The organism is Pseudomonas sp. Pseusp88, assembly GCF_047303955.1.
In the GTDB taxonomy this organism is placed as follows: Bacteria; Pseudomonadota; Gammaproteobacteria; order Pseudomonadales; family Pseudomonadaceae; genus Aquipseudomonas.
This window is the reverse complement of the sequence record NZ_JBGLYM010000007.1, coordinates 229,412-273,411: the sequence shown is the minus strand read 5'-3', so window position 1 is coordinate 273,411 and position 44,000 is coordinate 229,412. Positions and strand designations below refer to the sequence as shown.

The 44,000-nt window shown below is 56.3% G+C and carries 40 protein-coding genes and 4 pseudogenes (1 of these 44 cut by a window edge); 29 read left to right on the top strand and 15 right to left on the bottom strand.

Annotated elements, in window-relative coordinates; all coding sequences use genetic code 11:
• Positions 1-267: 267 nt before the first annotated feature.
• From nadA to ACCD02_RS12600, 3 genes and pseudogenes are all read right to left on the bottom strand, one after another.
• Entirely contained in the window at positions 268-1,326 is a 1,059-nt protein-coding gene (gene nadA / locus ACCD02_RS12610; RefSeq protein ID WP_413301831.1) for a quinolinate synthase NadA, read from the bottom strand.
• 99 nt (positions 1,327-1,425) lie between these two features.
• Positions 1,426-1,653, bottom strand: a pseudogene (locus tag ACCD02_RS12605) (methyl-accepting chemotaxis protein); the annotation flags it as partial.
• Between the two features lie 24 nt (positions 1,654-1,677).
• A pseudogene (locus tag ACCD02_RS12600) lies at positions 1,678-2,406 on the bottom strand (PAS domain-containing protein); the annotation flags it as partial.
• 413 nt (positions 2,407-2,819) lie between these two features.
• Here ACCD02_RS12600 and ACCD02_RS12595 point away from each other — a divergent pair.
• Positions 2,820-4,130, top strand: coding sequence for a virulence factor family protein (locus ACCD02_RS12595; RefSeq protein ID WP_413301884.1), 1,311 nt, complete (start codon positions 2,820-2,822; stop codon positions 4,128-4,130).
• Positions 4,131-4,136: 6 nt separating this feature from the next.
• Here the strand turns inward: ACCD02_RS12595 and ACCD02_RS12590 are convergent, their stop codons facing one another.
• The 3 genes from ACCD02_RS12590 to ACCD02_RS12580 form a co-directional block, all read right to left on the bottom strand.
• Positions 4,137-4,796, bottom strand: coding sequence for an HAD-IA family hydrolase (locus ACCD02_RS12590; protein ID WP_413301828.1), 660 nt, complete (start codon positions 4,794-4,796; stop codon positions 4,137-4,139).
• Between the two features lie 21 nt (positions 4,797-4,817).
• Positions 4,818-5,192 (bottom strand): RidA family protein, encoded by a 375-nt coding sequence (locus ACCD02_RS12585; RefSeq protein ID WP_413301825.1) that lies wholly within the window; start codon positions 5,190-5,192, stop codon positions 4,818-4,820.
• A gap of 91 nt (positions 5,193-5,283) precedes the next feature.
• Entirely contained in the window at positions 5,284-6,408 is a 1,125-nt protein-coding gene (locus tag ACCD02_RS12580) for an alanine racemase (protein WP_413301822.1), read from the bottom strand.
• An 87-nt stretch (positions 6,409-6,495) separates the two neighbouring features.
• Here ACCD02_RS12580 and ACCD02_RS12575 point away from each other — a divergent pair, with 87 nt between their 5' ends.
• The 3 genes from ACCD02_RS12575 (at position 6,496) to ACCD02_RS12565 (ending at position 10,213) form a co-directional block, all read left to right on the top strand.
• Entirely contained in the window at positions 6,496-7,401 is a 906-nt protein-coding gene (locus ACCD02_RS12575; RefSeq protein WP_413301819.1) for a LysR family transcriptional regulator, read from the top strand.
• A 162-nt stretch (positions 7,402-7,563) separates the two neighbouring features.
• The gene (locus ACCD02_RS12570) at positions 7,564-8,853 is read left to right on the top strand and encodes an OprD family porin (protein ID WP_413301816.1); all 1,290 of its coding nucleotides are present in this window, start codon (positions 7,564-7,566) and stop codon (positions 8,851-8,853) included.
• Positions 8,854-9,316: 463 nt separating this feature from the next.
• A complete protein-coding gene (locus ACCD02_RS12565; RefSeq protein WP_413301813.1) occupies positions 9,317-10,213 on the top strand; it encodes a TauD/TfdA dioxygenase family protein in 897 nt (298 codons plus the stop codon).
• A gap of 307 nt (positions 10,214-10,520) precedes the next feature.
• On the opposite strand, the gene ACCD02_RS12560 is transcribed toward ACCD02_RS12565, so the two are convergent.
• A complete protein-coding gene (locus ACCD02_RS12560) occupies positions 10,521-11,456 on the bottom strand; it encodes a 2-hydroxyacid dehydrogenase (RefSeq protein WP_413301810.1) in 936 nt (311 codons plus the stop codon).
• 660 nt (positions 11,457-12,116) lie between these two features.
• Between ACCD02_RS12560 and ACCD02_RS12555 the strand changes: the two are divergent.
• From ACCD02_RS12555 to ACCD02_RS12545, 3 genes and pseudogenes are all read left to right on the top strand, one after another.
• Positions 12,117-13,247 (top strand): annotated as a pseudogene (locus ACCD02_RS12555) (HAMP domain-containing protein); the annotation flags it as partial.
• Positions 13,248-13,388: 141 nt separating this feature from the next.
• A complete protein-coding gene (locus tag ACCD02_RS12550; protein ID WP_413301881.1) occupies positions 13,389-14,102 on the top strand; it encodes a methyl-accepting chemotaxis protein in 714 nt (237 codons plus the stop codon).
• Positions 14,103-14,119: 17 nt separating this feature from the next.
• Positions 14,120-15,055, top strand: coding sequence for a substrate-binding domain-containing protein (locus tag ACCD02_RS12545; protein ID WP_413301807.1), 936 nt, complete (start codon positions 14,120-14,122; stop codon positions 15,053-15,055).
• 130 nt (positions 15,056-15,185) lie between these two features.
• On the opposite strand, the gene ACCD02_RS12540 is transcribed toward ACCD02_RS12545, so the two are convergent.
• From ACCD02_RS12540 to ACCD02_RS12505, 8 genes are all read right to left on the bottom strand, one after another.
• The gene (locus ACCD02_RS12540) at positions 15,186-15,308 is read right to left on the bottom strand and encodes a hypothetical protein (protein WP_413301804.1); all 123 of its coding nucleotides are present in this window, start codon (positions 15,306-15,308) and stop codon (positions 15,186-15,188) included.
• A 12-nt stretch (positions 15,309-15,320) separates the two neighbouring features.
• On the bottom strand, positions 15,321-15,689 hold the full coding sequence (locus tag ACCD02_RS12535) for a response regulator (protein ID WP_413301802.1): 369 nt from the start codon (positions 15,687-15,689) through the stop codon (positions 15,321-15,323).
• 35 nt (positions 15,690-15,724) lie between these two features.
• Positions 15,725-17,062 (bottom strand): HD domain-containing phosphohydrolase, encoded by a 1,338-nt coding sequence (locus ACCD02_RS12530; RefSeq protein WP_413301799.1) that lies wholly within the window; start codon positions 17,060-17,062, stop codon positions 15,725-15,727.
• A 2-nt stretch (positions 17,063-17,064) separates the two neighbouring features.
• Positions 17,065-18,420, bottom strand: coding sequence for an ATP-binding protein (locus ACCD02_RS12525; RefSeq protein ID WP_413301797.1), 1,356 nt, complete (start codon positions 18,418-18,420; stop codon positions 17,065-17,067).
• Positions 18,407-19,018 carry a chemotaxis protein CheC gene (locus ACCD02_RS12520; protein ID WP_413301794.1) on the bottom strand — a complete coding sequence of 204 codons (612 nt, stop codon included), beginning with the start codon at positions 19,016-19,018 and terminating at the stop codon, positions 18,407-18,409. Before ACCD02_RS12520 ends, ACCD02_RS12525 begins: the two co-directional genes overlap by 14 nt.
• Positions 19,018-19,377, bottom strand: a complete 360-nt coding sequence (locus ACCD02_RS12515) for a response regulator (RefSeq protein ID WP_413301791.1) — start codon at positions 19,375-19,377, stop codon at positions 19,018-19,020. Before ACCD02_RS12515 ends, ACCD02_RS12520 begins: the two co-directional genes overlap by 1 nt.
• 181 nt (positions 19,378-19,558) lie before the next feature.
• Positions 19,559-20,188 carry a response regulator gene (locus ACCD02_RS12510; RefSeq protein ID WP_413301788.1) on the bottom strand — a complete coding sequence of 210 codons (630 nt, stop codon included), beginning with the start codon at positions 20,186-20,188 and terminating at the stop codon, positions 19,559-19,561.
• Between the two features lie 2 nt (positions 20,189-20,190).
• Positions 20,191-21,651: a PAS domain-containing protein gene (locus ACCD02_RS12505; protein WP_413301785.1), complete on the bottom strand. Its 1,461-nt coding sequence runs from the start codon at positions 21,649-21,651 to the stop codon at positions 20,191-20,193.
• 228 nt (positions 21,652-21,879) lie between these two features.
• On the opposite strand from ACCD02_RS12505, the gene ACCD02_RS12500 reads away from it, so the two are divergent.
• The 22 genes and pseudogenes from ACCD02_RS12500 to ACCD02_RS12395 all read left to right on the top strand — a co-directional run.
• Entirely contained in the window at positions 21,880-24,375 is a 2,496-nt protein-coding gene (locus ACCD02_RS12500; RefSeq protein WP_413301783.1) for an ATP-binding protein, read from the top strand.
• Positions 24,376-24,441: 66 nt separating this feature from the next.
• On the top strand, positions 24,442-25,527 hold the full coding sequence (locus ACCD02_RS12495) for an HD domain-containing phosphohydrolase (protein WP_413301781.1): 1,086 nt from the start codon (positions 24,442-24,444) through the stop codon (positions 25,525-25,527).
• Positions 25,475-26,119: pseudogene (locus ACCD02_RS12490) on the top strand (SNF2-related protein); the annotation flags it as partial. The gene ACCD02_RS12495 and the pseudogene ACCD02_RS12490, both read left to right, overlap by 53 nt.
• A gap of 311 nt (positions 26,120-26,430) precedes the next feature.
• On the top strand, positions 26,431-27,297 hold the full coding sequence (locus ACCD02_RS12485; protein ID WP_413301779.1) for a ParA family protein: 867 nt from the start codon (positions 26,431-26,433) through the stop codon (positions 27,295-27,297).
• Positions 27,294-27,977, top strand: a complete 684-nt coding sequence (locus ACCD02_RS12480; RefSeq protein WP_413301777.1) for a hypothetical protein — start codon at positions 27,294-27,296, stop codon at positions 27,975-27,977. Before ACCD02_RS12485 ends, ACCD02_RS12480 begins: the two co-directional genes overlap by 4 nt.
• Positions 27,977-28,678, top strand: coding sequence for a DUF2786 domain-containing protein (locus tag ACCD02_RS12475; RefSeq protein WP_413301775.1), 702 nt, complete (start codon positions 27,977-27,979; stop codon positions 28,676-28,678). Before ACCD02_RS12480 ends, ACCD02_RS12475 begins: the two co-directional genes overlap by 1 nt.
• A complete protein-coding gene (dnaB, locus tag ACCD02_RS12470; RefSeq protein WP_413301773.1) occupies positions 28,675-30,021 on the top strand; it encodes a replicative DNA helicase in 1,347 nt (448 codons plus the stop codon). The genes ACCD02_RS12475 and dnaB overlap by 4 nt, the downstream gene beginning before the upstream one ends.
• Positions 30,018-30,677, top strand: a complete 660-nt coding sequence (locus tag ACCD02_RS12465) for a hypothetical protein (RefSeq protein ID WP_413301771.1) — start codon at positions 30,018-30,020, stop codon at positions 30,675-30,677. The genes dnaB and ACCD02_RS12465 overlap by 4 nt, the downstream gene beginning before the upstream one ends.
• The gene (locus ACCD02_RS12460) at positions 30,677-31,003 is read left to right on the top strand and encodes a hypothetical protein (RefSeq protein ID WP_413301769.1); all 327 of its coding nucleotides are present in this window, start codon (positions 30,677-30,679) and stop codon (positions 31,001-31,003) included. The genes ACCD02_RS12465 and ACCD02_RS12460 overlap by 1 nt, the downstream gene beginning before the upstream one ends.
• A gap of 98 nt (positions 31,004-31,101) precedes the next feature.
• A complete protein-coding gene (locus ACCD02_RS12455; protein ID WP_413301767.1) occupies positions 31,102-31,353 on the top strand; it encodes an Arc family DNA-binding protein in 252 nt (83 codons plus the stop codon).
• Position 31,354: 1 nt separating this feature from the next.
• Positions 31,355-33,139, top strand: coding sequence for a ParB family protein (locus tag ACCD02_RS12450; RefSeq protein ID WP_413301765.1), 1,785 nt, complete (start codon positions 31,355-31,357; stop codon positions 33,137-33,139).
• A gap of 33 nt (positions 33,140-33,172) precedes the next feature.
• Positions 33,173-33,910, top strand: a complete 738-nt coding sequence (locus tag ACCD02_RS12445) for a DUF2857 domain-containing protein (RefSeq protein WP_413301763.1) — start codon at positions 33,173-33,175, stop codon at positions 33,908-33,910.
• The gene (locus tag ACCD02_RS12440) at positions 33,907-35,238 is read left to right on the top strand and encodes an STY4528 family pathogenicity island replication protein (RefSeq protein WP_413301761.1); all 1,332 of its coding nucleotides are present in this window, start codon (positions 33,907-33,909) and stop codon (positions 35,236-35,238) included. The genes ACCD02_RS12445 and ACCD02_RS12440 overlap by 4 nt, the downstream gene beginning before the upstream one ends.
• A gap of 508 nt (positions 35,239-35,746) precedes the next feature.
• Positions 35,747-36,526, top strand: a complete 780-nt coding sequence (locus tag ACCD02_RS12435; protein ID WP_413301759.1) for a PFL_4669 family integrating conjugative element protein — start codon at positions 35,747-35,749, stop codon at positions 36,524-36,526.
• A 5-nt stretch (positions 36,527-36,531) separates the two neighbouring features.
• Positions 36,532-37,107, top strand: coding sequence for a DUF3158 family protein (locus tag ACCD02_RS12430; RefSeq protein ID WP_413301757.1), 576 nt, complete (start codon positions 36,532-36,534; stop codon positions 37,105-37,107).
• A complete protein-coding gene (locus ACCD02_RS12425) occupies positions 37,104-37,559 on the top strand; it encodes a single-stranded DNA-binding protein (protein WP_413301755.1) in 456 nt (151 codons plus the stop codon). Before ACCD02_RS12430 ends, ACCD02_RS12425 begins: the two co-directional genes overlap by 4 nt.
• Before the next feature lie 108 nt (positions 37,560-37,667).
• Positions 37,668-37,892 carry a hypothetical protein gene (locus tag ACCD02_RS12420; RefSeq protein ID WP_413301753.1) on the top strand — a complete coding sequence of 75 codons (225 nt, stop codon included), beginning with the start codon at positions 37,668-37,670 and terminating at the stop codon, positions 37,890-37,892.
• A 165-nt stretch (positions 37,893-38,057) separates the two neighbouring features.
• Positions 38,058-38,252: a CrpP family ICE-associated protein gene (locus tag ACCD02_RS12415; protein WP_413301878.1), complete on the top strand. Its 195-nt coding sequence runs from the start codon at positions 38,058-38,060 to the stop codon at positions 38,250-38,252.
• Between the two features lie 168 nt (positions 38,253-38,420).
• Positions 38,421-40,379, top strand: a complete 1,959-nt coding sequence (locus tag ACCD02_RS12410) for a DEAD/DEAH box helicase (RefSeq protein WP_413301751.1) — start codon at positions 38,421-38,423, stop codon at positions 40,377-40,379.
• A gap of 138 nt (positions 40,380-40,517) precedes the next feature.
• Entirely contained in the window at positions 40,518-41,738 is a 1,221-nt protein-coding gene (locus ACCD02_RS12405; protein WP_413301749.1) for a TcpQ domain-containing protein, read from the top strand.
• A gap of 4 nt (positions 41,739-41,742) precedes the next feature.
• Positions 41,743-43,518: a hypothetical protein gene (locus ACCD02_RS12400; protein WP_413301747.1), complete on the top strand. Its 1,776-nt coding sequence runs from the start codon at positions 41,743-41,745 to the stop codon at positions 43,516-43,518.
• Positions 43,519-43,523: 5 nt separating this feature from the next.
• A protein-coding gene (locus ACCD02_RS12395) for a hypothetical protein (RefSeq protein WP_413301745.1) crosses the window boundary here: on the top strand, positions 43,524-44,000 show its beginning. It continues 828 nt past the right edge of the window; 477 of the gene's 1,305 nt are visible here — the first part of the coding sequence; it begins with the start codon at positions 43,524-43,526; its stop codon lies beyond the right edge, outside the window.

Below are 44,000 nucleotides of genomic sequence, written 5' to 3'. Positions count from 1 at the left end.
TTCGCGAAAGCTTTATTCCGGACGCCGCCAATGTGTTGGATGTACTGGCCCCTTCGCGGATGAATCCGCTCCCACAAATTCGATGATATGCACACGCTATTGTGGGAGCGAATTCATTCGCGAAAGCGGTCATTCAGTCTCAGAAGATGCGTTGAATGCATCGGCCTCTTCGCGAATGAATTCGCTCCCACAGAATCCGCTCTTACAGAACTCGCTTCCACAAAGTTCGCCGCCACAGCATTTGCTCCAGCGACGACGCTATCAACCTCAGGCATTCCCCGCCAATTTCAGCCGCGCCGCCTGGGTGAAATCGAGCATGCGCTGCAACGGTCTCACGGCATTGGGAATCAACGCCGGGTCGACGAATATTTCGTTGGTCCCCTCGCGCAGGCACTGCAAGGTGCGCTCCAGGGTATTCATCGCCATCCATGGACAGTGCGCGCAACTGCGGCAGGCCGCGCCGTTACCGGCGGTCGGTGCTTCGATAAAGACCTTGTCCGGGCATAGCTGCTGCATCTTGTAGAAGATGCCGCGGTCGGTGGCGACGATGAAGGTCTTGTTCGGCAGGCGTTGCGCGGCAGCGATCAGTTGACTGGTGGAACCCACTGCATCGGCCAATTCGATAACGTTTTCCGGCGACTCCGGGTGTACCAGGATCGCAGCGTCCGGATACAGCGCCTTCATGTCTTCCAACTGGCGCGACTTGAACTCTTCATGAACGATGCAGGCACCGTCCCACAGCAGCATGTCGGCGCCGGTTTCCCGTTGGATATAACGGCCCAGATGCTTGTCCGGCGCCCAGATGATCTTCTCGCCGTTGTCCATCAGGCTCTCGACGATTTCCAGCGCGCAACTGGAAGTCACCACCCAGTCGGCCCGGGCTTTGACCGCCGCCGACGTATTGGCATACACCACTACGGTGCGCTCGGGATGCTGATCACAGAACGCCGCGAACTCATCCACCGGGCAGCCCAGATCCAGGGAGCAGGTTGCTTCCAGGGTCGGCATCAGGATGCGTTTTTCCGGGGTGAGAATCTTCGCCGTCTCGCCCATGAACTTCACCCCGGCCACCAACACGGTGCTGGCCGCATGATCCCGGCCGAAGCGCGCCATTTCCAGGGAGTCGGAGACACAGCCACCGGTTTCCTCGGCCAGGGCCTGGATCACCGGATCGCAATAATAGTGGGCAACCAACACAGCATTTTGTGCCTTGAGCTCGGCAGCAATGGCTGCGCGATAACCTGCCTCTTCCTCGGCCGTCAGCTCTTTGGGCTGCTTGGCATCGAGATGGGCCTGGACCAGAAGGCGTTCGGAAATCTTTGTCATTGTTCACTGGGCCTGAATGCGCACGGACGCGAAAGGCGCCAGTTTACACCTGAACAGATGGCAAAAAACGCCCACACCTCGGACCGCAGGTCATTCTCCCTGGCGGAGCATGGCCTGAATTTGTTGTACTGATTCTTGTGTGCGTTTGGCCAGATTCCTCACCTCATCCGCCACAACGGCGAAGCCTCTTCCCTGCTCGCCAGCCCGTGCTGCTTCAATGGCGGCATTGAGCGCCAGCAGGTTGGTCTGTTCGGCCACACTGCGAATCGCGCCAGCAACATTGGCGATCTTGCCGTAAGTCGTCTTGATGCCGTCCTGTTCGCGCACACGCAATGCATCGGCAGCCTTTTCATCGCTGATATCGCGCACAGCGCCAATGACCCGCAGCAGCACACCCTGAGCATCACGCAGGCAACGCCCCCGCTCGCGATACCAGGTCTCGCCACGGCTTTTGTGGCGCATGCGATATTCAACGACATAGGCGCTCTGATCGTCGCCTCTGGCGATGTAATCACCGAAAACCTGCATCACGGTGTTCAAGTCGTCGGCGTGGATGACCGCGAAGAAACTGTCCCAGCCATCAGGGAACTCCTCGCGGCTGTAGCCGATAAGATGACGAAATTGATCGGACCAGCGAATCACATTGTCCCTATGGTCCGCGTTGCCATCGACCACACTCAGGTCCCAGCAACCTTCGGTCAAGGTCTGCCGGGTCAGCTCCCAGGCCTGCTCGTCCTGTTGCCAGCGAGCGTGTTCAAGGGCATGAGCCGCCGACTCATCGCGCAACTGTTGCACAGTACTTTCCAGAGACTGACAGCGACTCTCGGCGTCAGCCAATCGATCAACCAGCGCCTGATAGTATTCCTGGCTACAGGGTGGCTCAGGCCTCGACGCATACTCGCGTTGCAGGCTCAGCCGTGCCTGCCATTGCTCGTTGAGCTGATTCAGGGCTGCAAGCAGTTGCGGATGACGGATGAGGCGCGAGGTTGGAGGAATGACCGGCGCCTGTTCGGCCAGCAATTGGCCCACTATCGACGAAAGATCACCCGCCAGCGCTTTGGCTGCATCGTTGAACCACATGGGCGATTCCTCCTGAAAACGATCCATGCTTACGGTAGGGCAAAGCCTTGCGTGGGAAACTCTCCTTAAAGAGGTAGCTCTTTGGAGATAGACCAAAACGAGGGACCACCAAAATAACGCCGTAAAGATGACGCCATTAACCACTCAAATGAGTGAACTCTGCTGAGGTATGGCAAAACGACATCCTTTTGTCGCCGAACTGTAAATATTTACTGACATTCGCGTTACAAACGGCATAGGATCGCCGCCATAGCCCCCCTCATTACACATTCGAAGGTCTTCTCGACCCACGTCGATACCCCCGGCAGCAAGCTCAGCCGATACAGGCCCCACTGCCGGATTCCCTCCGCGCGGCGTGGACGACTACACCCGCGGTCCTGAGCACACAGGCCCTGATTGGATTGATGAAAGACATGACCCGACGCTGGCGCATTCTCCTGGTAACCCTGCTCGCCCTGTGCCTGGCGGCAGCGGCCGTGACCTGGTATCGCGCCGTTCAGAAAGCCAGTCGCAAGCCCCCCGTCGTCGTGCTGGAAACCGTCGACCATTCGACCCTGGCCGGTGGCTCGGCCCTGACCCAGGTGCTGCCGAAAAACCCGGCGCAGGTGCGTATCGCCCTGGCCGTTACCGCCGATGCCTTGTTGTCCGACGCCCAACTGCAGAAATTAAGCCGCGATACAGCCGCGCAGATTGTTCAGGTCGTGTTGCCGCAAGCCGCCTGCTCGGTGCAACAGCTAGCGTTCAATCAGGCACTGGAAAAACTTCCCGAAGCACCGAACGTCGTCGCAGGCATCGGCGTCGGCGGGACTCTGGCCTGGCATTGGCTGGCGGCACAGAGCAACGACAAGGCTGAAGCCATTTCCGTGGGCTTTAACCTGCAGCACAATTGCGACATCCCCCTGCCCAAGCGGGCCGCCCACGGCCACTGGATGGTGTCCTGGCGCGACAGCCCGGATGAACAACTGGCTGCGTTCGTCCATGACCAGCCCAATGCCAACACGCGTCTGAGCCACAGCAGCACCGACCTGACCAAAATGCTCTGCCGCGAGCTACGTCTGAAATTGATCGGCGAGAAAGCCGTCAGCAATGGCTTGGGCCATTCCATCGTCGAGCTGCCCGCCGCGCAACGCTCCGACACCGTGACCCTGTTCCTCTCCGGCGACGGTGGCTGGCGTGACCTGGACAAGGAAATGGCCGGACACATGGCCGCCATGGGTTACCCCGTGGTCGGCATCGATGTGTTGCATTACTACTGGGAGCACAAGGCCCCCGAAGAAACCGCCGACGACCTGGCGGAACTGATGCGTAACTACCAACAGAAGTGGGGCACCAAGCATTTCATTCTCGCCGGTTATTCTTTCGGTGCCGATGTCATCCCAGCGGTGTACAACCGCCTGGACCCGGACGACCAGAACCGTATCGACGGCATCATCCTGCTGGCCTTCGCCCGCAGCGGTAACTTCGAGATCAACGTCAGCGGCTGGCTCGGCGCGGAAGGCAAAGAGGCCATCACCGGTCCTGAGATGGCTCAGTTGCCCGCCTCCAAAGTGCTGTGCGTGTATGGCGTGAAAGAGAAGCACAAGAGCGGCTGCACCGAGAACACCGCCGTCGGCGAAATCATCTCGCTGCCTGGCAGCCACCACTTCGACCGCGACTACGAGTCACTGGCCAAACGCCTGGTCACCGCCATCGACAAGCGCCAGGGGCGCATCGCCGCTCAGTAAGCGACCTCAGGACGCCGACCCGAGACCCGCCAGGTCCGCCGCCAGAGTCTCCAGGGTCGGGCGCATGATCAGGGGCGCCGGGGCACCTTGTGGCGCAGCAAGACCGACGCGGTTATGCCAGATAGTCGGCAGGCCCACTTTCTCGGTGCCGAACAGGTCATAGGCGGAACCGGCAACAAACACCGCATTGGCTGCAGCGATATCCAGCGTCTTCAGAGCCAGACGGTAAGGCGCCGGATCCGGTTTATAGAAACCAGCCTGCTCGGAAGTGATCACCACATCGAAAGGCACACCCAACAGATCGGCCGCCTGCCGCCCCAGCTTCTCCGAACAATTGGTGACAATACCCAGCTTATAGTGAGGCTTCAGCGTCGCCAGCACCGCCTTGGCCTCGGGCCAGGCCTGCAATTCGCCCCAACGGGCTTCCAGCTCCGCCGCAGCCTGACGACCCAGCCCTACCTCAACAGCGGCTTCCTCAACCAGGGTTTCATACGGCCGATAGCTACCGCAGCCGTAGGTCGCCTTGAGATAAGCCATGCGCCAGGTACGACCCATTTCCTCGGACCCGGCGACGCTATTCCACAAGGTCCAGGAGTCCAGCAAAGCGGTAAGCAGATCAAACAGCACCAGTTGCACAGGGTTGTTCGCGGCGTTATTCAACGTCATGTCTTCAGATCCTGTTCAGGGTTAACGAATTTCAGCCACGGCGGTGATTTCCACCAGGGCACCGTGATGCAGTTCGCCGCAGGGAATGATTGCCCGCGCCGGCCGGTGTTCACCCATCACGGCGGCATAAAGTGCATTGACCGTCGGCCAGTACTGCACGTCGGTGATGAATATCTGCACGCTGACCAGACTCGCCAGCGAGGTATCGGCGGCATTCAGCACCGCCTCGACATTGGCCATGGCCTGGGTGAACTGCGCTTCGATGCCGTCGGCAAAGCCGGCCGTTGCCGGAATGAACGGCAGTTGGCCGGAAACAAAGAGCAAATTCCCCGAGACCACGCCATGGGAGTAATGGCCGCCTGGGGCAGGGAGTTTTTCTGAGGTGATTATTTTCACTTATGCCTTCCCGTTGGTTTTTGAAATGCTCACTGGTACAAAAAGTGGTCCGTTCGCGGGCAAGCCTCGCTCCAACGACGGTCCAGGGACATTACCAACCGGCAATGCGCGACCAATATCCGACACTGCGCCCCTCGCTCAGGACGTGATAGCCACCATGCTGGGCCGAAGTGGCGCAGGCATGGTTGGGCAGAATGCGCAACTGCGTACCCACGGGTAATGCACTGGCCAGGTCGAGGTTGCCGGAGCGCGACGCAATGATCCCGTGCTCCTGATTGGCCGCCGTGACGATCAGGTCGTCAATGGGCTGCCCGGCCAGATCGCAGACGATGCCGTAGCCCTGATCCACCGTCTGTTTGGCCGTACCGCGATCACGAGACAAAGCCATCCAGCCGGCATCGACAATGGTCCAGCCCTTTTCCGGTTGATGGCCGATTACCGTGGTCAGTACCGATACGGCAATGTCCTGCACCTGACATACGCCCAGCCCGGCCATGACCAGATCGAAGAAGGCGAATACCCCTGCCCTGACTTCAGTGATGCCGGACAGGTCCTGAGTAAACAGCGCCGTAGGGGTTGAGCCGACACTGATGATCGACAGGGCGAATCCCGCTTCTTCCAGCAAGCGCGCAGCGTCAACCACGGCGGCGCGCTCCTGACGGGCGTAGGCCTCGATTTCGCCGATGCTGCGGCTGTCGTAGGAGTTTCCCGCGTGGGTCATTACGCCGCTGACCATGACGCCACTGCCCAGCAACAATTGCGCAACCTCCACCAACAGCGGCGAGTGCGGCGGTATACCCGAGCGATGCCCGTCGCAATCCACCTCCAGCAGCACCTCGAAGGCCGTCCCATTGGCGCGGGCAAAGTCGGCCAGTAGCCGTGCGCTGTCCAGGTTATCCAACACCAGCTTGAGCGCAGCACCCTGCTCGATCAGGCGCGCTGCATGGGCAAACTTGTTGGGGGCGATGCCGACGCCGTAGAGGATGTCGGTAAAACCGGCGGCGAAGAAGAAGTCCGCCTCGCGCAATGTCGAGACCGTGATCGGCCCGCGCCCGCCAGCGAACAAGCGCTGGGTCACTTCCAGGGATTTATTGGTTTTGACATGTGGCCGCAACGTCACATTGAACGGCGCCAGCTTGTTGCGCATGCGCCGGATGTTGCTGTCCAGGCGATCAAGGTCCAGCAGCAGTGCTGGGGTTTCGAGTAAGTCGTGCATGTGTGTTCTCCGGTAATGGCGCTATTCTAAGCCGCTAAAACCGCTGAAAACTTTAATCTCCCTGACTCATGGATTCAGTAAAACTTAATGACTGATGCCGTCGACATTCGCTTTCTGCTGGTCATCCGCGAGAGCAGCAGCCTGCTGCAAGCCTCCCGCAAACTGGGCCTGACACCCTCGGCGGTAACCCAGCGCCTGCAACAAATGGAGAAGAGGCTCGACATTCGCCTGCTCGACCGCTCCTCCCGGCAACTGCGCTTCACCGACGAAGGCGAGATGCTGTGCCTGCGCGGCGCCGAGCTGATCCAGCAGTTCGACGCCCTGCTCGATGACTTGCAGGAACGCCGCGGCGGCTTTGTCGGCAAACTGAAAATCAATGCGCCCTTTGGCTTCGGCAGACAGTACGTGGCACCGGCAGTGTCAGCCTTTCAGCGCCTGCACCCGGAAGTCGAAATCGCCCTGACCTTATCCGATCAGCCATTGCTGGAAGTCAGTGATCGCTTCGATGTGGTGATCCATATAGGCGAGCTGCGCGCCTCCAACCTGATCTGCCATGCCATCGCGCCCAACCGCCGTTTTATCTGCGCTTCACCGGCCTTCATCGAGCGCCACGGCCTGCCCGAGAACCCCGAACAACTCGCCGACCTGCCCTGCATCGCCCTGCGGGAAAACAACGAAGACGTGACGCTCTGGCACTTCACCCGCGCCCGCAAGACCCAGAGCGTGCGCATCCGCCCGGTGCTGAGCTGCAACGACGGCAACGTGATTCGTCAGTGGGGTTGCGAAGGCCAGGGCATCATCCTGCGTTCGGAATGGGATGTGGCCCAAGCCTTCGCCGAGGGCTCGTTGGTGCGCTTGTTGCCAGCCTGGAAACTGCCCGATGCCGATGTGGTAGCGCTGACGCATCAGCGTGAAGGACTGCCCGCACGCACGCGTAATTTCATGGGTTTTCTGCAGGCGTATTTTCGTCCACTGCCCGGTTGGCGGATATAAATGGACGATGATTAGTTATTCACTATACGTAGGTCGAATGGGCATGAGGCCCACCCTGTTTAATAATTCTGGCAACTAATAATTCCAATAAATCCCGATGCCTTGTTTGCTCAAGGCGTCGGCGATTGCTATTGGCCGTCAGAAAACAGTTGGAGCACTTTCATGTTGGTTAGCCCCTTCCGGACCCGCTTGGGCCTCGGCACGGTATCGCTGTGCGCGATGATTTTTTCTTCTGCCCAGGCGGCAGGTTTTATCGAAGACAGCAAAGCCACTGTCGAATCGCGCACGATGTATTTCAATCGGGACTTCCGCGATGGCAGCAGTTCAAACCCGCAGGGGGCGTCCAAGCGCGAGGAGTCGGGGCAAGGCTTTATTCTCAACTTCCAGTCCGGCTACACCCAGGGCCCGGTGGGCTTTGGTGTCGATGCCTTGGGTATGCTCGGCTTCCAGCTGGATTCAAGCCCGGATCGCAGCGGCTCAGGGCTGTTTCCCTCCAGTGGCAATAATCCACGCGGCTCCAGGGATCAGTACGCCAAGTTCGGCGCTGCGGGCAAAGTTCGCTACTCGAAAACCGTATTGAAATACGGTGCCATGATGCCCGACGTGCCGCTGCTCAAATATAACGACGGTCGCTTGTTGCCGAACATGTTCAACGGTGGCTGGCTGACCTCGGAAGACCTGCACGACTTCAAGTTTCTCGCCGCCCGCCTTGATCACTACACCGCGCGCGATTCAACTGACTCGCAGGATATTCGCCTGAACTGCAAGAACAAACGCTTTGCCTGCGACACCACCGGCAATCACTTCGACATGTATGGTGTGGATTACAAACTGTCGCCAAAGTGGACCGTGCAATATCACTACGCAGAACTTGAAAATGTCTACCGGCAGCACTTTGTCGGCCTGCTCGGCAATGAAAACATTGGCCCCGGCCTAGCCTCGGCGGACCTGCGGGTATTCAAGAGTGATGACGAGGGCTCGGCCCGGGCCAACGAGATCGATAACCGCGCCATCAGCACGATGTTCGGCTATGCCCTGGGCGGCCACAAAGTCGCCTTCGGCTGGCAGCGCATGCTCGGCGACAGTTCCATGCCCTACCTGGATGGCAGCAACCCGTACCTGGTCAACTACATCCAGATCAACGACTTCGCCGCCGCCCAGGAACGCTCCTGGCAACTGCGTTATGACTACGACTTCAAGACCCTCGGCGTGCCCGGCCTGAGCTTCCTGACCCGTTATGTGAATGGCGACAATATCAAGGTCGTTGGCAGCAATGACGAGGGCAAGGAATGGGAACGCGACAGCGAACTCAAGTATGTGGTGCAGAGCGGCACCTTCAAGGACCTGAGCCTGCGCCTGCGCAATGCGACCTTTCGCAGCAACTACGAGAAGTTTGCCCGGGATGTGGATGAGACGCGGGTGATCGTCAGCTATAACTTTTCGGTGCTGTAAGCACTTCCTGTAGCAACCGGGTTACAGAGTGTGGGAGCCCGGTTGCGTATTCGGAGCATTTCGGCGACCGCCGTAGCGGCAAGGATAGCGATCTGGCCTATGCCGGCCTGCACCTGATCGGGAGATCAAAAACCTGGTCGATGATTCTCTTGAGGACTGCACCGAGCGGCAGCTTTGAAACTTCATCTCAGGCCAGCTCAACGCTCGTACCGTATCGATAACGATCTACAGGTGCATCTGTTGCTACAGCAACAGTCATTCAGCAGAACTGCCGCGTTTTCAACAGCGGACCACGGCCAGGTGCCATCTCGACACCGGGTATTCCGGCACCAGGCCTCGCTGGTACGGCTCTTGCTCATGCCCTCTCATTGCAGAGCGCCGTAGAGCCCTCATTCTTCCTTCATTGCCTTGCGAAAAACCCGTGGGCGGGCACGCCTGCGTGATTGTCCGAGGAGTGACCGTAATGCCAGCTGCATCCCTGAATCCTGCCACTCGCCCCATCCCGTCTCAGGCCTTCACCATTCACCCCCTGGATGCCGCCCTCGGCGCTGAAGTCCATGGGCTGGACCTGAGCCAGCCGCTCAACGATAACGACTTTGCGCGCATCCACAGCGCCTGGCTCGAGCATGGCCTGCTGGTCATGCGCGACCAGCGGATAACCCCTGAGCAGCACATCGACTTCAGCCGCCGCTTCGGCCCGTTGCAGGTGCATGTGCTCAAGCAGTATCTGCTGGCCGATCACCCGGAAGTCTTCATCATTTCCAATATCGTCGAGAACGGTCAGCCGATCGGCCTGGGCGATGCAGGAAAATTCTGGCATTCGGATCTTTCCTACGTGGAGTTCCCCAGCAAAGGGGCCATGCTGCTGGCCCAGGAGTTGCCGGAAGAAGGCGGCGATACCCTGTTCGCCAGCCAGCAACGAGCCTACGAGACCTTGCCTGACGAATTGCGCCGCCGTCTAGAAGGCAAACGCGCGGCACATTCCTACACCGCACGTTATGCCGATGAAGTGTTCAAGGGCGTACGCCGCCCTACCCTGACCCCGGCGCAACTGGCCGAGGTCAGGCCCGTCGTCCACCCGGTGGTGCGCACCCATCCGGAAACCGGGCGCAAAGGGCTGTTCGTTAACGAGAACTTCACCACCCATATCCTCGACCTGCCCGATGATGAAAGCCGAGCACTGCTCGCCGAGCTGTATGCCCATAGCATCAAACCGGAATTTATCTACCGTCATCAGTGGCAGGCCAATGACCTGCTGTTCTGGGACAACCGCGCCCTGATCCATCTGGCGACGGGCTGCCCCAGTCACCTGCGCCGGCGCATGCATCGCACGACCATTCAGGGCGATGTGCCAGTCTGACGCCCTACCCAGCCTGAATACCGTTCGATGACAAACACGTTGTAAAGCCATATTCAAATGGCTTTACAAACCTGAAATATATAAATTATCAGGAATATCGCTCCACACCATGATACCCACGACTCGTCATTGTCTTCATTGGCAGTATTCGAGCTGCGGCGAAACGCAATGTAGCCACCGGCGGGAATAACCATAAGAGCGCGACTGAAATCCTGCAACTGGCCACGGGCTGTATGGACGGGTGCAACAGTTCAAGGCCAAGCGTTAATAATTATGAAGGCTCTTCGACCGGCCATTAAGTAGAGCATTATTCCGAGACTGGCGTTAATACAGGTCGACCATTGAAGTGCGCTTGCAGGTTATCCAGTGCAAGTTGAACAGTCGCCAGTACCGCTTCGGGCGAACGCCCGCCGATGTGCGGGGTAAAGATAACATTGGGCTGTTTCAATATTGCGCTCGGTACATTGGGCTCACCCTCGATAACATCAAGTGCAGCGCCAGCAATACGCCCCCGCTCCAGCGCATCAATCAGGGCATTAGTGTCTACCACACTGCCTCGGGCAATGTTGACGAGAAAGCCCTGAGTGCCTAACGCATCAAGTACAGCAGCATCGACCAGACCGGCAGTTGCAACACCACCCGGGGTGGCCACGATCAGGAAATCCGACCATTCGGCGAGGGCGACAGGCGAAGGGAAATAGAGTTGCGGCGATCCATCGCGAGGCCTGCGGCTGTGATAACCAATCGTCATGCCGAAACCCAGACCAGCTCGTCGCGCAATCTGCTCGCCGATGCTGCCAAGCCCCAGAATGCCCAGCTTCTTGCCGGAGATCGACGGACGCATCTGGCGAGATTGCGCCCACTCGCCGCGCCTCACCGCCGCATCCGCCTGGACCACACCACGGGCAATCGCCATGAGCAGCATCATTGCGTGATCAGCAACCGAGGCATTATTGACCCCCGGCCCATTGGTGACAATGACGCCGCGAGCCGCAGCGGCAGCCAAATTGATATTTTCGTAGCCCGCGCCCAGTGCGCAGATGACTTCCAGTTTTGGCAGTGCGGCGATCTGCTCCGCTCTCAGCCCCGTTGAACCGTTGGTCAGTACGGCACGGATAACGGGCCCCACCGCTTCGATCAGCTTGGGGTTGTTGACCGCGACATGAAGCTCGAAGCCTCCAGTCTCGAGACGGGCCAGATGCTCGGGATCGAGTGCAATGACAATCAGCAGAGGGACGGGCATGACTGAACCTCGGTGAGCGGCGACACCGCAGCATAAGCTTTCACAGCTTTTTTGAGTGCAAAAAAAATCCGGAAAATTCGCACTTTCGTGGACCTTCCGGATTTTCGAAATGGTGGGCGTGTGGGATTCGAACCTACGACCAATTGGTTAACGGCTTACGCGTTTGCGTATGAAAACCTGGGTATCGGTAATTCATAGATATTGAGCAATGCCACAACGCCAGCCCAGCCATTTTGAAGCTGCCGATGTTCATGGAGCGCTGACGTTTGGTCGCTAGAGGCCCTTCCGAGGCTATAGCCGTCACCATTGCGGCAATCAACCGCGAGACTTGGGCATTCACAAACTGATCTATTAAAACAATGACCTACAGAGACAACTAAGCTTCCTTCATCTCGGCGTACCGCAGAGCAACAGGATCCGGCCCCTACGGCTGATCGAAAAAACCTTAACGTACGATTTTTTCCAAACTCTACGGGCTCCCCGAGTCCGTCGCCCACTTGCCTGACGAGGGTGCATCGGCCTAGATGAAATCGTCAGGCCAGACCTATAGCTTTCTATTTGAACGCCGATATCTACTCAAGCGGACCAAAGCATCCCGGCGCTGTGTGCCTGCCACATAGCTGTTCTTGACTGCGAACATAATAATAAAAGAGGACAACCATGACCATTCTGCAACGGGTGATTGGTGGGTTTGCCGTGTTGGTGGTTTTATTGCTCGCCATGGCAGGCATCAGCTACCAGAGCACCCATTCAATCAGCGACCGCTTGACGATCATCACCAGCCAGTCGGCGCCGTTGAGTCGTGCTGCCAGCGAGCTTTACGTGCATATCCTGCGAGCCAACCAGGCATTGCAGGCGGTGCTGATCAGCAATGACCCCAAGCAGATCGACGACGGCAAGCAGCCGTTCAACGACAGCCTGGCGCGCTTCAATCAATTGCTCGAGAGCATTCCCACCTACCTGGGCGATCGGCCGTCAATGCGCGACAACCTGGCCCAACAGCGCGTGCTCAGCGGGGCGTACGCCGAGCAGGCGCAGACGCTGATGACAACCCACCGCCAGCATGTGGAGCAGGTGGCCCAGACCCGCATTCTGCAAAGTTACAGCAGCAGTCAGGCGGTGCAGTTGACCAGCTACCTGCGTGACTACATCGTCCGCGAGCGTAGTGCCGGGGCCGATGAGCACGTCGCCGCCGCAGAGAAACTGCTGCTGGAAGTTAATAAATCCTACGACAGCCTGGCTGCGAACGGCACGACGCCGGATATTGTGACTTTGCAGCGCCTCCTCAACCTGCAGGACGAAGTGATCAGTTCCCGTTTTCAGGCGCTTATTGCCGTGGATGCAAGGGCGGGCCGCATCGTCGGGGTCATGGTCAACCGTTTGCTCAATGACCTGACCGGCAATGACGGTTTGTACCGAGCCTACCAGCAGGAAGCAACGTTCGCCGATCAGGTTGGCCAGCAACGCCAGGCCGCAGAAACCCGCTTGCAGGCGACTCTGGAGAAGATCGGTCAGTTTGGCAGTCAGTCGCTTGAGGTGGCCAGCGCCGCCAAGACCGATGCCGACGCCACCATCGGCACCAGCCTCAGCCTGCTGCTGATTGCCTGTGTGCTGGCCGTAATCGCGGCGGTGGTGGTCGGCACGTGGGTCGCCTTCAGCCTGCGGCGCCCCTTGGAAGCGTTTCGCGAAGTCCTGAAGCAGTTGACCGGCGGCGACATGCGGGTGCGCTTTGACGTCCGCCGCCGCGATGAGTTCGGTGAATTGGGCGGCTACCTGAACGAGTTGACTCAGGCCCTGCAGGCCACCTTTAGCCAACTGATCGGCTCTGCCGACAACCTGGCGCAGTCGGCAAGCGATAACGCGTTGGCGAGCGAGCAGACTACCCGTGTAGTGGATGAACAGAAAGACCGCCTGCACTCTGCGGCCTCGGCCATGACCGAGATGGAAAGTACCGTGGAGGAAGTTGCACGGCGCGCCAACGACACGCGCAGCGCAGTGGACGATACCAACGACCTGACCCACAAGGTGCAGCAGCGCGTGGCCGAGACCATCACCCACATCCGCCACCAGGCAGAGCAGGTGAACAAGGCCACGGTAGTCACTGACGAACTGCAAAAGTACGGTCAGAAAATCGACGGGATTGTCGATGCGATTCGCACCATCGCCGAGCAAACCAACCTGCTTGCCCTCAACGCTGCCATTGAGGCGGCCAGAGCCGGTGAACAGGGCAGGGGTTTTGCGGTGGTAGCCGACGAAGTCCGCTCCCTGGCCAGCCGCACTCAGGCGTCGACCAGCGAGATCCAGGAGATGATCGGCCAGATGCAGGGCAAGATTCATTCAGTGGTTCAGGTCATGAACGAAAGCCAGGTGCAATCCAACCACTGCGTGACCCTGGCGACTGGCGCCGATGAACTGCTGGTGGCGATGAGCGACGCCGTGGGAACAATCCGTGACATGAACCTGCAGATCGCGGCGGCCGCCGAAGAGCAAAGCGCCACGGTGCAGGAAACCAGCCGCATGGTGACTCAAATCAACGACTCGGCCCAGCAAACGGCAGAAGGTGCCGAGCGCAGCGCCAGCAGCAGCCAGGACCTGTCCGACATGGCCAAAGTGCAGCGCGAGCTGCTCCATCATTTCAGCGTTTGACGCTCGGGAGAACCGACATGAAACAATGGTTAACGCTTGCCCTGAGTGCCGGTCTTTGTGTCACCAGTCTGGCCCAGGCCGCCACGCCGCTGCTGGGCGTGGGCATGGCCAAATACGACGATAACTTTCAGAGCATCCTGCGCAATGGTGTGCAGAAGCACGCCGCCGTACTACAAGCCGACCTCTTCATGGAAAACGGCGAGAACAACGTCGACTTGCAGATGCGCCAGTTCCGCAACCTGGTCAATTCGAAGGTCGACGCCATCGTGGTCGCGATGGTCAATGGCAAGAGCGCCGCGGAAATGATGCGCCTGGCAACGGCCGCAAAAATCCCGCTGGTGTTCATCAACCGTAATCCCGACCCCGAAAAATGGCCGGCGCAGACTGCTTTTGTCGGGTCCAATGAGCTGGAATCAGGCACCCTGCAAATGGAAGAGCTGGCCCGCCGCGCCAACTACAAGGGTAACGTGGTGATCCTGATTGGCGACCCGAGCAACAAGTCCTCCTTGATGCGCACCGAAGACGTGGAAAAAGTCGTCGCCAAGTACCCGAACATGAAGGTCGTACAAAAGAAGGTCGGCAACTGGGAACGCAGCCAGGCGGCGACCATCCTCATCGAATGGGTGAAGCAGGGCGTGGATTTTTCGATTGTCGCGGCCAATAACGACGAGATGGCGATTGGTGCGATCATGGGCCTGGAAAAAGCTGGCAAGAATGCCAAGGACTATTGGGTCGGCGGCATTGATGGCACACCCGATGGCCTGAAGCTGATGGCCGACGGCAAGATGGCAGTGAGTGTGTTCCAGGACGCCGTTGGCCAAGCCAACGGAGCGGTCGAAGCCGCGCTGCGCCTGGCCCGCGGTGAGGTCCTGGATTCGCCGGTGATCTGGGTGCCATTCAAACTGATTACCCCGGAGAACCGCCAGCAGTTCGTCAGTCGCGAAAATGAATGACAACGTGCAGAACCGTAAACTGCTGACGCATCAGCGGGAGATGGCCTCCCAAGCGATTTACCTCGGTCTTGGCACCGATCAGCAGCTGTACACCTGCTGCATCTATTTGCACGACATTATATAAATCGTTTTATATTTCCCGGGCCAGAGGAATCAAATCCAGCAAAAACTCTTGTTGGGCAATAGCCGTGATCATGATCAGGTCTCCTTCCTTGACGACTATTCGCTCCAACAGGCGATCGGTGCCGAACATAATACGTCCTCGCTATATAAGGATCAGGCGATAAACCATCGCCAGCAGAATCGGTGGCTGGAATGGCTTGGCTATCCAATGCTTGACCCCCATGTTCAGGCCGCGCCGCCGGCTCGCGTCATCGACTCCCGTCGTCAACATGATGACAGGTGTGAATCTATAGGTCGGCAAACGCCGGACTTGCTCGACAAAGGCCACGCCGTCCATTGCGGCCATATCCATATCAACCAGGATGAGATGTGCCTTACCTTTGCCCAACCAGAGAAGGGCCTCGCTCGCCTCACAGCTGTCCACTGCGTCAAACCCGTCCCCCTTGAGGGTGATATACAGCATTCGGCTGAGGGAAGCCGATTCACTCACTATTAGAAGCGTTTGAACCATGGGGCGCACTCCAGCTGGACGGGTGATTGGATGCCTCAATTCATTGTTTCAACCTCAGCGTCAGCCCGGATAAACACGGTGAAATGCCCACCATCGACAGCTTCAAAAGATCTCAGTTTTTCAATCAGCAAAGCGGTAAGCACTTTGCCCTCGTTCAACAACAGCATGCCGTTGCTCGCGTTCAGGTTTCGATCAAGTACCATCCCGGGCAGTAAGCGTCGTACTTCCAGCATCTTGACCGAAGGGTCGATAAAGTTTTCCGGCAGGTAATGGGTGCAGATATCAATAAACGACTCGATCAGCTCAGGATCGTAGAGGTGGGATTTGTTGTGGCGCAGGTATGCAAGCACTTCGTCACGAGTCAGGTAGCGATCCAATACCAATGCGCATTGCAGCTCCACGTAGTCAACCGCCAGCTTCAGGATTCGCGCACCCAGCGGGATGGCCTGCCCCACAAGGTGGTCAGGGAAACCGCTGCCATCCCAATGTTCCTGATGATGACGGATCAGAAGGTTGGCATCCTGCAATGGCTCAAGTGCCATCAACAGCGCTTCACCCTTGCCGGGATAACTTTTGTAGGCATCGGTTTGCGTGCGTAGCAGCAGATCGGCAGAGCCCAACAACATCGAGTCGCTCCAGCCAAACTTTCCGACATTGTAAAGGGCCGCGGCCATGCAAAGATTACGGCTATCCGCCTCATTGAACCCAAGATGGGCGCAGTAAGCGCGCACGACTTCAATGACGCGCTGGTTGGTCTGGCGATCGCGCGGCAGCCGCTGGTTGACCATTAGCGAAAATACTTCAGTAGTGGTCACATAGCTGTGCCGCAACTCGTCATAGGCGAGATCAAGCATGTCTGCGGTCTGCTGCACCTCCGCCGTACGCGCCCTGACCCGTTGCTCAAGGTCGTTATTGAGATCATGCAGAGTGTCATTTTGCTCGCGGATGAGTTGGAGCAGGTTATCCCGATCACGGCGTACGCTCTGCATTTCCAGAGCCCGGTCCAGCGTGAGCAGCAGTTCCTCGTCGCTCCATGGCTTACTGATATAGCGAAAGATGTGCCCTTCATTGATCGCCCTGGTGATCATGTCCATGTCGGCATAACCAGTCAGCAGAATACTCATGCACTCAGGATCGCGCTCATACACCTGACTAAGCAGGGTCGGTCCATCCATAAATGGCATGCGTGCATCGCTGACAATCAGGTCAATGTGATGCAACTCGAAAAGGTCCAGTGCCTGGGCACCACTGGTCGCTAACAGCAAGTCATACGGTTTGCCCCGTAGTACACGGCGCAGGCTGTTGAGAATGTTCTCTTCGTCATCCACCAGCAAGAGTGTGTAGCGTTTTTCGCTCAAGGATACGGCGCTCATGATCAGTTTCCTTCAACAGCAGCGATGGAGGGATCTGCTACCTGGGGTTGGCGCAATGGCAACCACACGCGAAAGCGACTGCCCTGCCCCGGCTCGCTCTCGACAGTGAGCTTTCCATGGTGTTTGACGACGATGTTGTAGGACAGCGACAAGCCAAGACCCGATCCCATGCCTACTGGCTTGGTGGTGAAGAACGGCTCGAATATCCGGTTCTGGATATCAATAGGGATGCCATGCCCGTTATCAGCAACTTCGATGAATACCCCGTCGCCTTCGCGGCCGCTGCTAAGGGTGATTTCCCCATTGGCACCAACAGCGTGACTGGCATTGATGATCAGGTTAAGGAACACTTGATTGATCTGCGAGCCCATACATTCGATCGGTTCAATATCGCCGTAGTACTTAATCACTTGCGCCTTGAACTTGATCTCGTTCCAGATGACGTTAAGGGTGCTGTCCAGCCCCTTGTGCAGATCGGCCAGTTGCCATTCACAGCTATCAACGTGGGAAAACTCGCGCAAGTCCTTGACGATGCGATTCACCCGATCAAGGCCTTCGGCCGATTCGGACAATAGATCATTGATGTCTTCACGCAGAAAGCTGTAGTCGGTCTTGTCGCGGAGTACTGCAAGCTCAGGGTGGGCCTGGACATGACCTTCGTCACAGGCATGCTCATGGGCATCGATCAGAGCGAACAGATCCACCAGATAACGACGCAGGCTGTTGACGTTGCAAGAAACAAAGCCGATCGGGTTATTGATCTCGTGAGCGACTCCTGCTGCGAGTTGACCGATTGCAGCCATTTTCTCTGATTGCAGTAACTGCGCCTGAGCCTCCTCAAGGCGTGCGATCAGACGCGCCTGGGCGCTTTTTTCCGCTTCAAGCAACTCGTTGAGTTGCGCCAACTCCAATTGACGTGCAGCAGTGTCGGTCGCATCGCTGATGGCCAGACCAACGCCCAAGGAGCCGCCATTGGCATCTTGTACCGGGAAGAACGTGCAGTTCTGATACATGTGCCTGACGGTACCGCTGATAGGCCGGGTGCTACTGAAATTGAAAAGGTGTGGCCGTTGCTGCCATGAAGTGAACGCGAAATTCTGCAAAGTGAAGACGCTATTAATTTTTTGCCTGACCCAGCGCTCCGGCAACTCAGGAAATGCTTCGAACAGCGTGTGCCCAATCAAGGCCTCAACCGGGCGACCACTGTTTATGGACATGAAGTGATTGGAGAACAGTACTTTGTAGTCTTGGTCAACCAGCAACACGCCCATGTTGATGGCCTTGAGCATCGACTCAAAGGTTTCTCGGGATATTGCCTTGAGGTCTGTCATGAAGATGTTCCTTTCAAAGCCCTTCAAGCAAACGATCGATCGCCCGAACGACGATCCCCGCAGTCCGTTCAGTGATGCAAATCAGCAAATCACAGGAGAACAGATGAGCCTGAACCTCGAAGCGAATTTCCAGCACCATCGCCAAGTGTTCATTCAGGTTCAACTTCTCAAGACCATTCTGCGGTTCTTCGCTATGCACCAGAATCGACGGTGCGTCGTAGCTCACCTGGATGGCCACCTGCCGGGCCAGGCCACTGATGCAAGCACCGGATAGTATGTTAGTGACGTCGAGCATCAACTCTTCCTGTTGCTCCGGGCCTCCTCCTTCATAACCCAGTAGCTCAGCAAGCTCATTGGCCCCCATGGCGCCGAAACAGACGAACACTTCCCCACGTAACTCGCCGAGGAACGACTGGCGAGTCACGATCATTGAACTGCTGCGCAGATGATCAGGAATCGATAGGTTGTTCTGTTCCCGCACCAATGGGTGAATGAAAGGAACTGAGAGCGTAACTATGGTATTGGTCAATAGGGCCAGACGTTCTGCTGCCTGCCCCATGGCAATATTCATCAGTTCCTGCAATGCGTCGCGTTGATCTTCAGTCAGTGCGGCCAAGGTTTCCATCACAGCACTCCTATGCGGTGCAAAGCACTGAGTACGGCATCAGCAGTAACCGGCTTAGCCACAAATGCAGCAGCGCCCAGTTCCATTACCCGTTGTCTCGCCAGAGGCTGAATATCTGCGCTGATCACTACAACCACTACATTGGCGTCTTCACGCTTGAGGGCTTCGAGCGTCTGGAAGCCATCCATAACGGGCATGGTCAAATCAAGAAACAGTAGCTCCACCAGCCCCGCATGGTATGCCTCCATCACTTCGGCACCGTTGCAGGCCTGGCGGATATCGTCAGTCAGCACTGCGGGTAATGAACGCAAGACCAGCTTGCGGGACATGGATGAGTCATCGGCTATTAGAACTTTCATGGCGCGCTCCACCTTTCTGAAGTGTCCTGCCGCCTCGTTAGAGACCGAAGGTGAAATCATTCTTCAGGACTTGAGGCTACCTTCATGCCTTTTATGGCAATACGCCATCAGGCAATACTGATAATGCGCTAGGGATTTGCGAAGGGCGTAGGGATTTCCCTACAAGGCTTGCCAGGATGTTTTAGATCCAGTCCTGGCTGATGGCATAACGCACGATATCTACGTTGGAGAGAAAGCTCATTTTTTCCATTAGCCGAGCTTTGTGAGTGCTGACAGTCTTGTTGCTGATCATCAAACGCTGCGCAACTTCGTTCACACTCAAACCCTGGGCGAGCAGGCGCAGAATCTGGAATTCACGGTCCGAGAGACTTTCGCTGAGTTCTATCGGACCAGGCGTTGTGCTTTGCAGAGCAATCTGCTCTGCCAACACAGGATCGAGATATCGGCCTCCAGCAGCGACCTTGCGAATGGCCGTAAGCAACGTCTCGGGGTCACGGTCCTTGGTCAGATAGCCTGAGGCTCCAGCGCGGAGGGCGCGCTGAGCAATGTGGGCCTCGTTGTGCATGCTCAGGATCAGAATCGGCAACAGTGGATAATGTGTGCGGATTCGCGCAATAAGACTTTCGCCACTCTCACCCGGCATGTTCATGTCCAGCAATAGCACGTCCACATCATGCGAGCGCAGACCATCAAGAACCTGGGCAGAATTCTCTGCCTCCGCCACCACCTCCAATTCTTTGACCAATGCAAACAATTGTTTAAGACCCTCACGCATGATCCGATGATCATCGGCTACCAGAAGATGAATCATGATCAGGTACTCCTGCGATCAGGAATCCATAGTCGTACGGTAGTACCGCCGCCAGGTACGCTGGATATTTCGGTGCTGCCCCCTAACATCAGGGCACGCTCACGCATGCCGAATAAACCAAGGGTCCTGCTGCCCAGCTTAGCTGTGTCGAAACCCCGGCCATCATCAACAATTTTTAGCAACCAGCGCTCGCCTTCATGCGTCAGCGTAACGTCCACACGCGAAGCATTGGCGTGCCTGGCAACATTGGTCAGGGACTCTTGGGTCACCCGGAAGACGGCCGTGGCGTCGCTATCATTCAACGCCGGGAGCTGCGTCGGCAAATCGAGGATACACGGCATCGACCATTGACGAGTGAACTCATCGGTCAGCCACTCCAGCGAGGCCGCCAGGCCCATATTCAGAGCCGAAGGCCGCAAGGAACTGGAGACGTTACGCACCACCTGTACCGTGCGGTCTGCAAGCTTTAAAAGGTTGCCCACCTGTTCTCCCAATGCAGGTAGTTGCGCACCATACTGGAATCTGAGCAGCGATATGCCCATGCGAATCGCGCTCAGGTACTGCCCCAGTTCATCGTGAATCTCTCTGGCGATCAGCTTGCGCTCCTCTTCACGTGCATTCTCTCGACTACTCAGCAAATCATGTAATTGGGCATTGGACGAAGCCAGGTTGCGTTGGGCGTTGCGCAATATCGAAATATCTCGAATGACTGCCAGCAAACTGGTCAGCCGTCCCTGCATATCCCGCTCAGGTACCAGAGTGATCTGGAACACCCGTTGCCAGCGCCGGGAGCGTTGTCGCACATACTCATGCTCCACGACGCGCCCCTGTTCCACCGCCCCGGCTATGGCCTCAATCAACATCCGGGATTGCGCACCTGGCGGAAGGACTTCATCCAGCGTGCATTGCAACAAGTCTGCCTTGGCCTGGTTCAGCCACTGCTCCAGAATCGGATTGACATAAAGCAGGCGGCGGTCCGGGCTAAGGCGAGCAATACCGTCGGGAGAGTTTTCTACCAGGGTTCCAATTTCCTGCTGACGCTCACGCTCTTTGCGTTGCACCTCGCGAAGATCGGTGAAGTCGCGGGCAATGCAGACAATCCGCCGAATAACGCCAGCTTCGTCCTTCAACGGTACGAGATTGAAATGCACATAGAGTGGCTGGGCGCCACAGGGTAATAGCGTATCAAGCTCTATCGGCCCGGCTACGTCGATGCAGTGCAGGCAGATGGCTTCCACGATATCGGCCACTTCACGCGTCAGGACCTCCCCGATTGCTTTACCAACCACGTCGCTCTGGGCGCGTGCAAGTCGACGATAAAGGGAAGGGTTGGCCTCCAGGCAGGCCAACGTCGACGCCATGCCGATCTCCAGCAGGCACATCATATCCAGCGAGTGCTCGAAAATTTCCCGATAACGGGGCTCGCTATGCTCGAGCGCTTCCTGCGTCGTGATCGATTCCATGCATGCCGACATCCATAGGCTGAACTGAGACGATCATAGTCCAAAGCCAACAGGATGGGCGACGTGCTGCAGGCTTTTTGCCTCTAAGTCTCGTCGGTAATTGATTCCGCAGATAAGCGCTCATCTGCTTTGCTGTAATACGCTGGACTTTTCGGCAACTCGGCACAAAAATGATATCACAATGACATCACCCACTCGAATGAATGCCGGAACGGTCGGGAGCGCGATATGACCCAGGTCAAGCCCAGCCTTGAGTTTCGCCAATGGATCTGGCGGGCATTCCTGCGGACCAGCCTGGTTCCGCTGGTCATGGTCGAGTTTGCTTTATTGACAGTCTACTTCCTGGTCAATCAATCCATTCTCGACTCGCAAAGCGACTTTCTGCACCAAAATGCCACTCGCGACCTGGACGCTTCGGTAAGACAGAACGCCGATATTGTCGAAAGTCAATTGGAGCAGATCAGCACCCTGTCCCGCCTGCTTGCCAGGACGGTGGAGGCTGAGCTAGCCGAAACACTGCCTTACGAGCCCGCCAGTCTGGCCACCAGCCCGGACGGCGTGCGCTACAGTGCGGTAGATGACGGAAACGCGGCGTCGTTCTATTCCAATATCACGCCTCTGGATCGCCAGGACCTGGACAAGGTTACTCGTCTCAGCCACGTGGACTCCATGATGAAGGCGCTCAAGGAAAGCAATCTGCTGATTACCAGCGTCTACTTCAACAGTTCCGACAGCTACAACCGCATTTACCCCTGGATCGATACGCTGACCCAGTACCCCCATGACATGAACATCCCGTTATTCAATTTTTACTACCTGGCAGACAAAGACCATAACCCACTTCGCCAACCGGTTTGGACCGATGTGTATCTCGATCCGGCAGGTAATGGCTGGATGATGTCCGTGGTTGCACCGGTCTACCGCGGCGACACTCTTGAAGGCGTGGTGGGTATCGACATCACAGTGGACGCTATCCTGCAAAATATTGCCAGGCTCCACGTTCCCTGGGCTGGCTATCTGATGTTGGTGAGCAAGGAGCACACCATCATGGCTCTGCCGACGATCGCCGAAAGCGACTTCGGCTTACCCATGCTGGAACGGCGAGCCGGTTACAAAAACATCACACAAGAACACTTCAAGCCCACAGACTTTTCCCTGACATCCCACCCCAACCTTCGCCCTCTTGATCTGGCGTTAAAAAGTCGGCCAGACGGGTTGATTCCCGTAGAACTGAATAAACGCACGCACCTGATCGCCTGGAGCAGGGTCAATCCGGCTGGGTGGCACCTGCTGGCGGTGGTCGACGAGCATATTGTCATGCAGGAAACCCAGCATCTGGCCAAACACTTCAAGGATATTGGCTACCTGATGATCGCTGGCCTGATGGCCTTCTATACCGTTTTTTTCGCCTGCCTCTGGATGCGCTCACGGAGTCTAAGCCAACAACTCACCGCCCCCATAGTAGGCCTGGCCAACATGATGCGTGAAATCGGTCAGGGGAATTGGGCGCCCCAGGCTACTCGCTCAAGCATCAAAGAACTGAACGCCATATCCAGCCAAACCCTGGACATGGGCAGGCAACTGGCCTTGGCTGACGCTCGTCAGGAGTCGGCCCAGCAACGGCTGCAAATGGTGCTGGAAAGCGTCACCGAAGGTATGTGGGAATACTCTCCCCAGTCTGAAACTTTTATGTTCAAGGGCCCTCTGTGCACGCGCTTTGGGCTTGGGGAAAAAAACGTCTCGCCCAAGCAACTTCTAGGGCTCATGCCGGAGGAAGATCGGCAGGGCTTCCGACGCTTGCTAGAGGCAGCCCAAGCCAATGAGGCCCGCGTTGCCGAAGTCGAATTCCGCTTGCCTGATCGGCAGGGAGAATTGATCTGGTTGCTTTGCCGCGCCAGTACCTTGACCAGCCCTATCATTCGCCCTTCCCCCGTGGTCGGCACTTGCGTTGACATCGATAACCTCAAGCAGGTCGAGCAAGATCTACGCGAAAAAACCATCGATGCCCAAGCGGCAAGCCAAACAAAATCACGCTTTATCTCCAGCATGAGCCATGAACTCAAGACCCCGCTGAACGCGATTCTCGGATTCGCACAACTCAGCCAGATGCACCCGGAAGCAAGTACTGCGCAAACATATACGTACACCCAAGAGATCATGAACGCTGGCAAGCACCTGCAGCAGCTTGTCGACGATCTACTGGAATGGTCAAGCCTGCAGGCAGAAGCACCACGTCTTACGCTTAAACCTGTCGATGTCGATGCGTTGCTGCAGGAATGCCTGGCGATGATGACACCGCAAACCTTTGCTTTAGGGCTCTCGCTGGAGTTTCAGGCACCACCAAGGCCCTGCCACGTTTTAGCCGATAGCAGACGTCTCAAGCAGGTGCTTATCAACTTGTTATCGAACGCAGCCAAATACAACCATACGGGCGGGTCTATTGTCATGGGTGCTGAACTTGACGAATTGCAGCAGGTGGTCCGCCTTTTTGTCGAGGACACCGGACAAGGCATCGATGCAGATCTGCAAGAACAACTGTTCCGGCCTTTTCAGCGTCTGGGCAAGGAGAACTCGAAAATCCAGGGGACCGGGATCGGCCTGGCATTGTGTCAAGAACTGGCAGCACTCATGGGCGGCAGGATGGGTGTAATCAGCACAGTCGCGATAGGCAGTCGTTTCTGGATAGAGCTGCCGCATTATTTGAATCAGACATCAAGGATTTAAGTCAGCTTTAAAGGCCAAGATCAAATAAAAACCTGTGCCGCTCAGTATTTTCAGCAGGAGTAAAACATGTTTTCAACCATAAGAAGCGATGCCGTGATCGTCATCATCGACGATGTAGCCACCAACATCCGCTTGCTGGAGTCCTGTCTACGCGCGTTCAGTCTGCAAAACATTCAAACCTTCGCAGACTCTGCCGAGGGTCTACAGTGGTGTCGGGACAACGACTGGGACCTTCTATTGCTGGATATCGACATGCCTGCTCCCAATGGCTTCGATATTCTCGATGCCTTGCAGGCCAGAGACCGTAACGCCTCGTCGATCATTATCATCACCGCTCTTGACGACCCGCAGAGTCGGCGCATTGGCCTTGAAAAAGGCGCTAACGATTACATCTGTAAGCCCATCGACATGCCGGAAGTCTTGTTGAGAGTGCGGGGCTGCCTGATGCTGGCGCAAAGCAGCCGTCTGTTGCAGGTTGCCAAGCGTGATCTTGAGGTAAAGGTGGAGCAACGCACAGCACAACTCCAAGAGAGCTACCGCGCCATGCTTCGTAGTCTGAGCCGTGCCGCCAGTTATCGTGATAATGACACAGGCGACCACATCGATCGTATTGGTCAGTCGTCGGCAATGCTCGCTGGAAAAATAGGCATGCCATCAAGCTGGTGCGATCTGATCAGGCAAGCAGCTCCCATGCACGACGTAGGCAAGATCGGCGTGCCGGACAATATCCTGCAAAAACCCGGTCCGCTGACTTGCGAGGAGCGTGCGCAGATGCAGACACACCCACGCATTGGTTACGACATCCTGCATGATCCCTGTGGTTCGAAGTTAACAGATATGGCCGCAGAAATTTCTCTGGGGCATCACGAGAAATGGGACGGGAGTGGCTACCCGTATGGATTGAAAGGAGAAGACATTCCTCTCAGCGCCAGGATTGTCGCCCTATGTGACGTCTATGACGCCTTGCGCATGGTCCGCCCGTACAAACCTGCCTGGACTATTGATGCCGCCACAGCCTACATAAAAGCAAATGCGGGCTGTCATTTTGATCCTGTATTGAGTGACGCGTTTTGCGAAATAATCAGTGAAATAGAGAGGATTGAGCCACTTCAGGAACGTGACCAGAATGCAGCTGGGCGGCAACCCGCATGAAGCGGTAAGGAAAGCGAAGGCGAATCCGACGCCTATTGGGCCTCGGTACAATCGATACGCAGCACCGAGCTCTCTGCCAACTTTATCGACAACGCGCTGCTCGAATACTCCCTGATGGACCACCGGCCTGCCGAATCCGTCACCTGCTGCTGCGCATGAGCGCGCAATTGACTGACGACATGCGCCTTGGCAAAACCCGTCAGGCTATCATCGCTACTGGCATCCGTGCCCAGAGCAAAATGATCCTGGTGATCGTGCTGACCTCGTTGATCATTAACTGGGAGCGCGAGATTCAGATGGTGTATCCGAGTGTCCGGATTACTCAACAGAAGTTCGACCCTGACGCCCACTGGATGATCGTCAACTACGAACGGCTGGATGATTTCCCCGAGAGCCAATAACTTCGAGGTGATGATCGTCGAAGAGGCCCCCGCCTGAAAGAGCCCACCACTGTATGGACACGACACGGATTCGATATCGCTACGAAGATGCCAAACCGTTATCTGGTGACAGGTGCGCCGGCACTGAATCGGGAGTCGAAGCTGCACACTTGCTGCGCCTCTCTGGCCAACCTATTGGCCTACTTAGCCTGTAAGAGACTTAGACATCATCCCGACCCAGCGCTATGTTTCGCGGCAGACGGCGGCTAGCCGGTTCGCTGTAGATTTTGATGGGTTTTTCGCTAGCCATTTTTTGAACGCAAAAAAAATCCGGAAATTCGCACTTTCGTGGACCTTCCGGATTTTCAAAATGGTGGGTCGTGTGGGATTCGAACCTACGACCAATTGGTTAAAAGACAACTGGTTGTCTTCCTAGTCAAAAAATCAGATAAAAACCAACAAAATCATATAGTTAAACCATAAATTAGCAGTCTCTAATGTCACCCATTAGAGGCTTTCTAACGTGAAAAAAATTGCGGTCGTATCGACCAAAGGCGGTACAGGCAAGACCACGACGACAGCAAATCTGGGCGCGCTCTGCGCAGATGCCGGCCTTCGAACACTGCTGATTGATCTCGATCCAGTCCAACCTTCCCTATCGTCCTACTATGGTTTGGCTCATGAGGCGGAAGGAGGCATTTATGATCTGATAGCGCTTAACATCACACGGCATGAACGGGTCATTTCTAGGACTGTGATCCCCAACCTGTCATTGATCCTGTCGAATGATCCTAATAACCAGCTAATCAACCTGCTGCTTCAGGCTCCCGACGGCCGTTTACGGTTGTCTCAGTTGCTTGTGGCATTCGATGACCAGTTTGACCTGGTACTGATTGACACTCAGGGCGCTCGTTCAGCAATCCTTGAAATGGTGGTCCTGGCATCAGATTTGGCTGTGTCGCCCCTTCCTCCCAATATGCTCACCGCTCGGGAATTCAACCGGGGCACGATGCAGATGCTCGATGGGCTTCAGTCCTACGCTCGATTGGGTCTCACCATCCCGCCGGTAAAAGTGGTCGTGAACTGTCTGGATGTCACCAACGACGCGCGAATGATCCACGAGGCAGTTCGTAGTAACTTCTCGGAAAGCCAAGGCATAGAAGTCATTGAGAGCACTATCCCGGCGTCCGTAATATTTCGCCAAGCGGCTACGCGAGGTATCCCGGCGCACCGACTCGAATATCGGCAGCCCTCCAATCGTAAAGCTCCCTGCGCGCTCAAAGTCATACGCGAACTTGCGATTGAGCTATTCCCTGAATGGCAAAGTGCCTTCTCCTCACTCACTGAGGAGGCTGTTGAAGCTATTGCCAAAGGGAGCATCGGCAAATGACAGCCGTATCCCTTACCTCAGATCCTGCTCTCTTGGAGGGCGCATTTGAAAGTTCGAGCCAGCTCCGAGTTTTCAAGGCAAAGCTTGCCCGCACGACGAATGTTCTTCAGCACTTAGCTAACCCTCATGAAGTGCTGGGTAATTTGCTGAAGCCGGCTGAACAGACCGTTCTGCAGCAATCGTTAAAGATTATCGAATCCCTCAGCCTTCTAGTTGATCAAGCCAAAGAACAAAAGATCAAAGTCGAGGAGGCCTTGGAGCTAGCTTTCAACGCACGTCAGGCGCAGAGCTGGAAGCTGACGAAAGCTTATTTCCCCCTTGAGCATGGAACACAGGAGCAGCAAGTCAGCGGGCTGTGCATGGCCATGAGTCTGAACCAGCTCGGCCTACTCAAACCGAATAAAACCGCCTCGCACTTCAAGGCTGGTTTGCTGAAACAGGCAGAGGCTCTCGGCCGGAATTACGGGAGCGAATATTTCTTCCACGAGCTTTTCAGCGATTGCCAAGCGGCGATTCAAGAACACATTGCCACGCACTCTGCTGGGACAGCACAGCAGTCGCTGGATGAATTGCACCTGCAGGTGGCTGAACTCTCAATCGCTCTCTGTGAAAGCGAAAAGGCCCTTCTTCTGCTGCTGAGCAAAGTATATCCCCCTCAAATTACTGAGAGGGCCTGCTGATGGATCGCCAACGGATCATCGAAAAAGTCGCCAAGTGTTTTGCACTGGCCAATGCTAAAGGCGCGACCGCCAATGAAGCTGCAACGGCTTTAAGGCAAGGTCGATGGTTGATGGAACAACACAACCTGCAGGAGGAGGACCTTCAAGCCTACCAGGTCAATGACGCCAGTGTGCTTATAGGTACGATGAGACCTCCTGCTACTTGGCTCTATAGCCTTGCACGCACCTGTGCAAAGGCATTTGATTGCGATTACCTGGCGTACCACCGTGCGGGCACAACGGGCTACTCCTTTAAATTTATCGGAACCGGCGTATCGCCTGAAGGCGCAGCGTACGCATATTCAGCTCTGCATCAGCAACTGTTGGCCGCTCGCCGACAGCATGTAGCTGAGCAGAAACGGTGCAATCTTGCTACCAAGCGTCGGCGTGGTCAGCTCTTTGCAGAAGCATGGATCAGCGCCGTCGAGATCACTGTAGATCGGTTTGCTGGTTACCGATCGGCAGAGACGAAACATGCGATTACCGCTTACCTCGCACTGCACCACCCCAACCTGCAGGTCTCCAAGCCCAAAGAAACTCCCGTTCGAGGTCATGACTCCCGATCACTGGAACAAGGATGGGCCGAGGGGTCAGCGGCTTACCTACACCAAGGAGTCAGCCGGTCTGCGCAAGCCGAACGGTTAAGCGGGGGTGGTAAATGAACCTTACCGAATTCACTCCCCCTCATTCGGTTGAAGCTGAGCAGGCCATCCTTGGGGGGCTCATGCTAGACAACGAATCCTGGGATTTGATTGCTGATGTGATTATGGCGGAGGACTTTTTCCGCCGAGACCATAAGGCGATTTATCAAAGCATCGAGAGACTGGCTCAGAACAATAGTCCGTTCGATGTTGTGACAGTGTCCAACTTTATGCAGGACATTGATGAGGTCGGTGGCCTGGGGTACCTGGCAGACTTGGCGAGGAACACACCCTCTGTAGCCAACATCAAGGCCTATGCAGTCATTGTGCGCGACCGGGCGCACTTGCGGCGACTTATGGCCCTCGGCCATCTGATGACTCGCGAAGCAGCAGTCGAGCTGGCCAACGCCAAGGAGGTTCAAGAGTCCATCGAGCAGCGGCTCTTTGCGATGGGACAGAACCATCAGAAAGCAGAATTCGTCGATGTCGTCAGCGTATTGGAAAAAGTCGTCGATCAAATCGATGAGCGCTTCAATAGTGGCGACTCCGTCAGAGGCCTGCCAACAGGACTCACAGACTTCGATGAGCTCACGGGCGGTTTACAAGATACCGACTTGATCATCCTGGCCGCCCGGCCCTCCATGGGAAAAACCAGTCTGGCACTCAACTTCGTCGACTCGGCGCTTCAGAAGCATCCTGAAGACTCTGTACAGATCTTCAGTCTCGAAATGCCTGCCATAGCAATTCTTTACCGATTGATTGCCGTACTGGGTCGGCTGGATCTTCAAAAGCTGCTGTCCGGCAAGCTGGACGATGAGGATTGGCCAAAACTCTCGTATGCCATGAACCGTATCAAATCATACGGCACACGCCTTGTTATTGATGACACATCAGGTTTGTCCCCAACGGAATTGAGAGCGCGCGCTCGGAGAGGATCAAGGCAGTTCGGCAAGCCCAGACTGATCATGGTGGACTACCTGCAATTGATGCAGTGCGCCGGCGCGGAAAATCGCACAAACGAAATTGCTCAAATCTCAGCCGCCCTCAAAGGTTTGGCCAAAGAGATGACCTGCCCTGTGGTAGCACTTTCGCAGCTCAATCGGTCTCTTGAACAACGGCCTAATAAGCGTCCGGTGAATGCCGATTTACGTGAGTCGGGCGCCTTGGAACAGGACGCCGACCTGATTGTGTTCGTCTACCGGGACGAGGTCTACCACCCAGAGACCGAGTACAAGGGCATTGCCGAGTTGATTCTCGGAAAACATCGCAATGGTCCCATAGGGACAGTGCGAACTGCTTTTATCGCCAGCCAAACCCGCTTTGAAAATCTCTCGGCCACCCACTGGCAAGGAGCAAGCGCATGAACTCGCCCGCAAGAAATCTGCAAATCACTCATGAGTGCCTGAGTTGCCATCAGCACCATCCAGCGCATCTTGTCACCACCGGTACGTGCCCGCGATGCGGTGGCGAACACATAGCTGAACTACAGGACGCAGGTGCATTTCGCGACCTACCCCGCTTCCATGCCAAACAAGAATTCCAGAGCTCGGCGCTCACCTATGCCCATGAACACGGGATCGATGGCAACGAACTGGATGGCATCGCCCAGGCCGTACAGCGATTGGCTAAACACAGCAGCACCATCATTACAAAGCACCAGGCACGAGCCCTTATCGGCATGAAAGACCTTGGGTATGTGACGTTCTCCGACACTGCTCAAGGAACTGTTGAGATCGAGCTGATGGCACCGGGTGCGTTGTTATCCAGCTACTTTTGGTCCGTTTGGGTACCGCAATTCCTACAAGCTCGCAGTTACCAGACATTGGTCATGCCCTACCTGGCCCCAGACCAGGATGTCCAGCATTGCACCGTCGCCTTTCAAATCACAGGATCCCGCGAGGCTACTCGCTTGTTCCTTGCCGATATTGCTGAACGGTTCAATGACGTGCGTGAAGCTGAAATCACCCACATTCAAGCAGGCAATTTATTCGAGCAGATCGACAGCGCGAGGTGCTCGTGATGGTTCTTATCCATGCCGTTGAAAACGATCCTCCGGCCACAAGCACGCGGCAAGTGGAACAAGAGCGGATCGACCGAGCGATTGCCGACTTTCTGGCCCGGGGTCGCCAGATCGAATCCGTTGCAGAGCCCAAGCTCCCGAGTCACTCGATCATTGATGACGCGAATCTGGCCAAGCTGTTGGTCGGCCATGCGTCGAATGCGAAGACGCTTGCCGAGGCCGCAAAGCTTTTAAATGAACCGGAGTCGCGCTGCCGGCGTTTAGCTGTCGAGTATCGAATCCCCTTCCGTAGCAAGTCATTCCTCAAAAAGAGAGCAGCGAAATGAGCCTTAACCAATCCGCTCAGCAAACGGCTACAGCCATGAACTTCATTCACGCGACTAGTCACGCCCCCACAGTCGCGAATGACCATCAGGAGCCGTTCATGAACCGCAGTGCGGTTCCCGCTCGCCAGAACGACGAAAAGTTTGTTGTCCGCTTTCCCGACGGCATGCGCGATGAAATCGCTGACAAGGCCAAAACATGCCTTCGCTCGATGAATGCTGAAATCGTTCACCGCATGCGTGTGACCACGGAATTGGAGCACGAGATCACTCGCCTCAAAGCGATCATCGACGTCCTGTTGTCCGGTCGCAGCAACCCTGCAGGCCAGATGACTGACGCCCGGGAGGCGTGATATGTCCAACAAGACTCTTTCACCAGAAGCGCTGACCGGAAAGCTCTTTCAGGGCTCCTTCGCGCGCTCCGGACCGATCGTTGACAAGCTGCCCGACCCCATCGCTCCGACAGCGATGGTGCTGTGCATCGAGGACATGATTCCGTACGAGAATAACCCTCGCAAAATCACCAACTCCAAATACCAGGAACTAAAAGCATCGATCCTGGCGCGCGGTCTGGATCAACCACCGCCAGTCACTCGCCGCCCAGGTCATTCCAAGTACGTCATCAGAAACGGCGGGAATACCCGTCTGACAATATTGAAAGAGCTCTACGCCGAGACCAAGGAAGAGCGCTTTTACAAGATCCCGGTTCTGTTTCGTCCTTGGGACGAAGCCCGAGGGGAAATCATTGCTTTAACCGGCCACCTTGCAGAAAACGACCTGCAAGGCCAGTTGATGTTCATTGAACGCGCCATGGGTATCGAAGAAGCGCGCAAGATATATGAACTGGAGGCCGGCGAGCCTATTTCTCAGCGTGAATTATCGCGCAAACTTTCTGCGGATGGATATCCAATCTCCAACTCCCATATCAGCAGAATGCAGGATGCAGTCCGATACTTGTTGCCCGCTATCCCTAGTACCCTCTACTCAGGCCTCGGTAAGCCGCAAATCGAACGGCTGTTATCGTTGCGAAAATGCGCGGCCCTAACTTGGGATAACTTACCGAAAAGTGAAACACGATCTCCAGACTTCGAGTTTCTGTTTCTCGAAGTGTTATCGCAGTTCGACGTGGACGCCGCAGAGTTTGTCTATGAGCGTTTCCAGGACGAACTGATTGGCAACATGAAGGAAGGAACAGGGAAGACCTATGAACAGGTGCTCTTGGACATTCACGAGCACCAGGGTCGAGCCAGGCGGACGGCACCGCTGGAAAACCTACCCTATTACCCACCGGCATCCATCAATGCCCAATACTCCGACCAGGATTCGTTAAATCAAGTCCCGACAAATGGGAGTGAAGGTCAAAACAATAAAAGTCCGCAGCAGCCTCCCGCGCCGAATGCGTCCGGTCTCCCCTCCCCAGCTGGCCAATCCAAGCAGCCGCAGAAACCCACTGATCAGCCCAAGCATAAGACGGACGTAACACCGCCGCCTCAGCCGCCGCTCTCCGACGAGGAGCGCGAAGCGAGAATAGCTGGCCATGTTGTAACTCCGGTAGCCACGACACAGCGAGTGCTGGATATCAAGCAAAAGATCGCTGCCATGGATGGCGAAATCTTGCCGGACTTCAAAGCCAATGCGCTGGTGTCGATCCCCGTGCAGGCCGGAGGGCTGTTTCCAATCTCTGACGTTTGGTACGTCGAACGCGAATTGGACTTTCCAAAAGATCTGCGCCAGGTCGCAGCTCAACTCGCCCGTGAGATCGCCGAGATTTCAGGTCTCGGTGGTCGCTATGTGATCGACGTTCAAGCTGGCGTAGGTTTTATCTGCAATGAACCCGCTGAAGATGTGGAACTGACCGACAAATCGGCAAATACGTTGACACTACTTCATGCGTTGAGCGGTGTCTTCGCCATCGCTCTTGAACAGCAACCCACCGAACAACCGCTTGCGCTCGCAGAATTCAAATTCACTGCCGCGCTGGGTGAGTTGTTGCTTGGACAAATGTCCCTGCCAACCCAAACACCGTCTACCAACACGCGGTTGGATGATGCGGCCATTGTGAAACTGTTTCGTTTGATCCGTCTTGGACGGCGCCTTGTTGAGCTTGAAATTCAACAATGTGGAGACGCACACCCATGACCGCCAAGAAGCCAAGACCTGGGGAGGCCCCTCATGGGCAAAAAACATAATCCACTCAATGAAGCCATTATCCATCAGATCCTTCACCTGCTGCGCAATGGAGAAGTTCGTCGGTGCCTTGATATGGGACTGGATCCTGAGATCTTAAGCGTTCTGCAGAGCCCAAGTGCGCTCAGCGTGCTTTTGAATTCATCGGCCCTCTGGTGCCAAATCCTAGTCGATCAGGACATGGTTAAACGTCTGCTATCGACCAAGGATCGAAGTGATGAAGAAACTCGGATGGTTCAACGAGCCCTGCGACTGGGTGCAACAACGCCGATGCTCCAACAGTTTTTTGGCATGTCGCCACAGGACGTTGCCCTTCAACGTGTCATCGTGGGGGTTCCCGGCAAGCCCGGCCGCAACAGGGATGTTCCAGATGACACCCCTCTGTGGCACAGATTCGTACATCTCATGGATGAGTTCGGAGCTGACTACCAGGATCCGATGGCCCTGCTAGACATTGCGATGTTGATAACGGAAGAAGTCAATATCCCACTCGATCAGGAAGCCGGTGACGTCCCTGGCAGAGTCACTCTCGGGCTGATATGGCACAAAATACAACAGTGGATTAGCGAAGGTCTGTATCCAGCCGGCAACGCTCGCAAGCCTGCCAGTCTCATTTTGCTAACCCCAAACCCTTCCCGGAAAAGAGACCGATCTAACGATACGGCATCAGGACAACTCGCACGCGATGAAAACCTCGCTCAGCTAGAAGGCGAACGCATGTGATAAGACAGTCGAAGCGGCTCTCACTGGGATCCGTTATAAATGCTGCTGCCGGAACGCTGCAGCAAGCAGCAGCTTTCCAGGTGAAAGTCTCGAATACTCGCACTACTGACGCCACAGGTAGCGATCAAGAGGACGACACAGCACACGATCAGTACGCCGGCATCGTATTCAGCGGAAACCCGCATGAAACAGTACCGCGTCGCCTTCTTCTGGATGATCGTTTATCTCCTCTCGAACGCAATGCCTGGCAGGTCTTTCGTCTGTTAATCAATAGCGACGGTTTGACCGCATTTCCCACCTACGAGGAACTCCGCCCCTATCTCGGGTCGACACCTGGCAAACCGGCATCGAGGGAAACGATAGCTAAAACGCTCACTCACCTGCGCCTGACGCGTTGGCTCAGCCTGGGTCGTCGAGTGCGCGACGCAGTGAGCGGGCGCATGCAAGGCAATGTGTACATCCTGCATGACGAGCCCATCGGCTGCGCAGAAGCTATGGAGATCGATCGCGACTTCATGCTGTTGATTGGTCAATCACTTGAGCATGCCAACAAGGCGATACGTTTGATGGCCGAACGCGCGTTCAATGATGTGACGGCCGATCTGCATGTGGCTGATAATTCGCTTCCAACTCGTCTCGACGTGATGGCAGAACGTCTGGGTGCTGGTGAACTGAACGATGAACTCACGCCGGCTGCACCTGTTCTGACTGAGTTCGGAATCCGAACTCCGACAGAAAGCCCCCCTGAAACACCGAGTTCGGATTCCGAAATCAGTGAAATAGAGCGAGATAGCCGTGTCCAACCACCGAGTTCGGAATCCGAACTCATGCAGCAATTGGCTATATTGACCTCAGTTCGGAATCCGAACTCATATAGTACGTATACAAATACTAATACCTCTGTATCTAAAAGCTTTGTACTGCACGAGTCTCAGACCAGCGCAGACATCACAGAATCACTGAAACGTCTGACCCCAGATCAGCGCCAGAAAGCGATGGCCGCCATCAACCTAGTCGACCCTGCTGTTCGACAGGCGCTTTTGAACCAATGGCACCACCGCATCCGCACCGGCGGAGTAAAAAATCCGTTGGCCTACCTGCTCAGTTGCGTCCAAAAGGCGAACAAAGGTGAGTTCAATGCGCTCTGGCAAGCGCCCTCAGAGCCTAGCCGCACGCCAGTAACCCCGGTGCAGCCACCGAAACCGCAGCCTGAGTCGGCATTGCATAGTTCTGAACAAACGGCATCCCCGCCAGCGCCACGTGACGAGATCGCCGTGGCTAGGGGCAGAGATCAGATGCGCGCTATTCGCCAAGAGCTGGGGTTTTAATCCGTGGACTGCGCATTGATCGAGCTGAGTGTTGCCACTGGCAACAATCCGCACTCAGTGCCGGCCTATGTCACTGGCATAGCTCACGACCAGGCATTGAGTGTTGCCACTGGCAACACACCAAACTCGTTACCGACCTATTCCACTGGAATAGCTCTCGATCAAGCATTGAGTGTTGCCACTGGCAACACTCCCCACTCAGTGTCGGCCTATGTCACTGGCATAGCTCACGACCAGTCATTGAGTGTTGCCACTGGCAACACACCAAACTCGTTACCGACCTATTCCACTGGAATAGCTCTCGACCAAGCATTGAGTGTTGCCACTGGCAACACTCCCCACTCAGTGCCGGCCTATGTCACTGGCATAGCGTCCCTCCAAGTACCGTGCAAATACGCTCCACAACCAAACCCACCCCGACCAAGAAACGGTTTCCTACTGTACTCGCCGTTAGCCTCCGGCAGTCTTGCGTTGCCCATTCACCTCTATATAGAAGGAAGCGCTCAACATGGCTGACAACTTTCAGGTCAACCTTGGTTCATTGCGCAGCAGCGTCAACCTGACACTCCATACTCACCACGCCGCCCGTTTGTGGTTCGGCCGTCAGCGCACAGACGACAAGCCAGGAATGATCGGCATGAGCGGCTTCTCAAACCTGCTCGGCCGCATCAACCGAGGCGCTATGCAAGATGATCCCTACTCCGATTGGTTCCTGATCCAGATCGAGGACAAGCTGGCCCAGTCCAAGGAAGAGATGGCCACCATCGATGCACGGCTCGACAACGTCATGGCCGCTCTACCTGCCATGATGAGCGTGGGGGAAAACCTCTCGGTTCAACCGGCAAAATTCGATTTGTTCCTGACTACGCCTCTGGCCTTCCAAGGCGTGTACTTGCTCACAGCCTATGACGAACTGGTGCGCCGATTGCTCTTGGCGGGCCACGTTGGCCTGATCGACTACCAAGCCAAGAGCCTGTGGCTGGATGAGGGCGCCGCCATTCTCAGACGCCTCTATGGCCTGGCCCAAAAGTACAAGGGCTTCTCAGGCGCAAGCCGGGACGACTTTGCCGCCAACAACGCTCGCGCACAAAACGCCCGCGAGATGTACGCCTTTGCCGGTGAGATTCCTCAAGACATCCTGGAAGGCACCAGACGCGCCGCATTCGCGCCACAAATCATTCGCGCCTCTGCCGGAAATACGCTCCTGGAAGGCGATGACGACCAGGACTTCGATGTGAGTGGCATCGATGAAAGCGTCTCCCTGCATCGCGACTCAGACGATCAGTGACCGTCATGAGCCAGCCAATGCCGCAACCAGGTGAAACATCAGAGGACCTGCAACAGGGTGCCTTTCAACCACTGCAACACGATGCCTTCATCGGACTGCAACACGCACCCTCCCTAAAAGGCTTTTTAAAACCTTTTAAAGGTAAGGGGGACATGGACAAATTAGCCCAGCAATGCCGTGACCTTGAAGACGATTTGAACGCGCTGGCACAGGCAAACATCCACGCCCAGGCCAGTCGCTATCCCTTCACCTTGCTGCCGGTGCGCATGACCCTCCAACGCACCGGCGCTGGCACAGTTTTTCTGCGCTGGCAGGACGTGGGTACTCGGCAGATGGGAGTCGATATCTGGTCCAGGCTGTTGGCCGCTGCGAAAACACCGGAGCACCTGCTCCAGGATCTGCATGCCATGGAGCTGCAGCGGATCGCTTTGAACATGCAAATCAGCCTGGTCCATACCATCAGCCGCCAGGCTGCCGAGTGCGCAGAAAAGATGGCTCAAGCCGACGCCGTGTACAGGGAAAGGCTGGGCCAACTTGCTCACCCACTGAACCAAACGACCATAACCGAGGAAAGACCATGACCACGTCCATCGATTGGGAAGGCAATATTGGCAACACTCCCGAATTCAAGGAGTTCCCCAACGGCAACAAAGATCCTCGACGCTTGCTCAGGCTGAACGTGTACTTCGACAATTCGATTCCAAAGGCCGATGGTTCAGGCTTCGAAGATCGTGGGGGATTCTGGGCCAACGTAGAATGGTGGCATCGCGATGCCGAGCACTATTCGGATCTGTTCCAGAAAGGTATGCGAATCCTGGTGCAAGGCCGTGCGGTGATGGATAACTGGACCAAAGATGGAGAGGAGTTTTCTGCCATCAAAGTCCAAGCCAGCCGAGTGGCAATTCTGCCCCATCGAATTGAATCGGTGAGCCTGGCGCCGTCGCAGTCCAGCCAGAATGCACAGCGTCAGCAGAACAGCCAGCCCGCCGCGCAGGATCCTGGCCCAGACTTTGACGACGACATTCCTGTGTGACACCCCCTCAAAAAAATCGCCCCCAAGCGTGAGTCTCCCGGGTTAAATGGATCTGACCATCGTCGGCCTTTAACCTGGGAGTCACACGGGTCTATGGAGAGAACTTCAATGAGTAAGTTCGTGACCTACGTGATTCGTATGCCGACGTCAGAGATCGCAAAAGCTGCGTTGACGCACAGCGTAATCAAATCGGTCAACTCCAATGGCGGCGAAATCAGCGGCTACTCAACCATCGACCACATCACGCTCAACGAGCAGCTTGAGTCCAGACTTGAAGACTGGGACGCTGAGGAAGCCCGCCAAGAAGTTGCTACAATCACTGATTTGCTTTGAAACTTGCCCGGTCAAAAAATCGCTCTCTTCGTAGCACTCTCGGTTGAATTAACGTGTTCATCGGCAAACCTCAGCGCTGATACTATCCCTTTCTCGTTGTCGAAAATTTGCGCGCCTCAGCGGGAAGTTTCTGGGGTGAATGAAACGTCAATTCGGGTTATCTCTATGGTGCTGCAGGCCTCCAACAAAAAAAACGACGGTCGGCGTTCCAACAATCCGCATGTTGCCGTATTCGCGTTAGGTGCTGAAGCAGCGCGAGCCGGCCTTCCGATTTATGCATGTCCCTATCGTCATCCAGCGATGCGAGCATCGTGGATAAAGGGATTTGCCCAGGAACAACAGCAAAGTTTCGATTTTTGAAACTTTGATGGCCGAACCCACTGCACGCTGAATAAAGGTTTCTTATAGCGGTGACCATGCCCTTGTTGTGAGAGTGCGCGCTCATTCACGATGAGTTTTTGCGCCGATGAAGCCCCACCTGCACTCAACCCTTGCTAAGTGGCGTGATACCAAATGGCTGGTGCCGTCATGAGCCGACCGAAGCTGATGAACCGCAGTGGCGGAGCTCAGCCCACCAAGGTCATTTTCGATGGCTATGACTTCGGCTTAAAACTGCCGTTCGTGGAAGGATCGAATCGACTATTTGTCGCTCGTGGGGGCCACTTCATTCGTCTGAACGGACATCCGTTTACAAAGTACTGGCGGGTGCCCAAGGCGAAGCTTCTTGATGATCTGGATGTGCTTCACCGCGACTTTTATGACCTGGCAGCGGGTGCATTCACCGAGGACTGGTCGTCCTTCAGCCGCAAGGTCTCATCGGCCCAGGAGAATGTGACCAGGGACGCCTTTATCTGGGGGATGAAGCTACGGCTTGCCCCACTCGCCGAGGGCGGTGTGCTGTTGTCTGGCGACTTTCATCCCGGTTCAATAGCGGTTGCCAAGCGCATGCACGGGGCCTATCTGAACGCCAGCCGGTCATGGCGAATTCAAGGTTCGCCGGAGCTTGTGCGCAGCAACCTCATCTTGGAACTGGGCCTAGCCGAGGAGCAGTTCGAGATCCTCGATACGCTGCAAGAGTTGCTCAGCGATGGTACCGTTTCACCCGCGCGTGACGTTGCAAGGATTCAACTGGGCGGCATGCCCGCTGAACGGGGCGCCTCCTCAAGCGAGGACACAGGGGAAGCCGATCTCTACCTGGCATCGGTGCCCTCGATCCGTAGGACTGAGCTCTCTGAAGAGTTCATCGAGCGAGCCCTGCAGGAGCATTCGCTGATGGACCATCAGCCGGCGGGCATTCGGCATCTTCTGATGCGCACCAGCGCGTTGCTTGCCGACGACATGGGTCTTGGTAAAACACGCCAGGCCATCATCGCCGCCGCCATTCGCGCCCAGGGCAAACCAGTACTGGTCATTGTGCTGACTTCGTTGATCATCAACTGGCAACGGGAGATCGAGATGGTTTATCCCCAGGCCCTGATTGCCCAACAGAAATACGACCCGCAGGCTCACTGGGTCATCGTCAACTACGAACGTCTGGGTGATTTCGTCCCTATCGCGGGTTGTTTTGCAGTGATGATCGTCGACGAAGCCCATCGCCTGAAAGAACCCACCACGGCATGGACACGTCACGGGTTTGATATCGCAGCCAAGGTGCCCAACCGGTACTTGCTGACCGGCACGCCAGTATTGAATCGAGAATCGGAGCTGCACACCTTGCTTCGCCTCTCTGGCCATCCGATTGGCCAGCTCACCCTGAAGGAGTTCTGTGAACGCTTCGCAGGCAACTCCGAATTCCGCCAGGCACTGCGCGCGCACATCTGCGACTGGATGCTGCGTCGAAGCAAAGGCGTGCTGCCCAATCTGAAAGGCAAGCAGCGACAGAACGTATCGGTGGTTTTGTCGGACACCGAACGCAAGGAGTACAACGATATCGTTCGAAGTGACCGGCATCCGTTCGCGAGACTCGGTGCCCTGCGTCAGTTGCTTGAGCGGGTGAAGGTCCGCGTGGTGATCGACCTGGCTGCCGAGCTGGACATCGAGGACAAGGCAATCCTGTTCTGTGAGCACAAAGAGACGGTGTACGCCCTGCAGGAGCATTTCGATAAACAGGGGATTCAATGCGCAACGCTGGTCGGCAGTGACTCCGTCAAGAAACGTCAAAAAGCGATCGACAATTTTCAGCAGGATCCTGACGTTCGTTTCTTCATCGGCACCACCTCGGCCGCTGGCACGGGCTACAACCTGACAGCGGCCAACTGCGTGTTTTTCCTCGGCCTGCCGTGGACGCCTGGCCTTCAGGATCAAGCGGAAGATAGGGCCTACCGCAATGGTCAGCAGCGCATGGTTCTGGTGAAAATCCCTCTGGTCGAGGACTCCATTGACCAGCAACTGTGGCAGATGCTCCTGGACAAGCGTGCGTTGGCCAGCGACTTGATTGAGCCCGATGCTGCCGAAAAGACTCAAGCTGCTCTGGCAGCGAGCATCTAGAAATACCTCGACGAGGATAAAACCCGTATACGCCTAGACCCTCTTCAAACCCCACTCGACCTGATAAGGGTTTACCGCTGCTTTCGCCGATCAGTGCTGGCACCTTGACCACCATCACGAAATGGGACCAAGCCATACATGATCAGGCAGCTGACAACACTATCCATCTTCTCGCTGATCGCGGGTTGCACACTGCAGGGTGCCGGTACGGCCACTCCTGTGCTCGATAACAGCCGCAACCCTGCGATCCTGGCGCCGGATCTGTATTCCACTGACGGCAAACCGGACGACGGCGCAAACGTGCGCTACGGCCGGTACACGCTGGTTAATACTGCTCCGGAGGTCGAGCAGCGGGATCTGATGTCCCAGATCATCGACGTCAACATTCCAAGCAACATGCACCCTCAGGTGCAGGACGCTATGCAGTACGTCGTTGACCGCTCAGGCTATACGTTGTGCCCGGCCAACACCGATCATGTGAGCATCCTGTATACCCGCCCATTGCCGGCGGCCCAGTACAAGCTGGGGCCTATGTCCCTTCGCAACACCCTTCAGGTGTTGGCTGGCCCAGCCTGGTTGGTCAAGGTTGATGAGGTGAGCCGCAATGTGTGCTTCAGCTTGCGATCCGGGTACGAAGCCCCACGTTTGCCAGCAATGAATGTGGCCCTGGGCACTCCGTCAGTTGCACCAGGACAATCCATTGCGCTGGCTCCCGGTTCGGCAAACGGCGCAGTTGCCATCCCCGCTACACCGACAGCTCCCATCATCACCTCGGTCCCGGTTACCGCGGTGAACACCGTTCCATCAACCCCGGTGGACCCTGCCAAGGAAGGCCCCCACCTCCCCCCGATCAACACCAATCCTAAGCCTGCAGCAGACCTGGGCATCCCAACGCCATTCACCTCGGGTAGTACCGGAACGGCTGCGCTCAAGAGCACTACTGTCGCGCCTAACCCAGTGGCTGCTGCTGCGGCTGTGCCTGCAGCTGCAACAGCAATACCCGCTACTCCCGCACACCCGCCGGCACAAGTGATCACCACGAACGTGGTCACTGCGCCGGTTAAACCCAACGTCATGTCGTGGACAGTCAATGTCTCCGACATAAACATGCGGCACACCCTCAAGCGCTGGGCCACCAAAGCTGGCTACACCTTCGACGAACGTGAGCATTGGGTCAGCCCCGTTGATATCCCAATCACCGCCAGCGCCACATTCAACGGCGACTTCATCGAGGCTGCTCAAGGCTTGGTCGGCACTACCGAACTGTCAGACACACCCCTCCAGCCTTGCTTCTACGAAAACAATGTGATCCGGGTCGTTAATTACAACGTGACCTGCGACGCAGCCAGCGCACGGTGATCGCATGAACTTCCAACAGGTGAAACGTACCACCCTGATGCTCTTTGCCCTGGTGCTTGCAGCATGCAGTGTCACTCAGGAAAAGGAGGCCATCGAGCGCGCGGCCAACGACTCCAATGGCGTAGCACGCTATCGCACAACGCTGCAGGCCGAGTCGGCGACCCTTGACGCCAAACGTGCGGCTCAGATTGTTCACCGTCCCTACATCACCGGCCGGGCTGTACCCGTCAGCCGCGAAGTAACGTTGCCGATGCCGCTGCGCCAGGGCGTAGATACCACCCTACTGTTCTCCGATGGAGCAGTGGACCTGGTGACACTGGCCACGCGGATTCAGGAAGCCACCGGCATTCCTGTCCAGGTCACGCCGGATGCGTTGCTTCCTGCTGAAAACTTTCTTCCCAACCTCGCTCAGAATAACGACGCCCGGAGCCAGCAAACCCAGTCGAACCGTTATCCAAACACCGCCGACCCAAGCGCGGGCACGGGCCTCGAAGGACTGATGCCAGAAGGTGTCGTAACCAGCACACCGGCATCGACTCCAACAACGATCAATCCTCAGCCGCAGCCAGATATCACTGCGAAAAAAGCGCCGGCGACCACCGCACAGAACGGTAAGGCTGAAAAGAGAAAGCCATCCGCCGCAGCTACACGCCCTCTCGACGCAACGCTTGATTCCATTGCGATGAAACTGTTCGTGTCGTGGAAGTACAACGACACGTCGGGCGCGATCATTTTCTACCGCACTGAAACTAAAGTTTTCGAAATTCGAAACCTTGAGATAGCGGGCGGTGCGGAAATGACCGTGGGGCTCTCAGGCAGTACAGACGGAAACTCTAGCAGCAACGGCCTGGATAGCCGCTCGAAATCAATTCTCAAAGCCGACCGCAAGGATCTGCCCATGACGCAGCTGCTCAGCCGCGTCCAACAGTTCATGACACGCGCGGGCAAGGCTGTCGCGGGTGAAGACGGCTATCTGATCGTCACCGATACCAAAGCCTCTCTGGACCGTATCGATGCATACATACGCTCTGAAAACGCGATGCGCTCACGCCGTATCGATCTGGTTTACCAGGAAATCACTGTAGAGAAAAACAATTCAATTCAGGGGGGCGTGAACTGGAATCTCGCCTTCAACACTGGAGCCGGAAACGGAGGGAGCGTGAGCGGTCTGAGCTCACTGATCGAGCAGGAAGGCGCTGCGATGTCTCTCGGGCTATCGGCGGGATCAGGAAAATTCGCCGGTTCCTCAGTGGCCGTACAAGCCCTCAGCAAGATCGGCAAAATCGTCTCGGAGCGCACCAACGTATTCGGCTCAACCTATGGCAAACCGGCCACGGTGGGCCGCCCAAAACGTCTGTCGTACATCGACAAAACGGATCAGACCCCAAGTAACTCGGACGTCAACGGTCCGACTATTTCGATGAACACGAAGGAACTGGTGTACGGGCGTTTGATCACGTTCCTGCCTTATGCCTACTCCAACGGGGACATCAACCTCACCATCAAATATGACGATACCCCTAAACCCGATATCGAGAAGATCTCCCAGCCTAATGGCTCCTTCGTCCAAAACCCGCAGGTGCAGAGCGATGTGTACGTGCGCAATGCAACGCTTCGCCCTGGACAGCCCTATGTCATCTCCGCCGAAACCGAAGACAGCCGGACAAGCGACGAACGCCGCACGGATCCCAAAGCTCCCATCATTGCCGGTGGTTCCGATGTCACCGAAAATGACCAGCGGGTCACTGTCTCGGTGATTACCGCCATGGTCCGCGAGTAATAACGATGAAAGAGTTCATCATTCGCGATATGCCAGGCGAGCGCGGTGTTGTCTACGGAATGGACTGGGCACCCTTGATCGGGACAAAGCTGGATAAGCAATCGCTGGCCCACGCGCGCCGCCTCAAGGCCAGCCACCAGATCCCCGCAGTCGAACATTCAAGCTCGGTAGGCACGATCAAGATGCCAGCCGAAAAGCGCACGCTTTATTCAGCCGGCGCGGTCGTTGCCCTGAAACATCCGACCTCGGCTTACCTGGGTGTGATGCAGATCGGTCCGGAATTGGTCTGGGTCATCGCAACACACAATGGGTCAGTCATCAAAGGCACTGACACGCTGTGTTCACCGGATGAATCAGAAAAGCTGATCGAGAGCGTGCGCAAGCGCTACCCGCAGATTAGCGACCTCGAAGATACAGATGTGCAGTCCTACCTCAACGGGCGCACCCAGCTGCAGGTGGTCCATTACGGCCTGGACGCCATT

What these genes read in the sequence shown, in the direction of transcription:
- ACCD02_RS12475 (WP_413301775.1), top strand. Translation starts at nt 27,977, where the DNA reads ATGGATCGCCAACGGATCATCGAAAAAGTCGCCAAGTGTTTTGCACTG.
- ACCD02_RS12415 (WP_413301878.1), top strand. Translation starts at nt 38,058, where the DNA reads ATGGTGCTGCAGGCCTCCAACAAAAAAAACGACGGTCGGCGTTCCAAC.
- ACCD02_RS12515 (WP_413301791.1), bottom strand. Translation starts at nt 19,377, where the DNA reads ATGAAAGTTCTAATAGCCGATGACTCATCCATGTCCCGCAAGCTGGTC.
- ACCD02_RS12580 (WP_413301822.1), bottom strand. Translation starts at nt 6,408, where the DNA reads ATGCACGACTTACTCGAAACCCCAGCACTGCTGCTGGACCTTGATCGC.
- ACCD02_RS12545 (WP_413301807.1), top strand. Translation starts at nt 14,120, where the DNA reads ATGAAACAATGGTTAACGCTTGCCCTGAGTGCCGGTCTTTGTGTCACC.
- ACCD02_RS12575 (WP_413301819.1), top strand. Translation starts at nt 6,496, where the DNA reads ATGACTGATGCCGTCGACATTCGCTTTCTGCTGGTCATCCGCGAGAGC.
- ACCD02_RS12560 (WP_413301810.1), bottom strand. Translation starts at nt 11,456, where the DNA reads ATGCCCGTCCCTCTGCTGATTGTCATTGCACTCGATCCCGAGCATCTG.
- ACCD02_RS12430 (WP_413301757.1), top strand. Translation starts at nt 36,532, where the DNA reads ATGAGCCAGCCAATGCCGCAACCAGGTGAAACATCAGAGGACCTGCAA.
- ACCD02_RS12435 (WP_413301759.1), top strand. Translation starts at nt 35,747, where the DNA reads ATGGCTGACAACTTTCAGGTCAACCTTGGTTCATTGCGCAGCAGCGTC.
- ACCD02_RS12550 (WP_413301881.1), top strand. Translation starts at nt 13,389, where the DNA reads ATGACCGAGATGGAAAGTACCGTGGAGGAAGTTGCACGGCGCGCCAAC.
- ACCD02_RS12530 (WP_413301799.1), bottom strand. Translation starts at nt 17,062, where the DNA reads ATGAGCGCCGTATCCTTGAGCGAAAAACGCTACACACTCTTGCTGGTG.
- ACCD02_RS12405 (WP_413301749.1), top strand. Translation starts at nt 40,518, where the DNA reads ATGATCAGGCAGCTGACAACACTATCCATCTTCTCGCTGATCGCGGGT.
- ACCD02_RS12455 (WP_413301767.1), top strand. Translation starts at nt 31,102, where the DNA reads ATGAACCGCAGTGCGGTTCCCGCTCGCCAGAACGACGAAAAGTTTGTT.
- ACCD02_RS12510 (WP_413301788.1), bottom strand. Translation starts at nt 20,188, where the DNA reads ATGATTCATCTTCTGGTAGCCGATGATCATCGGATCATGCGTGAGGGT.
- ACCD02_RS12495 (WP_413301781.1), top strand. Translation starts at nt 24,442, where the DNA reads ATGTTTTCAACCATAAGAAGCGATGCCGTGATCGTCATCATCGACGAT.
- ACCD02_RS12425 (WP_413301755.1), top strand. Translation starts at nt 37,104, where the DNA reads ATGACCACGTCCATCGATTGGGAAGGCAATATTGGCAACACTCCCGAA.
- ACCD02_RS12565 (WP_413301813.1), top strand. Translation starts at nt 9,317, where the DNA reads ATGCCAGCTGCATCCCTGAATCCTGCCACTCGCCCCATCCCGTCTCAG.
- ACCD02_RS12450 (WP_413301765.1), top strand. Translation starts at nt 31,355, where the DNA reads ATGTCCAACAAGACTCTTTCACCAGAAGCGCTGACCGGAAAGCTCTTT.
- ACCD02_RS12570 (WP_413301816.1), top strand. Translation starts at nt 7,564, where the DNA reads ATGTTGGTTAGCCCCTTCCGGACCCGCTTGGGCCTCGGCACGGTATCG.
- ACCD02_RS12465 (WP_413301771.1), top strand. Translation starts at nt 30,018, where the DNA reads ATGAACTCGCCCGCAAGAAATCTGCAAATCACTCATGAGTGCCTGAGT.
- ACCD02_RS12505 (WP_413301785.1), bottom strand. Translation starts at nt 21,651, where the DNA reads ATGGAATCGATCACGACGCAGGAAGCGCTCGAGCATAGCGAGCCCCGT.
- ACCD02_RS12595 (WP_413301884.1), top strand. Translation starts at nt 2,820, where the DNA reads ATGACCCGACGCTGGCGCATTCTCCTGGTAACCCTGCTCGCCCTGTGC.
- ACCD02_RS12590 (WP_413301828.1), bottom strand. Translation starts at nt 4,796, where the DNA reads ATGACGTTGAATAACGCCGCGAACAACCCTGTGCAACTGGTGCTGTTT.
- ACCD02_RS12540 (WP_413301804.1), bottom strand. Translation starts at nt 15,308, where the DNA reads ATGTTCGGCACCGATCGCCTGTTGGAGCGAATAGTCGTCAAGGAAGGA.
- ACCD02_RS12420 (WP_413301753.1), top strand. Translation starts at nt 37,668, where the DNA reads ATGAGTAAGTTCGTGACCTACGTGATTCGTATGCCGACGTCAGAGATC.
- dnaB (WP_413301773.1), top strand. Translation starts at nt 28,675, where the DNA reads ATGAACCTTACCGAATTCACTCCCCCTCATTCGGTTGAAGCTGAGCAG.
- ACCD02_RS12520 (WP_413301794.1), bottom strand. Translation starts at nt 19,018, where the DNA reads ATGGAAACCTTGGCCGCACTGACTGAAGATCAACGCGACGCATTGCAG.
- ACCD02_RS12480 (WP_413301777.1), top strand. Translation starts at nt 27,294, where the DNA reads ATGACAGCCGTATCCCTTACCTCAGATCCTGCTCTCTTGGAGGGCGCA.
- ACCD02_RS12500 (WP_413301783.1), top strand. Translation starts at nt 21,880, where the DNA reads ATGACCCAGGTCAAGCCCAGCCTTGAGTTTCGCCAATGGATCTGGCGG.
- nadA (WP_413301831.1), bottom strand. Translation starts at nt 1,326, where the DNA reads ATGACAAAGATTTCCGAACGCCTTCTGGTCCAGGCCCATCTCGATGCC.
- ACCD02_RS12410 (WP_413301751.1), top strand. Translation starts at nt 38,421, where the DNA reads ATGAGCCGACCGAAGCTGATGAACCGCAGTGGCGGAGCTCAGCCCACC.
- ACCD02_RS12460 (WP_413301769.1), top strand. Translation starts at nt 30,677, where the DNA reads ATGGTTCTTATCCATGCCGTTGAAAACGATCCTCCGGCCACAAGCACG.
- ACCD02_RS12400 (WP_413301747.1), top strand. Translation starts at nt 41,743, where the DNA reads ATGAACTTCCAACAGGTGAAACGTACCACCCTGATGCTCTTTGCCCTG.
- ACCD02_RS12445 (WP_413301763.1), top strand. Translation starts at nt 33,173, where the DNA reads ATGGGCAAAAAACATAATCCACTCAATGAAGCCATTATCCATCAGATC.
- ACCD02_RS12535 (WP_413301802.1), bottom strand. Translation starts at nt 15,689, where the DNA reads ATGGTTCAAACGCTTCTAATAGTGAGTGAATCGGCTTCCCTCAGCCGA.